Source organism: Parabacteroides sp. AF18-52, assembly GCF_003479145.1.
Lineage (GTDB): Bacteria > Bacteroidota > Bacteroidia > Bacteroidales > Tannerellaceae > Parabacteroides > Parabacteroides faecis.
Map to the genome: position 1 here is coordinate 57,844 of NZ_QUGR01000017.1, position 51,816 is coordinate 109,659.

General features: G+C 44.3%; 33 protein-coding genes. 7 read left to right on the forward strand and 26 right to left on the reverse strand.

Annotation, left to right across the window (positions count from 1 at the left end):
• Nucleotides 1–149: 149 nt before the first annotated feature.
• From DWX23_RS20515 to DWX23_RS20525, 3 genes are all read right to left on the reverse strand, one after another.
• Nucleotides 150–1,499 (reverse strand): Gfo/Idh/MocA family protein, encoded by a 1,350-nt coding sequence (locus tag DWX23_RS20515; RefSeq protein ID WP_122375828.1) that lies wholly within the window; start codon nucleotides 1,497–1,499, stop codon nucleotides 150–152.
• A gap of 122 nt (nucleotides 1,500–1,621) precedes the next feature.
• Complete coding sequence (locus DWX23_RS20520; RefSeq protein WP_122375829.1) at nucleotides 1,622–2,407, reverse strand: porin family protein; 786 nt, start codon at nucleotides 2,405–2,407, stop codon at nucleotides 1,622–1,624.
• Nucleotides 2,408–2,418: 11 nt separating this feature from the next.
• Nucleotides 2,419–3,513 (reverse strand): PCMD domain-containing protein, encoded by a 1,095-nt coding sequence (locus DWX23_RS20525; RefSeq protein WP_122375830.1) that lies wholly within the window; start codon nucleotides 3,511–3,513, stop codon nucleotides 2,419–2,421.
• 191 nt (nucleotides 3,514–3,704) lie between these two features.
• Between DWX23_RS20525 and DWX23_RS20530 the strand changes: the two genes are divergently transcribed.
• Nucleotides 3,705–5,018, forward strand: a complete 1,314-nt coding sequence (locus DWX23_RS20530) for a Gfo/Idh/MocA family protein (protein WP_122357060.1) — start codon at nucleotides 3,705–3,707, stop codon at nucleotides 5,016–5,018.
• Nucleotides 5,019–5,094: 76 nt separating this feature from the next.
• Here DWX23_RS20530 and DWX23_RS20535 read toward each other — a convergent pair whose 3' ends face one another.
• Nucleotides 5,095–6,615 (reverse strand): DUF4301 family protein, encoded by a 1,521-nt coding sequence (locus tag DWX23_RS20535; RefSeq protein ID WP_122375831.1) that lies wholly within the window; start codon nucleotides 6,613–6,615, stop codon nucleotides 5,095–5,097.
• 176 nt (nucleotides 6,616–6,791) lie between these two features.
• Here DWX23_RS20535 and DWX23_RS20540 point away from each other — a divergent pair, with 176 nt between their 5' ends.
• Nucleotides 6,792–9,005: a bifunctional (p)ppGpp synthetase/guanosine-3',5'-bis(diphosphate) 3'-pyrophosphohydrolase gene (locus tag DWX23_RS20540; protein WP_122375832.1), complete on the forward strand. Its 2,214-nt coding sequence runs from the start codon at nucleotides 6,792–6,794 to the stop codon at nucleotides 9,003–9,005.
• Between the two features lie 238 nt (nucleotides 9,006–9,243).
• On the opposite strand, the gene DWX23_RS20545 is transcribed toward DWX23_RS20540, so the two are convergent.
• Complete coding sequence (locus DWX23_RS20545; protein ID WP_122375833.1) at nucleotides 9,244–10,086, reverse strand: mechanosensitive ion channel family protein; 843 nt, start codon at nucleotides 10,084–10,086, stop codon at nucleotides 9,244–9,246.
• Between the two features lie 159 nt (nucleotides 10,087–10,245).
• Here DWX23_RS20545 and DWX23_RS20550 point away from each other — a divergent pair, with 159 nt between their 5' ends.
• Nucleotides 10,246–11,067, forward strand: a complete 822-nt coding sequence (locus DWX23_RS20550; protein WP_122357068.1) for a tetratricopeptide repeat protein — start codon at nucleotides 10,246–10,248, stop codon at nucleotides 11,065–11,067.
• An 811-nt stretch (nucleotides 11,068–11,878) separates the two neighbouring features.
• On the opposite strand, the gene leuB is transcribed toward DWX23_RS20550, so the two are convergent.
• From leuB to DWX23_RS20590, 8 genes are all read right to left on the reverse strand, one after another.
• Nucleotides 11,879–12,949, reverse strand: a complete 1,071-nt coding sequence (gene leuB / locus DWX23_RS20555; protein ID WP_122357070.1) for a 3-isopropylmalate dehydrogenase — start codon at nucleotides 12,947–12,949, stop codon at nucleotides 11,879–11,881.
• A gap of 14 nt (nucleotides 12,950–12,963) precedes the next feature.
• The gene (locus DWX23_RS20560) at nucleotides 12,964–13,410 is read right to left on the reverse strand and encodes a methylglyoxal synthase (RefSeq protein WP_122357072.1); all 447 of its coding nucleotides are present in this window, start codon (nucleotides 13,408–13,410) and stop codon (nucleotides 12,964–12,966) included.
• A gap of 123 nt (nucleotides 13,411–13,533) precedes the next feature.
• Complete coding sequence (locus tag DWX23_RS20565) at nucleotides 13,534–15,045, reverse strand: alpha-isopropylmalate synthase regulatory domain-containing protein (RefSeq protein ID WP_122357074.1); 1,512 nt, start codon at nucleotides 15,043–15,045, stop codon at nucleotides 13,534–13,536.
• A 1-nt stretch (nucleotide 15,046) separates the two neighbouring features.
• Entirely contained in the window at nucleotides 15,047–15,637 is a 591-nt protein-coding gene (gene leuD, locus DWX23_RS20570; RefSeq protein ID WP_122375834.1) for a 3-isopropylmalate dehydratase small subunit, read from the reverse strand.
• A gap of 33 nt (nucleotides 15,638–15,670) precedes the next feature.
• Nucleotides 15,671–17,068: a 3-isopropylmalate dehydratase large subunit gene (gene leuC / locus DWX23_RS20575; protein WP_122375835.1), complete on the reverse strand. Its 1,398-nt coding sequence runs from the start codon at nucleotides 17,066–17,068 to the stop codon at nucleotides 15,671–15,673.
• Nucleotides 17,069–17,086: 18 nt separating this feature from the next.
• The gene (locus DWX23_RS20580; protein ID WP_122357082.1) at nucleotides 17,087–18,583 is read right to left on the reverse strand and encodes a 2-isopropylmalate synthase; all 1,497 of its coding nucleotides are present in this window, start codon (nucleotides 18,581–18,583) and stop codon (nucleotides 17,087–17,089) included.
• 353 nt (nucleotides 18,584–18,936) lie between these two features.
• Nucleotides 18,937–20,358 (reverse strand): L-fucose/L-arabinose isomerase family protein, encoded by a 1,422-nt coding sequence (locus DWX23_RS20585; RefSeq protein ID WP_122375836.1) that lies wholly within the window; start codon nucleotides 20,356–20,358, stop codon nucleotides 18,937–18,939.
• Nucleotides 20,359–20,372: 14 nt separating this feature from the next.
• The gene (locus DWX23_RS20590) at nucleotides 20,373–22,544 is read right to left on the reverse strand and encodes a glycosyl hydrolase (RefSeq protein WP_122375837.1); all 2,172 of its coding nucleotides are present in this window, start codon (nucleotides 22,542–22,544) and stop codon (nucleotides 20,373–20,375) included.
• A 270-nt stretch (nucleotides 22,545–22,814) separates the two neighbouring features.
• On the opposite strand from DWX23_RS20590, the gene DWX23_RS20595 reads away from it, so the two are divergent.
• The 4 genes from DWX23_RS20595 (at nucleotide 22,815) to DWX23_RS20610 (ending at nucleotide 29,423) form a co-directional block, all read left to right on the forward strand.
• Complete coding sequence (locus DWX23_RS20595) at nucleotides 22,815–23,330, forward strand: RNA polymerase sigma-70 factor (RefSeq protein ID WP_122375838.1); 516 nt, start codon at nucleotides 22,815–22,817, stop codon at nucleotides 23,328–23,330.
• 120 nt (nucleotides 23,331–23,450) lie between these two features.
• Complete coding sequence (locus DWX23_RS20600; protein ID WP_122375839.1) at nucleotides 23,451–24,365, forward strand: FecR family protein; 915 nt, start codon at nucleotides 23,451–23,453, stop codon at nucleotides 24,363–24,365.
• A gap of 308 nt (nucleotides 24,366–24,673) precedes the next feature.
• Nucleotides 24,674–27,766: a TonB-dependent receptor gene (locus tag DWX23_RS20605; RefSeq protein ID WP_158607105.1), complete on the forward strand. Its 3,093-nt coding sequence runs from the start codon at nucleotides 24,674–24,676 to the stop codon at nucleotides 27,764–27,766.
• A gap of 13 nt (nucleotides 27,767–27,779) precedes the next feature.
• On the forward strand, nucleotides 27,780–29,423 hold the full coding sequence (locus tag DWX23_RS20610) for a RagB/SusD family nutrient uptake outer membrane protein (RefSeq protein WP_122375841.1): 1,644 nt from the start codon (nucleotides 27,780–27,782) through the stop codon (nucleotides 29,421–29,423).
• A gap of 108 nt (nucleotides 29,424–29,531) precedes the next feature.
• On the opposite strand, the gene DWX23_RS20615 is transcribed toward DWX23_RS20610, so the two are convergent.
• The 13 genes from DWX23_RS20615 to DWX23_RS20675 all read right to left on the reverse strand — a co-directional run bounded on the left by DWX23_RS20615 (nucleotide 29,532) and on the right by DWX23_RS20675 (nucleotide 51,673).
• Complete coding sequence (locus tag DWX23_RS20615; protein ID WP_122375842.1) at nucleotides 29,532–30,695, reverse strand: metallophosphoesterase family protein; 1,164 nt, start codon at nucleotides 30,693–30,695, stop codon at nucleotides 29,532–29,534.
• Between the two features lie 292 nt (nucleotides 30,696–30,987).
• Nucleotides 30,988–31,785, reverse strand: coding sequence for a DNA-deoxyinosine glycosylase (locus DWX23_RS20620; RefSeq protein WP_122375843.1), 798 nt, complete (start codon nucleotides 31,783–31,785; stop codon nucleotides 30,988–30,990).
• Between the two features lie 459 nt (nucleotides 31,786–32,244).
• Nucleotides 32,245–33,837: a RagB/SusD family nutrient uptake outer membrane protein gene (locus tag DWX23_RS20625; RefSeq protein WP_122375844.1), complete on the reverse strand. Its 1,593-nt coding sequence runs from the start codon at nucleotides 33,835–33,837 to the stop codon at nucleotides 32,245–32,247.
• Between the two features lie 17 nt (nucleotides 33,838–33,854).
• Complete coding sequence (locus DWX23_RS20630) at nucleotides 33,855–37,139, reverse strand: TonB-dependent receptor (protein WP_233587708.1); 3,285 nt, start codon at nucleotides 37,137–37,139, stop codon at nucleotides 33,855–33,857.
• Nucleotides 37,140–37,697: 558 nt separating this feature from the next.
• Nucleotides 37,698–38,744, reverse strand: coding sequence for a ketol-acid reductoisomerase (gene ilvC, locus DWX23_RS20635; protein ID WP_122357104.1), 1,047 nt, complete (start codon nucleotides 38,742–38,744; stop codon nucleotides 37,698–37,700).
• Nucleotides 38,745–38,985: 241 nt separating this feature from the next.
• On the reverse strand, nucleotides 38,986–39,717 hold the full coding sequence (locus tag DWX23_RS20640; protein WP_122375846.1) for an acyl-[acyl-carrier-protein] thioesterase: 732 nt from the start codon (nucleotides 39,715–39,717) through the stop codon (nucleotides 38,986–38,988).
• Between the two features lie 34 nt (nucleotides 39,718–39,751).
• Nucleotides 39,752–40,306 carry an acetolactate synthase small subunit gene (gene ilvN / locus DWX23_RS20645; RefSeq protein WP_122357108.1) on the reverse strand — a complete coding sequence of 185 codons (555 nt, stop codon included), beginning with the start codon at nucleotides 40,304–40,306 and terminating at the stop codon, nucleotides 39,752–39,754.
• A 12-nt stretch (nucleotides 40,307–40,318) separates the two neighbouring features.
• The gene (gene ilvB, locus DWX23_RS20650) at nucleotides 40,319–42,016 is read right to left on the reverse strand and encodes a biosynthetic-type acetolactate synthase large subunit (protein ID WP_122357110.1); all 1,698 of its coding nucleotides are present in this window, start codon (nucleotides 42,014–42,016) and stop codon (nucleotides 40,319–40,321) included.
• 33 nt (nucleotides 42,017–42,049) lie between these two features.
• The gene (gene ilvD / locus DWX23_RS20655; protein ID WP_122375851.1) at nucleotides 42,050–43,882 is read right to left on the reverse strand and encodes a dihydroxy-acid dehydratase; all 1,833 of its coding nucleotides are present in this window, start codon (nucleotides 43,880–43,882) and stop codon (nucleotides 42,050–42,052) included.
• Between the two features lie 352 nt (nucleotides 43,883–44,234).
• Nucleotides 44,235–45,695 (reverse strand): alpha-L-fucosidase, encoded by a 1,461-nt coding sequence (locus tag DWX23_RS20660; protein ID WP_122375847.1) that lies wholly within the window; start codon nucleotides 45,693–45,695, stop codon nucleotides 44,235–44,237.
• A 73-nt stretch (nucleotides 45,696–45,768) separates the two neighbouring features.
• On the reverse strand, nucleotides 45,769–47,202 hold the full coding sequence (locus tag DWX23_RS20665) for a RagB/SusD family nutrient uptake outer membrane protein (protein WP_233587710.1): 1,434 nt from the start codon (nucleotides 47,200–47,202) through the stop codon (nucleotides 45,769–45,771).
• Between the two features lie 14 nt (nucleotides 47,203–47,216).
• Complete coding sequence (locus DWX23_RS20670; RefSeq protein WP_233587712.1) at nucleotides 47,217–50,519, reverse strand: TonB-dependent receptor; 3,303 nt, start codon at nucleotides 50,517–50,519, stop codon at nucleotides 47,217–47,219.
• A 158-nt stretch (nucleotides 50,520–50,677) separates the two neighbouring features.
• Nucleotides 50,678–51,673 carry a FecR family protein gene (locus tag DWX23_RS20675; RefSeq protein WP_122375852.1) on the reverse strand — a complete coding sequence of 332 codons (996 nt, stop codon included), beginning with the start codon at nucleotides 51,671–51,673 and terminating at the stop codon, nucleotides 50,678–50,680.
• Nucleotides 51,674–51,816: the final 143 nt, after the last annotated feature.

Genomic DNA, 51,816 nt, shown 5'->3' on the forward strand with positions numbered 1-51,816 from the left:
AGACGAAGCGGTTAAAAAAATCCGTTGTCTGAGCGCAGCGAGTTTCGGATTTTTCAGCGCAGTCTTTCGCCGAAGCAGTGAAGCCGGTTAAGCCTTGATCTTTTGACTACTTTTCCATCAAGGGAAAAGTAGTTCTATTATTTCTAAATTCATTTCCAATACGGCAACGTATAAGGATTGCGATACTGATACCAGTATAAACGGTGTGCTGCAGCTTCTTTATCGTCGACGAAGCTTAACGTGGCAGGATTCCATTTTACCGGGCGATTCAGTTCGCGGGAAATATTTGCCAGACAGCAAAGCGTATTGGTACTACAACCCACTTCTACCGGAGCAATCGGATTTTCACGTGAACGGACACAATCGATAAAGTTCTGCATATGAGGTGAGCTTACTTCATATTCACCCTTGCCAACTTCTTTCTTTTCTGCTTTCAGCAACGACGGGTCAGAGCATTCGATATAGCCGCGTGCCACCTTCAGCCATCCTTTATCACCGATAAATTGCAGTCCCTGCGCATTCTCGTTATCTTCACGATAAGGCTGTTCGGTCATGACAATACCGTTCGCATATTTCATGGAAGCATATTTCTGTCCGTTATAACCGGCCGGAGCAAATTCTACCGGACCGGAACCATCCATACCGATAGCAGCCTGAGCAATATCGAACATATGAGCACCCCAGTCTGCCGTAAATCCGTTACCTGTTTCCTGATACCAACGCCATGCACCCCACAACTGTTCGTTCTGTTCCGGGTCAAGCGAGATAGGAGGACAAAGATCGGGATGATAATGCACTTTCGGATCATTCAACGGTCCCATCCACTGATTGAAATTCAGATTGCCGGGAACAGGCATTTCCGGTAAATCCAGCGGTTTGGGAGGCGCACCGACACGGGCGTATATCTTTTCGATATGACCGATCGCACCGTTACGAACCAGTTCGATCGCTTTCTGAAATTCTGCACTCGAGCGTTGCTGGCTACCCACCTGCAATACCCGTTTGTTGTCACGCACCGCTTTTACCATCGCCAAACCTTCAGCTATCGTATAAGCTAACGGTTTCTGGCAATATACATCTTTTCCCGCCTGGCAGGCATGGATCGTGGCCAAAGCATGCCAATGGTCAGGTGTTGCCACTTCGATCGCATCGATATCCTTGCGTTCCAGCATATCTTCATAAAACTCATAGCTGTCGCAACGAGGCGCTACGCCTTGTTTCTTCTGCCATGCCATTATCCGGCGGGCAAAACGCTCACGTTTCATGGAATCGACGTCACAACCGGCAGCGACCTGCACGCCCGGACAATTGGAAAAACTGGTAAAATCGGACAAACCCTGCTGCCCCAACCCGATGAACCCCAGCACAACACGGTCGCTCGGTGCGATGCGTATGCCATTGATCGACCAGCTGGGAAGGATTGTAAAACTGGCAAGTCCCAGTGCGGACAAACCTAAGAACTCCCTGCGGGAGATCCCTTTCTTCTCGTTCTCTTTCATGGTACTAAATTAAATTGGTCTTAAAAAATCATTACCGCAAATGTATAGAAATTATTACAATTACAAAAAAAAGCGGGAACATTTGATGAAATATTCCCGCTCGCATGATATTGTATTACAATTTAAAACGCATAACCGAAACCCATATTCAAATAGATGGGATACATGGCGAAAGTAATCGTATCAAAATTCTTCTTGAAAATATCATTAATACCCCAGGTAAGATCGGCATATACATTCAGATGTTTGAAAGCTTTCCACTCCCCTCCCAACTGCAATCCCCACTGAAAGCGGCGCAGGTCTTTAGAGAAATCATAAGGAGCACTTTTACCATCTTCGAATATGACCTTGTTACCGGTCGGATCGAGTTCACGCAGATAACCGTCATACACGTCACCTGTAAAATCACCTTCCATACGATAAGAAACATACGGTCCGAGATTTAATTTCCAACGTGGAGAAACCCGCCAGGCAGCCAATACTGGAACCGTCAGATAAGAGTTACTGACTTTCGTCTTTACCTGTCCTGTCCAAAACCCTTTCATTCGTTCACCGGCATCTCCGATGATCTCCATGCTGTAATTCTTTACGCGGGCATCGGTTTTCATACCTTTGGTTTCCAGACGCAAAGCGAGCATAAGTCCCCAGGTACGCGCCGGGTTAAGCCATTTCGTTACATTTCCTTCGATAGCGATCTGCAATCCCGGATTATAACTGTCGATAGAACGTATCTCCTTCGGCAATGGCAGCGGAGAAGTTCCACCGATACTCAATCCGGCCTTTACTTCATACTCCAACCCTACCAGATACGAATTGATGATTCCGGCATTCTGGTCCTTCTGGGCTAGCAGACTGTTGGTAGTCAGGAATAACAAACCCAGGACGCTTATGATTAATTGTTTTTTCATACTACTTTATTTTATTCTTCTACGGAATGGATCAGTTCGACTTCATCTATATATAATGTACTACCGATTGCTCCGTTGAACAAGTCGCCCTCCACACTGGAAGAAAAGACAATAGCTACATTATACTTTCCTGCTTTCAGTTTATCCCGGTCGATGGTTTTACCCGGCTGCATCTTGAACGGCAGATAGAACTGTGTCCATTCGTCCGTTTCTTTCGGATTATCGATACGCGCGATAGAGATCAGGTTCGGATGACTGAATTTATTGGTTCCATCCAACATCTTCACGTCCTCAGTCGTTTCGTAGAAGATGGCATAAATATCGAACATATCTTTCTTGCCTGAAACAACTTTTCCAGACTCGGAGAACTCGGGACCTGCTTTATACTTATAATATCCGGTCAGGTAAGTCGGTACATGTTCAAACGGCATACCGAATTTGGTAGCCTTCAATGCATTCGTAACAGCACTAAGAATATCGAATGTACCCATAAATAAATTACCGGCAGCGATCGGCATCCCTAACCGCGATCCAAAGTCACCTGTCGAACGGGTTATTAACATCGCACAATTTCCTTTATATCCATCAGCGGATGAAAGTGTCGGAAACGATTCGCGCTTAGCATTCATATCCGTCAGGGCAAAACCTGGATTACCACTTGCCCAATCCATAATATTGTTACCATTATGATCTGTTTCATAAAAGATGTCATAACCAGCAGAACCGGCATGTTTCACCTTTTCAAAGTCATATTCCGTACCGATACCGGTCACAATATAACTTACTTCATAACGTTTTTTCCATTTCCCATCTTCTGAAGTAACCGTATAATATTGCGATTCGCTAAAATTCTGTGTGGTTCCACTGGCCGGTGAGATCGTGGCCCCCGGCGTCAGGGTAAACTCCGGTGATTGTTTCGACAGATCGGTATCTGACTTTACCATCAATGTCACCTTGTCATTTTCAATAATAGGATCTCGACGCAATATGTCGGCAGGTACTGTACAAGTCAGAATATCGGCCTCCGCATTCGGCGCCTCCTCCTGAATACAGGAGATTCCTGTAATACATAAAAAAAGACAGCTTAATAAACGTGTCAGTTTCATTTTGTTCCTTTTTGTGTGAATAATCTAAACTTCTTTTTACTCAAAAACAGATGCAAATTTACTCTCCTTTTTTGGAATACGCCTCAATATTATATTTTTATTACATATTTTATTGGGAAAAGCCGTCCTTTCTTCCTATTTTTGGCACTTTACAAACTATTGTGTATCATCACCATTAATTCATTCAGACCATGACAACACGCAGAGATTTTATCCGGCAGGCAGCTATCCTGGGAGCCGGTCTTTCTATGAACCCGTTCTTTATTAAAGCTAGTGGCGAATCTATCGGAGCAAACGACAAAATCAGGGTCGGTCTGATCGGTTGCAAAGGAATGGGATTTGCCGACTTGCAGGCTTTTCTCCGCAATCCGGAAGTCGAATGTATCGCTTTAGCGGATATTGATGAAAATGTGTTAAACGACCGTGCAGCAGAGACCCTGAAACAGACAGGAAAGAAGGTAAAGTATCTTTATAAAGATTGGCGGAAGTTGATCGATAACAAAGATGTGGACGTCGTTATTGTCGGAACTCCCGACCATTGGCATTGCCTTCAAATGGTTGCCGCCTGCGAAGCAGGAAAAGATGTTTATTGCGAGAAACCATTGGGTAACAGTATCGAAGAATGCAACATCATGGTACGTGCCGCCGAAAAATACAACCGTGTCGTACAGGTCGGACAATGGCAGCGCAGCGATCCTCACTGGCAGGATGCCATGGCATTCGTACATAGCGGCCAGTTAGGGAAGATACGTACCGTCCGTGTATTCTCTTACCAGGGATGGTGTCCTTCTATCCCGGTGGTAGCCGACGAACCGGTTCCGGCTGGCGTCGACTACGATATGTGGCTCGGTCCGGCACCGAAACGTCCGTTCAACCGTAACCGCTTCCATTTTACCTTCCGTTGGTTCTGGGATTACGCGGGAGGATTGATGACAGACTGGGGCGTGCACTTGCTCGATTATGCCTTGTATGGCATGAACGTAACGGCACCGAACTCGATCATGGCTTCGGGAGGCAAGTTCGGTTATCCTGATGATGCCTGCGAAACACCTGACCTGCTCCAGACAATTTATACTTTTGATGACTTTACGGTAATGTGGGATCATGCCATCGGTATCGATGACGGAGCTTACGGACGCAATCACGGCCTGGGCTTCGTGGGTGAGAACGGGACATTGGTCATCGACCGCGGAGGCTGGGAGGTTATCCCCGAAAAGGTAAACGGCAAAGCACGCATGGAAGCTGTCGCCCTGAAAAAAGCATACGGAGAAGGCGGCTTGAACCTGCATGTCAAAAACCATTTGGAATGCATCAAATCACGTAACCGCAACTGTAATGCGAGCATCGAAATCGGTGCACATATCGCTAAATTTTCACAGTTGGGAAATATCGCCTACCGTACCGGGAAGAAATTAACATGGGACGGCAAGAGTTTCCATGATACGGAAGCGGACAAATATCTTTGCAAGGAATACCGCGCACCGTGGGAATTACCGAAAATATGAACCTAAAAATAGAAAGGCAGGCTCGAAAGAACCTGCCTTTTCAATAAACCTTATTTATCTACACATTATGCCAACATTACTGGTGTTCAGGACGCAACAAGTCGTTGACCGTCTTCACCGGATTGAATGTTTCGATAGGAACTTCCACGAACACCGTGTTCCAGTCGCTCATCGCTCCATTCCACAAACCGGGTAATTCCAGCGCCTTCAGTTCACGTCCATCCTTACTCTTATAAGAGATGAACCCTGTATTTTTATCTACATAATCAGGCAGATTATATTTCTCGCCTTTATGATTCTTCAATGCACAAACCAGATCGACCGGATTGAAATGCGTACCTTGTTCAAACATCGCTTTCTTTTCCGGATCTTTCAAATCGATCTGCGAGCTTTCCAGTATCTGCAAAGAGATAGTACCATCCGGATTCTGAGCCAGGAACGGACCGCCACCCGGTTCTCCTACATTCTTCACCATACCGCAAACACGCAACGGACGAAGCAATTTATTCTTGATATAAAGGATCAATTCCGCATCTTCAAGCAGTTTGGTATCCGGATTCTTTATGCAAAGGTCATCCTGAAGGAAATGAATCATTTCTTCAACCTGGTCATGGGAATATTTACCGGTCTCGATCAGATCCAGATAGTTAAATATACGTTCCTGCAAAGTGACCAACACACCGGCTATCACCTTTTTAAAGATAACGGTCGAACATTTGAAGCTGTCGGGAACGACATTATCGATATTCTTCACAAATACCACATCGGCATCTATATCGTTCAGATTCTCAATCAAAGCGCCGTGACCGCCGGGACGGAACAACAGCTTATCGTTCTTATCGCGGAAAGGATTATTATCCATGTCGGCTGCCACCGTATCCGTACTCGGTTTCTGTACACTGAAAGAGATATCGTAACCAACCGAGAATTTTTCTTCGTAAGCCTGTTTCTTTTCTGATACGAGTTTTTCAAACAACGCTTTATGCTCCGGAGAGACAGTAAAATGGATGTTCACTTCACCCGCATTGTTCTTGGCATACATAGCCCCTTCCGCCAGATGTTCCTCCATAGCCGTACGTATCGTCTCGCCTGACCGGTGGAACAACAACAAACCTTTAGGCAACTGCCCGTAATTCAAGCCTTTCTCATCCAACAAATTGGATACGACAGCCTTATAATTACCGGCTGCAACCAGCGCCGGAATATCTTTATCTTCATTCGCCAGGCAAACGGCATTCAACGCGTCATAAAAAGCAAAATGAGTGATCTCATTGAAAAACTTCTTTTCAAAATCGTTTGCCGGCACATCGTAGGAAGCCGATAAAAACTCATACAGGTTCTTGAACATACGGCTGGCGGCGCCGGATGCCGGAACGAACTTCAGGATTCTCTTATTTTTAGCAAGATAAGCATCCCATGCCTCCATATAGGTTGCCTGGTCTTCCTGCGACACGACCCTGATTCCTTTTTCTACTGATGCTGATGCGGCTATCTCCAGATAGGGGAAACCTTTGGCAAAACAAGCCAGTTGTTCTTCGATCTGCTGTTCGCTGATCCCTTTATCAGCCAGTTGCTTTAAATCGTTTGCGTTTAACATAGTATATCTTTTAAAATTAGTATTTTTTGCATTGTAACATAACATTTTCTGCGTATGCTTCTCGCAAATGTATAAAAATACCATTAGAATCGCATTGATATTCCAAGAAAAAAGATACTTTTACAGTATGTTTTACGGCCTGTCCTAAAATGGGCAGTAAAAAAGCTGACGCAACTATGGATATACAACCGTTCTTTACAGAGGAAGAAAGAAAAGACTTCTTCTCGAAATACAGACAATTGGTACGTAGCCTCTACTCCTTTTTGCAAAAAGAGGATATACGAAAAATGAGAGAGTTGATGCAACGGGTTGTCGCACTCGACTGTTACGGGAGAGACAAGAATGGCATCAACGGCTTGATCCGCAATATAAATACCGCCCTGATAGCAACGACAGAGATCGGCTTGAAACGGACTTCCGTCATCGCCCTCCTGCTCTATCGCCCGGTCCTGAAAAAGGCCGTTACGTTGGAAGAGGTAGAAAAAACGTTCGATGCAGATGTGACACTGATCATTCAGCGCCTGTTGAAAACGTCCGACCTGTATGCACGCAATACGGCAGTCAACTCCGAGAACTTCCATCACCTGCTCTTCTCATTTGCGGAAGACGTGAGGGTTATCCTCATCATGATCGCCGACCGCCTCTGCCTGATGCGTCTCGGTAAACAACTGAAGGAAGACGACCGGCTGCGGCTGGCAACGGAAGCCTCTTATCTGTATGCACCGCTCGCACACCGGCTCGGATTGTATAAGATCAAAAGCGAACTGGAAGATCTGTCGCTGAAATATACCGACAGCAAACAATACGATTTCATCAAACGGAAGCTGAACGAGACTAAACGTTCGCGCGACCTTTATATTGCCGGATTCATCGCACCTATCGAGAAGAAACTGAAAGAAGCCGGATTGCATTTCGATATTAAAGGACGTACCAAGTCGATCCATTCCATTAATAATAAGCTGAAAAAGCAGAAGATCGAGTTTGAAGGCATATACGATCTGTTCGCCATCCGTGTCGTACTGGATACGCCGCTGGAAAAGGAGCGTTCGGAATGCTGGCAGGTCTATTCGATCATCACCGACATGTACCAGCCGAACCCGAACCGTATGAAAGACTGGATATCCATTCCGAAAACGAACGGATACGAGAGCTTGCATATCACGGTCATGGGGCCGCAAAATAAATGGGTGGAAGTACAGATCCGTACCCGGCGAATGGACGAGATCGCCGAGCGAGGCCTTGCCGCCCACTGGAAATACAAAGGAGTAAAGGCGGAAAGCGGACTGGATGAATTTCTGAATACCGTACGTGCCGCCCTCGAGGAAAAAGAGAACAACCCGCTCGACCTGATGCAGGATTTCAAAATGGACCTGTATAAGGACGAGATATATGTCTTCACCCCGACAGGCGAGTTGATCAAGCTGGCTAAAGGGGCAACTGTGCTCGACTTCGCTTTCGCCATCCATTCGAAGCTGGGATGCAAATGTGTATCGGCAAAAGTGAATGAGAAGAATGTACCTATTAAATATGTACTCCATAACGGAGACACGGTTTCGATCGTGACCGCTCCCTCACAAAGCCCGAAGCGCGACTGGCTGAATATCGTCGTGACCTCCAAGGCACGTGTAAAGATCAAGCAGGCTTTACGCGAAGAGACTGCCAAGGCCGTCGACTTTGCGAAGGAGATGCTCCAGCGCCGTTTCAAGAACCGGAAGATCGAGATGGAGGAACCGCACCTGATGCGCTACATCAAAAAGAAAGGGTTCAAAACCGTCACCGACTTTTATGTAGAACTGGCGGAAGAACGTCTCGACCCGAACAATGTGATTGACGAATACCAGGAATATGTGCGGAAAGAGACAGAAGCCAACGAACGTTCGGAAGTACGCAGTGCCGGGGAATATAGCACGACGACCGAGGTAGAAGAAATATCCACGAACAAGGATGTCCTTGTCATCGATAAGAACCTGACCGGCATAGAATATAAACTGGCCAAATGCTGTAACCCGATCTACGGGGACGAAGTCTTCGGTTTTGTATCCACGCAAGGTATCAAGATCCACCGCCTGGACTGCCCGAATGCGCAGGAGATGTTCAGCCGTTTCGGCTACCGTATCATCCGTGCCAAGTGGAGCGGGAAAGGCGACAACGGCTATGTCGTTACCCTGCGGGTGATCGGACGCGACGATATAACGATCGTGACCAATATCACCTCCGTTATCGGGAAAGAGAGCAATGTGACGCTCCGCTCATTGAATATAGATTCGGTAGACGGCATCTTCCAGGGGAACTTCGCCGTACTCGTCAGGGACACCAATTCCCTGAACATGCTGGTCAAAAAGATCAAAGCGGTCAAAGGGGTTAAAACCGTAGACCGCCTGAATTCATAGAAAAAAGGCTCGCCGCTAACTAACGGTCGAGCCTTTTTCTTCTTTTATAATCAAATAATTAATACTAAAGTAATAAAATAAAGTCCTTAATATTTTTACCTTAAAAACGTTCTCTGTAACTTATCTTTTCAAATTGATAGACAAAGATAAATCTTTTTGCCCAACTTTTTAACCGATTATTACCGGGCAAACAAACCCTGTCGGTTATTGAACAAAAAGATTTATTTTAAGGACAAAATCAGTTTTTTGCCTGATGCACCGTCAGTTGTGGGAAAGGGAAACCGATACCTTCGGCATTGAAGGTCGCATAGATCGCCTTATTCGTATCGAAGAAAACACCCCAGTAATCCGGACTTTTCACCCATGCACGGACCACCACATTGACACTGCTGTCGGCCAGGGCACTCAGGGCAATGAAAGGAGCCGGATCATTCAATATACGGGCATCCTGTGCCAGGACGGATTCGATAACTCTTTTCACCTGTTCGTAATCGCTACCGTAATCCACACCGAAAGTCCATTCCACACGGCGTGTCGGTTCTCTCCCGATATTCGTTACCACACCGCTGCTCAGGGAACCGTTCGGGATATAAATGTTTTTATTGTCGGAAGTAAGCAGGATCGTATGGAATATCTGTATCTCCTTTACCGTACCACCAACACCCTGCGACTCGATATAATCGCCCACCTTATAAGGTTTGAACAGCAGGATGATCAGCCCACCGGCAAAGTTAGACAGGTTTCCGCTCAAAGCCATACCGATAGCGACACCGGCAGAGGCAAGCAGAGCTGCGAACGAAGTAGTCTGTACGCCCAGCGCACCTACCACGGAGATAATCAGCAAGATCATCAAAGTGACATTCACCAGACTTCCCACAAATGTTTTAACAGAAGGGTCGAAATCACGCTTAGTCAAAATACGGCGGACAAGTTTGTTGATCATCCGGATGACAAAGCGGCCTATTATAAAAACAAGGATCGCCTTGATGATCGTCCAGCCTAAATGACTCCCCTGTTCGACCAGGGAATTGACAATTTTTTCCAGCCTCGGACTGGAAGCCAACACATCTAATAATATCATAAATCTATCATTTTTAATTAAACACTTTTATCTTATAACAATCAAAGTCTCGAAAAGTCTTATAAAATGTGGCAAAGGTATAAAGTTTTTTTAATCTGTCTACGGAAGAATATATTTACGTAGCTTTGCGGCGATCAAATAACAGATAAAAACGACAGAATGAGATTACTGCTGATATTCATCACTTTTATACTGGCAACAGCCAATAGTTTTGCCCAGTCATACGAAGAACTGATCGAAAAAAGTTATGACTTTCTGGATAAAAAAGACCTGGTGTCTGCCGAGGAAAGTTTACGGTCGGCCATGCGTAAAGAACCGGGCAACCCAATGAACTATGCCTTGCTGACCAATCTGGGAAGCATACAACGCCGCCAGGGAAAACTGGAAGATGCTTTGCTATCCTATACTGCCGCACTTAGCGGACGGCCCAATAATCCGACTATCCTGGAGAACCGTGCCTCCCTCTATTCTGAAATGGGTGAAACAGAAAAAGCATTGAACGATTACAACGCGTTACTGATCGTCGAACCGACAAACGAAGAAGCTCTTTACTGCCGCGGCCTGATCTATATCCAGAAAAAGAATTATATCTGGGCGGAACAGGATTTCGATAAGATACTCGAGATGAACGAGAAGTCTGTGCGTGCCCGCCTGGGACATGCCATTCTGGAGAAGATGCGCGGTAATTACGATGAAAGTGAAAAGATATTCAATTACCTGATCAGCCAGATGCCCCGTGACTGGCTTTTGTATGAAGGCCGTGCCGATGTTTATTTCATGATGGGTAAGAATGCCCGTGCTATGGCCGATATTAATAAGGTATTTACAGAAAGTACACCCAGCGCTTCTTTATATGTGTTGCGTGGGAAAGTAAAGCTCGCCCAATACGAAAAGGAATCTGCTGCAAAGGATTTCCTGAAAGCGCAGGAGATGGGATATGACCAGACGGTGATAGATGAACTGATGAAAATGACAAAATAATTTTTCTTAAGATAAATTCTCCATTTCTGCATCTGTTATGATACAGTATTGATTACAACCTGTAATGTGTCAAAATGCTATTTTAACCGGTACAGGAAACAGGTATACCGGCAAGGGATGGAAGAGATAGATTTTATAGGATTCTCCGAGAGTTTAGACTTATCAAACAGGACGCTTTATAGCGAAATAATGAGCAGATAGACAATATTCTTTTACTTATTGCATCCGTTTATTTCACAAAACCGATATTCATACCATTTATATCAGTTCATTTTCGACCTGTTTTGATAATGCTCTAGAGGTAAGAAACTGCTAAAAAGCATATAATTCAGGCTTTAAAAAGCGTCGGACTATCTCACACGCAACTTCTTTTAACACTTTTCCCGTCTTAAACAAAGCACCTATTCGTTTAAAACAAAAAAAAATTCGTTTTAAACGAAGTGGCAATTTCTTTAAAATGAGTTTCAAGAAATGATTTACGGAGAGATTTGTTAATTATTGTAACAATATATTTTTCAAAAGGGTTATTCCGGTAGATTATGCAGTTACACACCCATTAATATATCTGACATATTAATACTAAAACAAAAGACAAACAAACATTTTGTCACAATCACAAATCATCTGTTATAAATAAGGGATATTGGTTACAGGTTTATTTGCCGTCGGTTTTAACCGACGGCAAATAAACCTGTGATGACTAAGTCACTTTGACTACGGGATAGTTAAAAGTAATAATGAGCTTACTGCTATCTTCATTGAGATATTGGCACATTAGCCAATTGGCCCATTATTGATAACATCCCGACTTTTACTTCTTTGCTATATAATCAGCAATCCAATCCCCTACCTCGCTGGTCTTGTAAGCCTTGCCGTTTTCAGCAATATCCTCTGTTACGACATTGGCATCCATCGAGGCAGTAACAGCTTCACGGATCAGGGCACCTTCTTCCATCAGGTTGAAAGCATATTCAAACATCAGGGCGGCACTCAGGATAGTAGCCAGCGGATTGGCAATATTCTTTCCGGCTGCCTGCGGATAAGAACCATGGATCGGTTCGAATACGGAAGTATGTACGCCAATGGAAGCAGAAGGAAGCATCCCCAGTGAACCGGTGATCACAGACGCCTCATCAGTCAGAATATCACCGAACATGTTTTCAGTAACCATCACATCGAAACTCTTCGGCCACTGAACCAGACGCATAGCAGCGTTGTCGACAAACATATATTCAGTTTCCACATCCGGATATTCCTTTTCTATCTCCTGTGCTACCTGACGCCACAGACGGGAAGTTGCCAGCACATTCGCCTTATCGACAACCGTCACTTTCTTACGACGTTTCTGTGCATACTGGTAAGCCAGGCGGACAATACGTTCGATCTCTTCGCGGGTATAAACACACGTATCGTAAGCGGTATTTCCGTCTTCGCTTCTTCCCTGCGGACGACCGAAATACATACCTCCGGTCAATTCGCGGATACACATGAAATCAGCCCCTTCGATCAGTTCGGCACGAAGCGGAGACTTATGCAGCAACGACGGGAAAGTTGTTACCGGACGGATATTGGCAAAAAGCCCCAGCTTCTTGCGCATACCCAGCAACCCCTGTTCGGGACGGACTTTCGCTGACGGATTATTATCGTATTTCGGAGAACCGATCGCACCAAAATAAACGGCATCGCTCTGCATACACAGTTCGTGCGTTTCGTCCGGATACGGATTACCTGTCTCGTCGATGGCAACGGCTCCCACCAAAGCGTGTTTGTAACTTAGTTCATGGCCGTATTTCTCACATATAGCTTTTACGGCTTTCATGCCTTGTTCTACAATCTCGGGACCGATACCGTCACCGGGAAGGACTGCAATATTCAATTTCATTTCAGTTTGTTATTTTAGTCTCTTTTAAATAGCACATATTTGGGTTCTGTAGGAACATAACTGTCATCATCCCACAGGGTGCTCGTAATCATCAGGTCGGCACTATAACGGTTACAAGCGATAGGCACGTTATGAACACGACACTGGCGAAGCAACATCTGAATGTCGGCTTCATGAGGCTGCGGATTCAGGTCGTCGATCAGAAAGATCGCCAGATCCACCTCTTTACGTACTACCATGGCTGCAATCTCGGCATCTCCGCCTAACGGGCCGGAATGCATACAAGTAATTTCCGCACCTACTCCCTTCTCGTCGAAGGCACTGCGTATAAGCCCTCCGGTGGTTCCGGTACATACCAAATGGTGATGGGAAAGGAATTCTGCATTGTGCACGGCCCATTCTACCATGTCTGCCTTACGGTTATCGTGCGCTACCAGCGCAATGGTCAATCTTTTGTTCATAACTATACTTTTTAAGTTGACAGTTGACAAGTGACAGTGGACAGTTATCTCGGCTTTCAGACAATTTGTTTTACCGAGCGCGAAGCTCATCTGTCATCTGTCAACTGTCACTTGTCAACTAGTTTATTGTTCGATCTTATTCAGCATCTTCAGCGTTGCCTTGATAGCGGCTTCTGTCTGGTCGGCATCGAGGCCACGGGTCTTGAAATCTACTCCGGCATAATTCCAGCTGATGATCGTCTGAACGAAAGCGTCGGTACGACCTCCGGGGGGAATGGATACGGAATAGTTCGTCAACATCGGGAACGGACGGCCGAGGTCTGAATAGATCCTGCGGAGGGCACGTACAAAAGCGTCGTACTGACCGTCACCGGAAGCCGATTCTTCGTAAGCTTCTCCGTCGATCTCTATTTTCAGCGTAGCTACGGGCCTCAGTCCCTGTGCCAAAGATAAGGAATAATTTAATATACGGATACGTTGATCTGCCATTGTATCATGGTGAAGGACATCACTGATGATATAGGGCAGGTCCTCGGTCGTCACCATTTCCTTCTTGTCTCCCAGTTCGATGATGCGCTCGGTAATTTTACGCATGGATTCGTCATCCACATCGATACCCAGCGATTCAAGATTCATGCGGATATTCGCCTTACCGGACGTTTTGCCCAGGGCATATTCACGGACACGGCCGAAACGTTCGGGGATCAGGTCGTTGCAATACAGATTATTTTTGCTGTCGCCGTCGGCATGCACACCGGCACATTGCGTAAAGACATGCTCACCGATGATGGGGCGGTTCGGCGCGATATGAATACCCGAGTAGGTTTCGACCAGGCGACTTGCCGCATTGATCTTTTCTTCGCGGACAGAGGTCTCTTCACCCAGATGGTCTTTGATCACCGCAATCACACTGCTGAGCGGTGCATTTCCGGCACGTTCGCCCAGACCGTTTATCGTGGTATGGACACCATGTACGCCTGCCCGCACGGCCGAATAGACGTTGGCTACCGCCAGGTCGTAATCGTTATGGGCATGGAAATCGAAATGCAGGTCGGGATAACGTTCGATCATCTGTTTGCAAAATTCGTATGTGTTGCCCGGATTCAGTATTCCCAGCGTATCGGGAAGCATGAAACGGCGGATCGGAAGATCTTTCAACGCATCGACCAGCTGGAAAACATAGTCGGGGGAGTTCTTGATCCCGTTCGACCAGTCTTCCAGATAAATATTTACTTCAATACCTTTTTCGGTAGCCAGCGATACAACAGAACGGATATCTGCAATATGCTGTTCAGGCAATTTGCGGAGTTGTTCGGTCACGTGTTTATACGAACCTTTACAGAGAAGGTTTACCACGCGGCAACCGGCCGATTCGATCCAGTTGAGCGAGGCGTCGCCATCTACAAAGCCGAGCACTTCGAGCTTATGCAGATTACCGGTACGTTCGGCCCAGGCAGCCACACGCTTCACGGCTTCGAACTCTCCGTCCGATACGCGAGCAGAGGCGATCTCTACGCGATTTACTCCCAGATCGCTCAACAGCACTTGCGCTATATTGAGCTTTTCGTGAGCCGCAAAAGAGACACCCGATGTCTGTTCCCCGTCCCGAAGGGTTGTATCCATTATTTCTACCATCTTACTTTCTGTTTGCTTCGTACGCTTCTATTTTAGACTTATTCGCCAGTAGATAGTCGATATCGTCCAGACCGTTTACCAGGCAATCTTTCTTATAGGCATTGATATTGAAAGGTTCAGTTTTTCCGGTTGCGTTGTTGGTGATTGTCTGGGCAGGCAGATCGACCGTCAATGTCGCTTTCGGATCAGCTTCTACGGATGCGAATATCTCAGCCAGGAACTCCGGAGAAACAACAACCGGAACAAGACCGTTGTTCATGGAGTTGTTCTTGAAGATGTCGGCGAAGAAACTGCTGACAACGACACGGAATCCGTATCCGGCAATCGCCCAGGCCGCATGTTCACGGCTCGAACCGCTACCGAAGTTCTTTCCGGCTACCAGAATCTCACCTTTATATGTATTCTGATTCAGCACAAAGTCCGGATTAGGGTTGCCCGCCTTGTCATAACGCCAGTCGCGGAAAAGATTATCGCCGAAGCCCTCGCGTGTGGTCGCTTTCAGGAAGCGGGCCGGGATGATCTGGTCTGTGTCTACATTTTCCAGAGGAAGAGGTACACAGGTGGATGTTACTATCGTGAATTTTTCTTTCATTTCGTTCTTTTGATTTTTCAGTTCGTAATCTTATTACATTAAATCTCTCGGATCGGTAATCTTTCCCGTTACCGCTGCAGCCGCAGCCACCAACGGACCGGCCAGAATCGTACGTGCACCGGGTCCCTGACGTCCTTCGAAGTTACGGTTGGAAGTAGATACGGCATATTTACCTGCCGGAACCTTGTCTTCATTCATTGCCAGACAAGCCGAACAACCCGGCTGACGCAATTCAAAACCGGCTTCCGCCAGGACTTTATCGATACCTTCCGCACGGATCTGGCGTTCTACCTGCCAACTTCCCGGCACCAGCCATACGATCACATCGTCGGCTTTCTTCTTTCCTTTCACCAAAGAGGCGAAAGCGCGGAAATCCTCGATACGGCCATTCGTACAACTTCCCAGGAAGACGTAATCGATTTTCTTGCCCATGATCGGTTCACCGGCAGTGAACCCCATATAGTCGAGCGATTTTTTATAAGAGATACGACCGGCTTCATCTACGCTTTCCATAGCCGGAATGCTTTCGCGGATGCCCATGCCCATACCAGGGTTGGTTCCGTAAGTCACCATCGGGTCGATATCTTCCGCATGGAATACGATCTCCTTATCGAAAGATGCATCCGGATCGCTGTATAACTCACGCCATTCAGCCAGTTTCTTTTCCCAAGCCTCGCCACGGGGAGCAAATTCACGGTCTTTCAGATAATCGAAAGTGACCTGGTCCGGAGCGATCATACCACCGCGGGCACCCATTTCGATGGACAGGTTACAGATGGTAAGGCGTTCTTCCATCGTCGTATTACGGATCGCTTCGCCGGCATACTCTACGAAATAACCGGTAGCACCTCCGGTAGTCATTTTACTGATAATATAGAGAGCAAAGTCCTTTGCCGTCACACCCGGCTTACGCTTACCGTCGATAGTAATACGCATCGTCTTCGGCTTACGCTGCATAATACATTGGGTAGCTAATGTCATTTCCACCTCGCTGGTACCGATACCGAAAGCGATAGCGCCCATAGCGCCGTGGGTAGAAGTATGGGAGTCGCCGCAAACGATCGTCATGCCCGGTTGGGTCAAGCCCGTTTCCGGTCCTACCACATGGATAATCCCGTTTTTCGGGTGCTGCAAACCGTAATAAGTCAGGCTGAAATCTTTCGCATTCTTTTCCAACGTGTCCACCTGGTTCTTGGAAACCGGGTCTTCGATGGGTTTTTCCTGATGCAATGTCGGAATATTATGGTCCGGCATACAAGTGATCTGTTCCGGACGGAACGGCTTCAGGCCACGGGCACGTAACCCCGCAAATGCCTGCGGACTGGTTACTTCATGGCAGAACAGACGGTCGATGTAAAACTGGATCGTTCCGTCGGGCAGTGTGTCTACCACATGTTTTTCCCAAATCTTCTCAAATAATGTCTTGCTCATTGCTAATTATGTATTATGTTATTTTACGAACTTATTGATTGCGTCGATAAAGGCTTCTACAGAAGCGGCAATAATATCGGTATTGGCGGCAAAGCCGTAGTAGTTGTTTCCATCGTATTCCACCTGCATATGTACCTTACCCATATCGTCGCTACCCTTATTAATCGCCTGAATGAGAAATTCCTGGATAGTCATCGTACGATGGATGATCGATTTAACCGCTTTGATGGCAGCGTCTACCGGACCGTTACCGGAAGCAGCAGCTTCAAATTTTTCGCCTGCGATATCCAGACATACACTGGCTACAGACTGTAAACCGACACCCGATGTCACCTGCAGATAATCCAACTTGATACGGTGCATGGCTGTGCGGTCTTTTCCTGCCAGCATCAACACATCGTCATCGTTGATATCTTTCTTGCGGTCAGCCAGTTTCAGGAATTCTTCATATACCTTATCCAGTTTTTCCTGGCTCAGTTCCACCCCTAACACACTCAGACGATGTTTCAGGGCTGCACGTCCGCTACGGGCAGTCAACACGATGGCATTATCGTCGATACCCACATCTTTCGGGTCGATGATCTCATAGCTTTCACGGTTCTTCAAAACGCCGTCCTGGTGGATACCGGAAGAGTGAGCGAAGGCATTACGTCCGACGATCGCCTTGTTGGGCTGGATCGGCATATTCATCAGGCTGGAAACCATACGGCTGATACCGTAGATCTTCGTAGTATTGATATTGGTTTCAATGCCGCGCTCTTTATGGCTGCGGAAGATCATGGCGACTTCTTCCAGTGAAGTGTTACCGGCACGTTCGCCGATACCGTTGATAGTTACTTCCACCTGGCGTGCCCCGTTCAGGACACCCTGTACGGTATTGGCAGTCGCCATACCCAGGTCGTTATGGCAGTGTGTAGAGATAATTGCATTCTGTATGCCGTCTACGTGTTCCATCAGATATTTGATCTTTGCTCCATATTCGTCCGGCAGGCAATAACCGGTCGTATCAGGGATATTCACAACGGTAGCACCCGCTTTGATCACCGCCTCGACGACACGTGCCAGATAAGCATTGTCCGTACGCCCGGCATCTTCACAGTAAAATTCAATATCTTCAACATATCTCTTCGCATATTTCGTAGCAGCGATGGCACGTTCCAGAATCTCCTCCTGATTGGAATTGAATTTATAACGGATATGATAATCCGAAGTACCGATACCGGTATGGATACGTCCGCGTTTAGCGAACTTCAATGCTTCGGCGGCAACATCGATATCTTTCTCGACAGCACGGGTCAACGCACAGATAGTAGGCCATGTAACGGCTTTGGATATCTCAACCACACTATTGAAATCGCCCGGACTCGACACAGGGAATCCTGCTTCAATCACATCCACACCCAGCTCCTCGAGTGCTCTGGCAACCTGAATCTTTTCAATACTGTTTAACTGGCAACCCGGCACTTGCTCACCGTCACGTAACGTGGTGTCGAAAATAAATAATCTGTCTGACATAATCTTATACTCTTAAATTTGTTTATATTCTTGTTTGTATCCATAAAAAAAGCCTCTCTCACCAGGAAGTGAGAAAGGCTCTTTAATATCTTCATGCATCAGAAAAGCACGTACAGTCTCACTTCCTATCCCGTTCCCAGAGTAGAATAATGTTTAGAGAAATAATGAGACTATTTGCTATGTTCTGTTTCATTGTCTTTTTTTATTTAACGCTGCAAAGATACAGCCTTTTTCCAAACCACCAAATATAAAACGATATTTTTTATGTGTTTTTTCTTATAAACTGAAAGAGGAAACACAATTGAATCTACAATTCATTAGTTTATGTTTCCTTTTTCACTTATAAATTGCTGTCAAACCTTAACAATCGGTATTCCCAGCAGGAATGCAATTTTTTCCAGTTTATCTATCTGATGGCCAATACCTATCGCACAGTGATGGGAAGGTCCTGCTTTGCTCCAGTTATCGATAAATGCGCGGGCGCCGCAGGTAAAACGGTAACGGCTGTTCGTATTACCGATCTTCAGCGTCGGGCCTTCTACTGATTCTCCTTCTGCCGCCAGCAGGAAGATACCGTCTTTCCCTTCGCAGACCGACAACAGGGTTACCGGACCATGTTTTACCGTCATCTGAATAGAAAGTCCTTTACCCGGTTTGCCATGATAGACCGGCAGCGGAACCAAACGGACTTTTCCTTCGGATATCGCGAAATGGGCGGGGCCATCATGTCCCAGCATAACGATATCATCGTTAAAATCAAGTGCATAAAATTCAGAAAAAGAGCCGCCTGCTCCCAGCAAAGACATGATCTTCATTGCCTGGACATTCTTCACTTCACATTCGCCGGCAATCGGTATATTCCGTCCTGTCAGCAGGGTATTACCGGCGATAACGGATGTTACTATATTTTCGTATTCATTGCCTGCATACCCTTCATAATAATAAGCCATCGATCCCAGGTCATGAGCATCGATCAAACGGTCCAGCGCGATCGAAGTACGGGCTGCCCGATCCAGTTCATAAGGTTCACACTGGCCGTCGATATCAAAACAGGCATTGAATTCATCCAGTTTATCCTTTACATCTTCCTCCGTGACATTGTCGCGATAAGCCTTCAGTTCACACATTTCCACGATTTCCACATGCGTCCCGAAAACAGACGACTGCTGTGTCAAATCGGTATATACGTCCAACATGCCACAGTAATAATGGCCCAGAATTCCCATACGGTTATTCTTCATGCCATTCACCACACGGACAGCATCGATCCAGTTATTAATCTGTTTCCACACATACTCTTCCTGCAGATAGCCGCTCACAATTTCATACGGGATGCCGGAACGGTTGAATACGCTGGCAAACTCGGGCACGGAACAAGCCTGGCAATGTGCCAGCCACTCCCCTGTCATTTTTCCTCTGTCACCCAGATTATTTATATAGTCATAGTCGATGGCTGCGGCCGGCTGAATATTCAACAGGATAACAGGTACTTTTACGCGTTGGGCAAGCGGTAAAACAGTCGATGACAACGCATAAGTGGAGATAAACACAAACAAAATACTAATATCTTCTTTCTTTAAATCTTCTGCCACATCCACCGCTTTAACCGGATTATCGGCAATCCCGGCATTAATGACTTCCGTATCCGGACGGGACATTTTCGATGCAATCCAATCCTGGTACCCGCAAAGGCGCGCATACAGCCCCTCAAATTGCGGCCAATACGTATCCAGGCCCAGCCCGACAAGGCCGACTTTTGTTTTTCTTTTTTCCATGGTATATATCTTTTCTAATGAATATTATCGATCAGGAATACTGATGAATTCTTTTCTATCGGTAACACAACTGTCGTCGTTTCCATGCCGTGAACATTCTTATGCTTATATGCCACTTTGACTTGCTGCCCTGTATGAGGGTCCAGTAATACCGGTTTCAGTTTGCCACGTAACACGACATTTGCACGGTATGGCTTCTCTTTCAAATTAGCAAAATAATAGACTGACTGATCTTTCAACTCCTTATGTATATAATTCAATTCGGCCCCTTCTTCAAAAGCCACATCAGGAACACGGCAGGACTCTGTTATGGCAGCCCGCAAAGCACCGGGCGCGGGTTTACCGATGAAAAAAGCTTTACCGGAAGCCGAGGAGCCGGCAGCCAATATCCGGGCAATCTTATCTTTCACTTCCTGATCCCGTCCCGGTTCCACTGACTTTTCCGGCAATTGAGTTGTAAAGATCACATTTCCTCCGGATTGGAAGAATGATTCTATCTGCCTCAAGGTTGACAAGGAGATTGTTTTTACTCCCGGAACGATCAGCAACCGGAAAGTTTCTTTGTTCACCTGATTATCCAAATGCAACAGTCCCTTCTCTACCCGGCATTTTTCAGACAGAACTTCCGGATGCAGGTACGTAAAATCACGTCCTAACGTATCCGTCAATAAGGCGGAGATATGCGTATAATCCGTATTTGGAATGATTACTCCCCCCTCATAAAATCCCAGTTCGCCGTCCAGCACATGTTCTCCCTGCAGGGACTCGATCGGATAGAGCACAGCGATATCCGCCACATGTCTTCCTTCCTGCTGCAAGATATAGTTGAGACGGGAAAGAAATTTATTGAATGCCGGAAGAGAGTCCCGATACAATTCGTTCCGCCAGGAAAGTTCGGGCAGGAAAGTGACATTCTGATCGTTATACCAGACAGCGTGAGGGATAAGTGTGTTGATCCCTTTTGTATATTGTTCCATAGCGATATGGTAAAGCGTCTTTACACTTATATTCCCCATGGCACCATAGGTTTCGGACATCACCTGGCGTTTGTCCCAGTTGTTTGCAGAAGAGGATACCACTTTATAGAACAGTTCTGTTGGGCGACCTCCGCCAATCTTGTCGATACCCGGAATATCCATATATTTTCCACACAGCATCAGGTCGCCGGAAACACTGACCGGATTCGCGATCTCTTCCTGGTCCTGATGACCGGTAGAAGAAATGCCATGAGCCGATGCCCATTCTGCAATCGTTTTCATAAAACCTTCGGCATACAGATGTGCCCGCAATCCGAACAAACGATTTCGTGCGGATTGGGTTTCTTCACCTATATCATACCATAATGCCGGATACAATAGTTCGGGAGATTCTCCATAACGGGAGATGAACTGCTCATTAAACTTTTCTGTCCACATACGCCCTTTTGCCCGGTACATGGTCGGTTCGTCAAAAAAAGTCTCTATGATCGTATTTCCGAAATAAGACGGAAAACGGTCATAATAAGCCTGATGTGTTTCTTTTACAAACAATTTGACAGCTTCCGGGTTCAGATAATCGACATTCGGATCACCGTCTTTCACACAGACGAAAAACATGATTTTCCAAGCCCCCTCCGGCACTTTCCACTCTAGTTTTCCGGAACGGATATGCTGTTTCAATGAGATACGGGATTTTGTCAGCGTATCCATTGCGACAACCGACATCAGCTTCCCGGCAGGAACTGCCTGCTCAAACACATCTCCGGAAGATGCCTTATATTCGACCTTATCCAGGCGTTTGATAGTTGCGTCCGGATATTTATTCATAAAACGGGGAACTCCATCGGCATTGATAGCCCCCATGCTTCCGCTGGGAAATCCGTACTCATCGTACAAGGATAAATGCACATCTAATTTCTTAGCCTCTCTTATGATCTTACCATACAGGTTGAAATAATCGTCCGACAAATATTCCGGTTTAAAATCCTGGCCGAAAGGAAGGATGGCACAACCGCCATAGCCGTCTTTTCCGACCATCTGGTGAAACTGATCCAGTAACTCCGTTTCTTTTACCGTCGTGTTATTCCAGAACCATAAAGGGATAGGCTTATATTTATTCTCCGGGTTCGCAAAGTCCGCCTGGCTGATCTGAGCCGATGCACCTAAAGATAGAAACGATATACATATTGTTAAAAAAGAGGTTTTCATGAAAGATTCTATTAATTTGTACAATTATTAAAGTTCTATGATTGCACAAATATAGAATCTCTCATTAACAGTTTCTTTCTAAAACTGATTCAATTCTTTCTATTTTTGATAGTTCAGCCGGAACACCCCAATACAGAAATGTAGAATATTATTGAAATGAATGTAAATAGCAGGAGCAAACTATTTTATATAAGATTATTGTTTAAATTTGTCGCCAAAGGAGTCGCACACTAATAATTATAATATACTCGATTTGCTTCTAATACGATTATGACCGAAAAATATAATTCCTTCACAATTCTCTATGAGCAGCAGTATGAACGTCTGTTTCGTTTTGCCCTGCACTTCGTTCCCGACCATGAAGATTGTGAAGATATATTGGCGGATGTATTTGTCAGTATCTGGGAAAACTGGGATTCCTTAAAAAAGATAGATAACCTCAACTCTTATCTTTTCACCGCCATAAAGAACAGATGTCTGAAATTTCTGAATAAACGTAATTATTTCGAAGAATATATCGAAGACCTGCATATCCATTTGAGTATCGACCATACAACACCGGAAGCCCTGCTGGACTCAAACGAAATAACCGGAATAATAGAAGATGCGCTGAACCAACTCCCCCAACGGTGCAAACTGATCTTCCTTATGTTAAAAGAGGATAACCTGAAATATAAAGAAGTAGCCGATATCCTGGGTATCTCCGAAAAAACGGTGCAGGCACAACAGATCATTGCAAAGAAAAAGCTGACAGAGATTGTGGGACATTATATAAAAGATAGATAACAAGACAAATCCCTTAACTGTAAACCACGCAGAAGCAACTAATCGTTAACAAACACTAAATATCAATTTTCTTTTAGGCATAAATAATCCCCCGAGGATTTTATTTATAAAAGAGAAGATATGAGTAGTCAAAAACAGTCAAATCATCCATGGGAAGTTTTATCTGACGTAGAATTAGCAGATAAGCTGGCTGAGCAAATCCGGAGCCTGGTTGATCCGGAAGCCATCCGGAAGCGCAAAGGAAGTGTCCAGGATAAAATCCTTACCCGGATACAGCTACGAAAAAGACAAAAGGAACGGAGGATTCTTTTTGTTTCAATTGCAGCTTCCCTACTCGTACTATTCACTATCGGATATAACTTCTTTACAGATAGTCCGGAAAACGAGCATATGGCCTGGCTTGAAATATCTACCCCAAAAGGGGTACGCGATTCGGTATTGCTAGCCGATGGCAGCAAAATATTTTTAAATGGAGGTTCTAACCTGAAATATCCGAAACAATTTACAGGAAAAACACGCGAAGTGTCTTTTGTAGGGGAAGGCTATTTCGAGATTGCAAAAAATGCGGAAAAACCTTTCCTGGTTAACACCGGGCTTATCGATGTGAAAGTTTTAGGGACCAAATTCAACCTGAAAACTTATGCGAACGATATGTCCGTCGAAACGATACTGGAAGAAGGTCGTGTCCAGATCAGCCATCCGGCCTCCAATCAGATGCTGGAGATGAAACCGAACGACTGTGTTACCTTCGACAAACAGATGAATACGTTTTCAAAAAAGCAGGTGGACCCGCTAACTGCATCCATGTGGAGAACCGGTAAATATTCTTTTTACTCCACCCCGTTTCCGGAGTTCGCCCAGACATTGGAAAGAGGGTTTGGTGTAACATTTATCATTGAAAATCCGGAAGTTGCCAACCGCCACTTCACCGGCGATTTTATCCGGGGAGAAACTATTGATGAGATATTGAATATCCTGAAAATAAGTAGTGGACTAAACTATCGAAAGGAAAACAATATTATCACGATTAAATAAGGAATTACTAAAACAATCAGAATATAAACCTAATCTAATATCGCCTATGGTATAACATCTCAAAAAAAGAATAGGAAATATTGGCGTATTTCCTATCCTCTGCGTTTGCAGAAGCAAACACGTAAACTTAATTAGCAATTAAATTTCTTCACAAAAGTATGAAAAAAAAACAAGACAAGCATCTCGTTTCAGGCATTTATTGTCCTAAATTGAAGCGAATTATGAGAATTACAGCCTTTTTTCTAATTTGTTGCGCTTTATATGTTTCAGCAGAGACATACTCGCAAACTAAAGTTTTTTCATTTACCATGAAAAATGCAAGCCTAGAAGAAGTTCTATCTGTTATAAAAAAGAATAGCGAATACTCCTTCTTCTATGAGGATTCCCAAATCGACCTCAGCCCCAAAGTATCAGTTTCCGCTAAAAAGGAAACTGTTTCAAGTATTTTAGATAAAGTATTAACAGACAAAAACATCAGTTACAAGATAGAGAACAAACATATCATTCTCTATAAAGCAGAACAAAAAAGCCAGCAGGCGAATAATAAGATTTCGATAAAAGGACAGGTTTTCGACAAACAGGAACCCCCTTCTCCCCTGCCGGGCGTTACCATCCAGATAAAAGGCAGCAACCAAGGTGTGGCCACCGATCTGGACGGACTCTTTCATATCGAAGCCCAACGCGATGATATACTGGTTTTTTCCTATATTGGCTATAAGCCGGTCGAATATCTGGTTAAACGCCATCAGTCGAACCTGATCATTTCGCTGGAAGAAAATATCAGTGCGCTGGAAGAAGTTATCGTAACCGGTTTTACGGAAGAACGAAAACTGAACAGTATCTCTTCCATCTCGCAGGTAAAGCTGGATGCGACACTGAATAACAAACCGATCACCTCTTTATCGCAAGCCCTGCAAGGAGGCGTTACAGGTATCACGGTAACACAATCGAGTGGTTTGCCGGGAGGAGATGCGGCAATAATCAAGATCCGTGGTGTTACGATGGGTAATCTGTCACCCTTGGTTTTAGTGGATGGCATTCCAATGGATATGGATAATCTCGATCCGACCACCATTGAAAGTGTTACCGTATTAAAAGATGCGGCAGCGGCAGCCATTTACGGGGCTCGTGCGGCTAACGGAGTTATCGTGGTAAAAACCAAAAGAGGACAACCCGGCAAAATAAAAGTCAGTTACAATGGATATGGCGGTGTACAAAAAGCTACCTATATGCCGGATTTTGTGAATGCTCCCACTTACATGAGAATGATGAACGAAGCATACAAAAACAACGGGGGTGATCCGGTCTATACAGAGGATGCGATACAAAAAACAATCAACCAAAGTGACCCCTACAAATATCCGGACACCAACTGGACAGATTTATTATGGAAAAATGCGACGATACAAAGTCACTCGATATCGGTCTACGGAGGTAGTAGCATCGCCCGTTTTGCCATTACAGGTAATTATATGGCACAAACCGGTTATGTAAAGGATTTCACATACGACCGTCTGAACCTGCGGGCAAACACCACTGTCAGTTTACGGGAGAATATCACAGTAGGTGTCGACCTGAACGTAATTCGTGGCACACAGCATAAGGCCAGTGTAGACGGTGCGACCGGGGCTTTCAATCCTATCTGGTTATTATACTGGACACCTCCGACTATCGTTGGCAAATATCCGCAAAGGGAAGGAGACCCCAATGAGTATTACGGGAACTACGGATCGAGTATGAGAAATCCCCTGGCACAAATCGAAAAAGGGGGATTCACAGAGAACCTGACAGATAACATAAGTGTAAACTTACAACCCAAATGGGGAATAATTCCCGGTTTAAACCTGGCCGGACAATTCAGTTACCAGGTGAATAGCGGAGCAACCAAAGGAGACCGGCGTGCTGTCAACTTCTTCGATTACGATAACGGACAGCTCATCGCTACATGGGCAAACTTTCAGCCATCGTCTACCTGGCGCTCCAGTTATTATTATATTGGAGGAACTGTCGACTATACCAAGACATTTCATGAAAAGCATCGTCTGTTTGCCATTGCCGGAGTAAATGCCGAACTGAACAACAGTGGTGTATGGGATGAATATGCCATGCAATCCTTGTTAGCAAAAGCAAACTATACCTATGATGACCGCTATTTGTTCGAAGCGACTATTCGCCGTGACGGATCATCCCGCTTCGGTCCCGGAAACAAATTCGGTTGGTTTCCATCCGGAGCCATCGGCTGGAATGTAAACAAAGAGTCTTTCCTGAAAGAGGTTAAATGGATAAACAACCTGAAGTTAAGGGGTTCTTACGGGTTATTAGGAAACGAAAATATCGGAGCCTATAAATACCAAAGCACCATCGATCCGGGAAATGGTTCCGAGATTGTTTTCGGGAATCCGGATATCTCCTGGGAGAAAGTAGCCATGTTCAACACGGGAGTCGACTTCAGCATTTTCAATAATATGATAGACATAACCTTCGATTATTACGACAAACTCACTTCCGACATCATCTTACGACCACCCTTGTCTGCTGTCGGCGGAATCGGCCAATCGGATATCAATGCCGGGGAAATCAGAAATAAGGGTTGGGAATTCAGCATGAATTATATGCAAACATTCGGAGACTGGAGTGTTTCTGCTTTCGGGGGAATATCGCGCAACAAGAACAAAATCGAGAAATTACCGGGAGGCCCTTACGACGGGGGTAGCCATATCGACAAAGAAGGGCATGCGCTAAGCAGCCACTACCGATATGTCTCAAACGGATTATTGCAGGAAAGTGATTTTATCCTGCAAAGCGATGGTAGTTATACACCCAAAGAGGGTATTGTCATCATAGACGGACAACAACCCGGAGACATTCGTTATATGGATCTCGACGGGGATAAAATGATCACGGCAAACGACCGTAAAGTAATGGGAAACGGAGAACCTGATTTCAACTACTTTGCCAATCTGAGCCTGAACTGGAAAAATATCGATTTTGAAATCATGTTGCAAGGTGTATCGGGAGTCGATGCTTATTATGGAGGAGTCTATTCCGATCCTATCGGTAATGCAGCCAGTCCACAGAATTTCCATCTGGATTATTGGACAAAAGAAAATCCGAATGCCCGCTTTCCCCGCCTGACACCGACTTCCGGAGATAATGGTAAATCATCCGACTATTGGTTTTTCGATGCCAGCTACTGCCGGGTGAAGTATATCCAGCTTGGTTATACGCTCCCCTCTTCTTTTACCAATAGATACTGGGTATCTAATCTGCGTTTTTTTGTAAACTTACAGAATCCGTTCACGATAGCCAAGGAGAACAAGATCGATCCGGAATCAAGAGGAGGAGAAAGTACATATCCTCTGTCAAAGACCTATTCTGCAGGTATAAATATTTCATTTTAAAAGAAATACAGATATGAAAAATACATTATTATTATCGACTCTTATCGTTTTACTATCCGGTTGCAGCGATTTTCTAACACGGGATAATCCATTCGGAGCAACCGACGATACATTCTGGAAAACCAGCGGTGAAGTAGAATCAGCCCTAAACCTCTGTTATTCGCTACCTTCCGGTTCACTACATTATACTTCCCCTTATGCATCGATCATTCATTATGAAGGATTTACCGACAATACGTATCACGGAGCCGATTTCGGAGGTTTTATTACGACCATCGGTAACAGTACCATCACTTCGGATAGTCCCAATTCCTTTGGAGGTATCACCGAGGTATGGAACGCTTATTACAAGAATATCCGGAACTGTTGCCGTATGCTTGAGAATATGGACAAGGCTTACTTTATCGACCCGAATGAAAAAGAACGAATGCGTGGGGAATGCATTATTTTACGTGCATACTATCATTGGGAATTGTTTAAATACTTCGGATATAAAGAAGGTATCCCTGTTGTTGATCATGCTTTATCGCCGAACGAGAATTTTATGGAACGTTCTACCCCCGAAGCTGTTACCGATTTCATGCTGGCGGAACTGGACCGGGCACTGGCTATCGAAGCACTACCTTTCAAATATGAAGATGCTAAAAAAGACAGAATGGATAAAGCCGTAGCCCTGTCCCTTAAATCGATCATAGCCCTGAACACCAAACGTTACGATGTTTCCAGACAAGCTGCAGCAGAGATTATAAACAGTGGCCGGTACGAATTATTCTACACCCATGCGGAAGATGACGATCCGGCTCGGAATTTCAGGGATTTATTCCGGACAGTCAGTATGGACGGAGCAAATAAGGAACGAATCCTTATCAAGCCGGGAGGATGCAAAGAAGCTTATTTTCGTTTTTCCGGTCCGGGACTGGGTCAACAATGTACCTCATGGCCTACGCTCGACTTCGTGAACGCTTTTGAAACCAAACAGGGAAAGACCTTGGATGAATTAGACGCTGACTCTTTGGACATCTATACGAAAGATCCTTTATATAACGACAATCGTGACCCACGCCTGTATGCAACCATCGTGATGCCTTACGACAATACAACTTTCGAACAATATACTTACGACCCGTGGGGTGAAGGACCGGAAGCAGTCGGTAGGCCCAATGCTTCCCGAAGTGGTTTCATGCTAAAGAAGTTTTATGATCCACAGGACCGGACCAGTCAAAGAAACGATTATATGATCATCCGGTATGCCGAGATCCTGCTTAATTATGTAGAATGCCTGATCGAGACCGGTCAATACAATCATGCGGACGTATTAAACTATATAAATGATATACGAAAACGTGCCGGTCAGCGACCTGTCACTGCAGCCGAATACAACAGTGAAGAAAAAGTACGCAAACTGTATCGCCGGGAACGCCGCATCGAACTCGCTTTCGAAGGAACCCGTTATATGGACATCCGTAGATGGGATATTGGTGAAGAAACAATGAATGGTCCTATATATGGGGCAGTAAATCCGGTTACCGGCAAAAAGGTACAGATAGAAATAAGACAGTTCCGGAAAAACAAGAATGAAGTCTGGCCAATACCGGAAAGTGAAATTCTGGCTAATCCGAATTTAAGGCAAAATCAAGGATATGTAGGTAAAGACTAATATCATTTTATACTATGAAAAGAACTCTCTAACCAATCGAACAACAAAAATTCCCGACGGGCAGCAACAACACTACCTGTCGGGAATCATTTATATCCGGCTCAGTCTTTACTTATTTACAATCAGTTTATCGACCTCTTTTCCATCCTGATCAAGAACCTTTATGCTTAGTTTATTATTTTGAGCCTCAGCTTTCAACACCGTATTATTAGAGTTTACAATAACCGGGAATTTCACACCGTCCTTCGCTTCATTCCGTATATAGCGGTGAAGATGACCACAAAGCATGATATCGACATTGGCATTATTGAGTAACGGTATAAACTTGTCAAGCACTTCCTGATCGCCATGCCAACCGCCAAAAGGAGGAATATGGCAAACGACGACTTTGAAGGGTGCTTCTTTATATTCCTTGCTTTCAAGTACGTCCTTCAACCATTTAGCCTGTTCCGTACGGTACTGGTCATACACGTTTATACCGGCGTATTCCAGATCCGAATCCGGCTTATCTTCTCCGCTGTCCAGGATTACAAAACAGACAGGTCCCTGGCGAAACGTATAATAGATATGCTCCTGCTTAGGAGAGAAATAATCCTGGAAAGCCGTGGCAAACGAGCCGCGAGTTTCATGATTTCCACGGGTATAGTACATCGGTATTTCAGAAGCAAAAAGTGCTGTCGCCTTATCCATAAAACCTTCGAATATTTCCTTTTCACTATTGAAAATAGAAACCATATCCCCATTGAACAGAAACATATCGGTCGACTTCAAATCGCAGTGAGATATAAGCTTTTCCAATACGTCGCTTTTTCCATGAATATCGTTCACCATCGCAAAATTAACCGTTTGTCTGCCGTGGTCACTGGTCTGAAACGCCAATGGTTCTTTTCCGTAAACAGAGGTGGCGGCTACATTTCCATATATTACCCGCCAGCCCACATGGCTCAGGACTTCCTGCGAATAGACCCGGTAACGATAACGCATACCGGGTTTCAATCCTTTCAGATGGACAGCATGAACGGTAGATGTCAGCTTGATACCGTTCTTCGCATTAAAGAATTTCGGGCGTTCCGTCTGATAATAGTGTGTTCCGTCGTCAGGCGCCAGTTCCACCCACCCGATCGAAGGCTTGTTGACTGTCCATACAATTGTTACTTCATTCTCACCCAGATTCTGCAGATAGGGGGCATGGGTAATTTTGATATCTTCCTGAGCAAAAATAGGGAGAGCAGTCAATAGAAAAAAGAGAAAGAAAAGACTGATCTTCTTCATGGTATTATTTTAAGTTATTAATGATTTGAATTCTACAAAGATAGAAAAAGACTTTGGAAGAATGGCAAAACGCGAACGAATAAAGTAAGTGTTTAGTAATTAGGATTATTCGGCCTTTTGGCGCTATATTATTCATTTTGCCTATAATGAACAATATAGCGAGGTTGAGCGAAAGTTTTGCTACTAATCCATTGCCTTTTTCTTTCGGTAAGCATGAAATAGTAAATACTCCAAACTACGCCAAAACAATCCTTAAAAAAAGAGTTATGAAACAAGTAATTAAGGTGTCGTTCTACTTTAAAATATGTCGCCATTGATTACAAATTTCGTCAAACGTCATTCCTGTGTTTGCAGGACTTGTGCTTGGTAATGCGAAATAAGTTATTTTCGGATTTCTTTGGAAGAACATTGCGAAAAGATTTTGTGCTTTTATTCCGTTGAAACCAATAACTTTTATTTTGTCGTGTGTCCGCACAAAACCGTCAAGGTCGTTTGGTGTTGCATCAAGAATGTCTGTGTCTAAACTTCCTTTTCTGTTTGCTCCTTCTGCAACGTCCCAAAGTCCGATTTTGTGTCGTCCTAATAATTTCTGTTTGTCCGTGTAAGTTGTCGGAATTTGTTCGTTGGTTATCTCTGCAATTATTTTCCAAAATCTGTTTCTTGGATGTGCGTAATACTTGCCAAGTTCAAGCGATTTGTCGCCCGGTATTGTGCCTAAAATCAAAATCTCAATGTCGTCTGTCGCCAATGGTGCGAATGACTTTTTTGAATGGTTTGAAATTGTTGGCTTAACAACAGATTTTGGCAGTGTCTGTGTTTTGGGTGCCGGCTTAGTGGACGAATAATTTGAAGCCAAACTTTTTCCTTTACTCGAATGTGGAATTGTCCAACTTGAACCTTTACCACCTGCTTGAAAAGCGTGTGGTAGTTGTCCTTTCCGCAATAAGTCCCTAAGTGGTTTGCCCGGTCTGTTTTTACTGTCTCGCAAAATCCCTGCTTTTTCAAGTAAAGCGTTAGCTTCAACAGGGTCAATCCCTATTTTACCTGACTTTGTCAGATAGTCGTCTATGAATTTTGTAATTGCACTCATTTTTTTGTTAGTTTATTCTGTCGGTGAAGTTGTCCGTAAACTTGCAACCAACTTGTTTATGGGTACTCAAATGCTCTTAATTTGAGTACCTATCTTGTTGATTTTTGCATGATAGGCAGTCAAAATAGAGCATCCTATTTCCAATTCACCACATCTCCAAGTTATCGAATAGAGATTTAATGTTCTGAACTGTTGTAGCTTTACGTCACCATTACTCTTAACCGAGGACAAATTTAGCAAATAATTACAAACCAGTGCAGAAAGGTAACACTTTGCAGGTTCTGTCGGTTTGCGCGGATTCTTCCGTGCTTGAATAACGTAATTAAGAGCTATAGTTGTATGATTTAATTGGTTGCAATAATTAGAGCCGAAAGGTTATAAGGCATGCCTTTAAAGACATGCCTCACTTCTTTATTTATATTGCCTACAAGTCAATTCCCTCTAGTATGAAATCACGTATCATTGACCGCTCCAGGGATTCTGATCAGCTTCAGAGATCGCATCGTTATTAAGGATCTCCATTTGAGGGATCTGGCAGAAGAAACGGTAATCATTCGATTCCAGAATTCCCACCGGTTGAGGATCGCTGACGTTATAACCATTCAGATATTGCATACCCCACACATAATGTCCGGCAGGATTTGCAGCCGTTTCTCCATAACGCACCAATCGCTTCTGCAAACGAACCAGATCATAAAAACCAGCCTGTCCTTCACAGATCAGCTCTTTACGCCGTTCTTTGTAGATATCTTCCAACAGCGCATCTCCGCTACCGTTGGTTGTCGGAGTCGCATTACGTGCTACCTGCAAACGATTCAATAAAGTCAGAGCCTCTCCTGTACTTCCTTTCTGAGCAGCAGCCTCCGCCATGATCAACAGCATTTCAGCACCACGCATCAGGCATACTTCAGGACGGGTAGCACTTTGGATCACACTTCCTCCATCTTCTCCGTAATGTTTATACTTATCGAACGCCCATTTAGTATTGATCTCTTTGTTTGCGTTCTTTGTACGCTTCCAGAATTGATAACGGTCTTCCTTTTCTTCAAACAATTTCACAAACTGCTCATCTACAAAGTAATCCAGGAAAGAATAGATCGGACCATCCGCATATCCTTCGCCATAACTTTCATCCTGGTTGTACCAGAAGTTAAACTGCGTACTACCTCCCAGGTTATTGTCGGCAGTATACTTCATCGCCCATACAACCTCTGCATAATTACCGGAAATCATGTCATCGAAACCTGAACGATACTGTTCACGCGTCATCAACTGACTATGATTGTCATAAACAACCTTAGCTTCATTGTAAGCACCTTCCCAGTTTTGCATCACCAGATATACACGAGCCAGGATACCGGAGCAAATCTCAGAGTTTATAAACCACAGGTCTTCCGGACGATAATCAGTAAGCAACGACTTAGCAGTAGTCAGATCGGATACGATCTGGGTATATATCTCTTCCACGGTTGAAAAACCTTTATGAGACTCATCAGTGGAAGACGTACGCAAGATTACCCCCCGTTTGTTTTTGGCAATAACATACGTCTGCTGGTAATTCTGGATCAAATGGAAATATTGGATTCCACGCATAGCCAGTGCCTGCCCCTTGATATGCTTCTTTTGCGTTTCATCACCGCTGGCATTATCCACATTGGTCAGGATAATGTTAGCACGGTTGATCACGTTATAGCACATCGACCATATCTTGGATGCATTTCCATCCGCCTGAGTCTTTGCATTCGAATATTGATAAGACGTGACCTGATCGCCTCCCATATTGGTATGACTCACAATATCCGCACCTCCTGCATCGACATACATCTGGAAGCCCGGAAGTCCGGCAAATACACGATCGCCTTTATCCGTATTAAAATACAACTGTTTATAAGTCGAGGTCAAGACTTTTTCCAGCTGGGATATATTTTCGAGCACATCCGTATCATTCACTTTCACATACGAACTGGTTGTCAGATCGTCATCACATCCTGTTAGAGTAAAACCTACAAGAGCGAGGGACAGGAAGGATATGTTTATAAATAATCTTTTCATAAATATCTTTTTTACATTTATAATGTGATTTGAATACCGACCATATACAGTCTTCTGGAACCCTGAATACCGTTATCCGTTTCAGCGTTACCGTTATAACTGTTACCCATTACACCTGTTTCGGGATCTGTAAAGCGTTTCTTTGCCGGCCCGAAAGTCAACAGGTTATTACCTGTCACATACACACGCAGGTTTTCTACCAATGCCTTACGGCTGATATTCTTTGGTAAAGTATAGCCTAAAGTCAGGTTTCTCAGACGCCAGTAATGGTTGTCGAACACAAAGTTATCGGCGTATTTTACCGTTGCGCCATATTGGTTATACGACCAGCGAGGAATAAGCGTTCCCGCGTCACCCGGCTGTCTCCAGCGGTCTTCTACCAATTCTTGTACGACACCCACACCCGGACGGTTCATGATACGTTCTTTATAGGTATAGTCGGAAATCTTCGATCCATAAGAATAATAGAACATAAACGACAGGTCGATCCCTTTAAACTGGAAATTATTGGTGATAGAACCGAATACTTTAGGAATGGCAGAACCGCAGTATACGAAATCATCGGTAGTTACTTTCGCCTGATCTTCCGTACGTACCCAACCGCCGTTACCATCACGGATCAACCAACCCGGCAAACCTGTTTCCGGATTTACGCCGTCATATTGCGGGGCGATAAATTCATAGATAGACTTACCTTCCTCCATTTTATAGGTACAAGCCGTACCAGCATACGTATATGCACCTGTCGGCAGATAAGTAACCTCATTCTTCAAGGTACTCATATTGGCATCGATATCCCATCTGAAATCTTTTGAAGTAAAGATATTGGCATTGATCGTTATTTCAACACCGCTATTACGCAGGTCACCGATATTCATATTATATCCGGAAGCCGAGCCAACCTGTGCCGATAAAGGCAATTCTTTATAATACAACAGGTCATGAGATGTACGGGAATAATATTCCACCGTACCGCTCAGACGACTGAAGAAAGAAAAATCCACACCGATATTCCATTGTTTATTGCTCTCCCATTTCAGATCCGGCGTGGGAGTTGTCGATGGCTTCAAACCGGACTTCAGATACAAGTCGTCACTTTCATAAGTGCCCTGATAACCATATAAAACTTCGTCACCCGCTTTACCATTGCTTGCATTACGCACGATCAGCTTATCATTACCCGTCGTACCGTAACTGGCGCGAAGTATCAGATTGTCAATCCATTTTACATCTTCCAGAAAACCTTCTTTCGAAGCTCTCCAGGAGGCACCGGTCGACCAGAACGTACCCCAACGATTGTCGGAGCTGAAACGGGAAGAACCATCCTCACGAACAGAAGCAGACACATAGTATTTATTCAGGAAATTATAATCCAGTTTCCCAAAGAAAGATAGCAATGAGTATTTATCACGACCGCCGGATACGCCAAAATTCTTTGTCGTATTCGATAATTCGTATTTACCCAGCTCCATAATGCCGTAGCCCCAGCCTTGTTCATAATGAGAGTCCCAGGTATACCACTCATGCCCCACCATACCGGAAATATTGTGATCGCCGATCGACCAGTCGCCCGACAATACATTATTCCAGGTAGTAGAGCGCTTATTATAATCATAACGGCTGGCATAACCTCCATCCGCCAGGATGGAAATACCGTATGGAGCAGTCTGACCGCTACCATGCACAGCAGAAGAATAATTCATCGTACGATACCAGTAATCATCGATATTCAGGGCTGAACGAAACTTCAAACCCAAGGGCAGCTTAAACTCCGTATTAAACTGAGCCGAGAGAATGTGTCCCATATTATTATCGAAACTATCGTCATTCTCATTGTCCCAATAATCACCCGAATTGTTCAGGATATGCGCTCCAAAGAAGTTATTGGTATATTTACCATAATTATACATTCTCTTTCCCGTCTTTTCCGAAACAACCCATCCTGTATTATCTTCATTACGCAACCATGGGGACGAAAGCGATGTGGTAAAGTTTGCAGCACGACTGGCACCTCCCGATACATTCTGACGATGCCGGGAATAAGACAAACTACCAGCCACTTTCCACCAATCGAACAGTTCGGTACTCAGGTTCGTACGGAAAGAATAACGTTTGTAATACTGGCGGTTTCCATATCCCTGATCATCCAGATACCCACCGGAGAAGAAATAAGCAGTCTTCCCGTTTCCTGTCTGTCCGCTGATATCCACACTATAATCCTGGCGCAGTTTTCGGGAGAAGATAGCCTTATAAACATCCCAGTCATCTTCATCCCATACATATTCCAGATTCGGATTCATGTAAGGATTACCATTGCCGTCATGTAATACGTAGTTTTCATTGATATGTCTGAAAGGAGTCACATAAATAGCTTCCCCTTTTGAATTCGTTGTTGCTTTTACCTGCTTGGTCAATGCCTGGGAAGATGCATAATCGCCGGCAGCCTTGGCATCCAGGCCGTCATAAAGTAAAGCATCGTAATACAGGGCATACCAGGTATTTTCCAACTGCTGATACGGATCCGCTTTCTTTGGGTTCTTTACAGCATTATCCGAAGTACCCCAGGCTCCGCGGAAATTAATCTGAGGCTTTGCCGATTTACCCCTCTTAGTCGTGATCATCACAACACCGTTCGCCGCACGCGAACCATACAAAGAGGTAGCCGCAGCATCCTTCAATACCGTCATCGATTCGATATCCGTAGGATTGATCTGATTCAGACCGCCATCATAAGGCATACCGTCAACAATATACAAAGGATTGGCTTTTCCGGACATGGAAGAAATACCACGAATTTCAACACGGGCTTCTGCTCCGGGATTACCCTGGGTATTCACTACATTTACACCGGCCGACATCCCTTGCAATGCTTCCGTAAAACCGGTACCCATCACCTTTTCCAGTTTCTCTGCTTTCACAACAGAGGCCGATCCGGTAAAGGTCGATTTCTTAGCCGTACCATAGGCCACCACTACCACTTCATCCAAATCCTGTGTCGCATCGCTCAGCTTAACATGTAAGGTAGCTTGCCCGTTCCACGTAATCTCCTGCGTAGCCAGGCCGACAAAAGATATTACAATAACCGATCCCCGCCGGACATTATCCAGGCTAAATCGGCCGTCGGTATCGGTAATCGTACCGACAGAAGTTCCTTTTACTACGACAGAAGCACCGGCTACGGGCCCCATATCGTCAGAGACAAGGCCTGAGACCTTATTTCCCTGTTGCACTACCATCGTTTCGGGACTTGTTGGAATAGCTGCAACTACAGTTCCCGCAGCTCCAAACAATACAGAAAACATTAGTGATTTAATTAGTTTTGAGTCTGTCCACATAGTTAAATTCAAGACTTTAATTAAATAAATTTAATCATAATAGCATTCATTTCATTAGAGGCCGCGCTTCTCTCCTTAAAAAAGCGCCTAGGTTCACATACATAAAATAAAGTTCATAAAATCAAGATACACAACTTTTTACTCATAAACATCAATCTATTCATCTTGATTAAACACACCATACTTTCTTCAACAAATATAATCTATCATTAATAACTACAAGCATAAAAATATATATTTAATACTTTATTACTTACTATTTAACATTCATCTATTAAGAAAAGCGACTCCATAAAAACACCTAACCGATCAAATACAATAAGCATATGAGATCGACAAACCTGCTCCACCGATAATGGGTTTTAACATATAACATAGCCTGGAAGTTTAAGTCATAAGGAAAGACTTAGTTAGTCATAAGTTCATGTTTAGCCGGGAACGGGAAAGAAAAAGCGGCAACCCGGAACAGACCGGATTACCGCTTTATATCGCAAGACATTTACTGCTTATTTATCGCACCAACTATTAGTTGTTTTCAGGACGAAGTTTACGAACAACAGCACCTGCACGCCACATTTCGCTTTCACGAAGAGCTTTCAGTTCTTTTTCCAGACCTTCACGATAGTCAGGTTTACTGTTTGTATCGATAGAACGTTGAGCTTCGTTACCGCAAGCTACTTCGCTATACAGTTTCTGGAATACCGGTTTTGTTGCATCGTGGAACGGGCCCATCCAGTCCAAAGCACCACGCTGTGCTGTAGTCGAACAGTTTGCATACATCCAGTCCATACCGTTTTCAGCGAACAACGGCATCAATGACTGAGTCAGTTCTTCTACTGTTTCGTTGAATGCTTCAGAAGGTTCGTGACCATTTTCACGTAATGTTTCATACTGAGCCAGCAACAATCCCTGGATTGCACCCATCAAAGTACCGCGTTCGCCGGTCAAGTCGGAATATACTTCTTTCTTGAAAGTCGTTTCAAACAGATAACCTGAACCAACACCGATACCCAATGCGATCACACGATCCCATGCTTTACCTGTTGCATCCTGGAAGATAGCATAGCTGGAGTTCAAGCCACGGCCTTGCAGGAACATACGACGCAATGAAGTACCCGATCCTTTAGGAGCCACCAGGATTACGTCTACATCAGCAGGAGGAATGATGTTTGTACGTTCTTTGTAAGTAATACCGAATCCATGAGAGAAATACAAAGCCTTTCCCGGAGTCAGATACTTTTTGATACGCGGCCAAACTTCAATCTGGGCAGCGTCTGAAAGCAGATACTGGATGATAGTTGCTTTTTCGCATGCTTCTTCAATATCGAACAGTGTTTCACCGGGCACCCAACCGTCAGCAACGGCTTTTTCCCAAGTCTTACCACCTTTACGTTGTCCTACAATTACGTTAAAACCGTTGTCGCGCAGGTTCAAGCTCTGGCCAGGACCTTGTACGCCGTAACCTATCACAGCGATTGTTTCGTCTTTCAATACTTCTCTTGCCTTTTCCAACGGAAATTCTTCGCGGGTTACTACGTTTTCGTCAACGCCGCCAAAATTCATTACTGCCATTTTCTTTTTACTATTAAAATGTATATAAAAATAATTTGTCTCTATATAACGAGAGGATTTATCCTCTCCGGGTTCCTTTGCCGTCGGTTTTAACCGACGGTTTAGATGTTAAGCTCTTGTTTTGGCTTCAGCCACATTTCTTCAAATTCAACGACTGTATCAGTAAGAAATGGGACTAAAGTCCAACGATTATATATCCATTACCTATCCGTCAGTTAAAACTGACGGCAAATGAACCGGGTTATGTCCATGTAACGGCGGCACGACATATTGCTTTGCCATCGTGACAGATGGACATGTTATACTTTCCGGGGGATACTTCCTGGTTATGGAGCGTCAACTCCATGCCGTATTTACCTTCAGACTGATAAGCGATCTCAAAACGGCCAATCTCTTTTTCACGGAACATACCGATGTCGAATAAATCGAGCAGATGTTCCATATATTTGATACTGTTCAGGTGGCCGTTTACATCCAGGTCGCTGTATTTCACACGGTAAAACTCTCCGGATGCATTGTTTTCCACCGGAGCGATCTTTCCGGGTTTCTCGATCGGACAAGGACGGTCGGTCACATACGCACTCAGTCCCTCCACATCGAGTAAGGTCGGACGACGCGTTTCCACATCGATCGCAGCCCAGATAGAGCGGGCAAAGCCAAAAGTCTTACCTTCGCCGTTTACCAACTCAAAGCAACGGCTGGTGAATAACTTTCCTACTTCATCCACCCAGGTATATAAAGTAACGGATTCGGACATAGCAGGATACGAAGTCATCTCGATAGCCAAACGTGAAAGCACCCATGCTGTATGCCTTTCGGTCATATCGCTATATCCGAATCCACGGTCGGCGGCATGACAGGAAGCTGCATGCAATAAATAATTACCGATCATAGGGATCGTGATGCGTCCCCGGAAGTCCATCAGATAGGACTCTGTTACGAAATGAAATTCTCCTACTTTGTTCTTCTCCATAATTTATACTGTTTATAAATGATACTATCTGCTCTCAGGCATGTTTCTCCTGCAATTTTTTCTCCATCGAAGATAACATGTCGCTCAGACGTTCCACTTTACTCTTTGTTATTGCAACGCGACCGGAGCGGATAAACTGAAGGACACCGATCGTTTCGCTCAGTTCTTTGAATAAAGCCTGAGTTTCATCATAATGACCACTCTTTTCCAACACCACACAATCTTCGTTCATCTCGAGGATACGGGCATTATATTTACGGATCAGATCCTCTACCGTTCCCATCTTGATAAAGAGTTCGGTACTCAGCTTGTAAAGAGCTATCTCCTGATAAACCAGGTCTTCGTCCGTATTATAATAAGCTTTCAGAATATCTACACGCTTATCGATCTGCTTAACGACCTTATCGATCGTATCCTCGTCGGCAAAGGTAGTAATTGTAAACTTATGTATTCCCTTTATAGCCGAAGGAGAAACAGAAAGCGTCTCAATATTCAGTTGCCGACGCGTAAAGATAACGGTTATCTGGTTCAGAAGTCCTACAGTGTTTTCTGAAAAGATAATAACGGTATATAATTTTTTCGTATTCATAATTGTTCCTCCTTACTTAGCTCCTAAAATCATGTTCGTCACGCTTCCTCCGGCCGGAACCATCGGATATACCATACCGCAAGTTTCCACATTGGCGACTAATAGATAAGCCCCGTCGTGATCGAGCATTTCTGCAATCGCATCATCCAGTTCCTCCCGTTTATCTACGGCACGAGAAGCAATGCCAAATGCTTTGGCTATAGCGACAAAGTCAGGATTCTTCATGATCGTATTGGAATAACGTTCGTTGAAGAACAATTCCTGCCACTGGCGCACCATCCCCAGGAAGTTGTTATTAAGAACGATGATCTTTACATTCAGATTTTCCTGCATGATCGTCCCCAGTTCCTGAATAGTCATCTGGATACCACCGTCACCGGTAAAGAAACAAACCGTACGGTCAGGTGCACCCAGCTTGGCGCCGATAGCAGCCGGAAGACCGAAACCCATTGTACCCAAACCACCGGAAGTAACCACACTACGGGTACGTTTATATTTGAAATAGCGAACGCCCATCATCTGGTTCTGACCGACATCGGTCACCAGAACAGCATCGTCATTGGTCGCTTCCGACACTTTACGAACCACTTCTCCCATCTTCAGTTGTCCACTGGCGGGATAAAGCTCTTTTTCAATCACTTTCTCCTGTTCTTCCTTTGCATCAGGTTCAAACTCGGCATTCCATTCCGGACGCTTCCGTTCTTCGAGCAAAGCGGTGATCATCGGAATCGTATGTTTGGCATTCCCTAATACCTTTACATCTACCGGAACATTCTTTCCGATTTCCGAATTATCTATATCGAGATGTATTATTTTTGCTTGTTTAGCATATGTTTTCAAATCACCGGTCACACGGTCGTCGAAACGCATGCCGATAGCGATCAATACATCACATTCATTTGTTTTCCGGTTAGGACCTACATTTCCATGCATTCCCAGCATACCTTTATGCAAAGGAAAATCAGAAGGTAACGCAGACAAACCTAAAACCGTAGAACCGGCGGGAATATCATTTTTCACCAGAAACTCTTTCAATTCATCTTCCGCACCTCCCAGAATAACCCCCTGGCCTACCAGACAGAAAGGCTTCTTAGCCTGATTGATCAAGGCTGCTGCAGCTTCAATGCGTTCCTGCTTAATATCCGGTTCCGGTTGGTAACTACGAACGTAGTCGACTTTCTCATAGTGATAATCCACAAGTCCAACCTGTGCATCTTTAGCCAGATCCAGAACGACTGGTCCCGGACGGCCGGTCGATGCGATATAGAAAGCGCGCGATACGGCCCAGGCTATCTCTTCCGGTTTACGGATCTGATAAGCCCATTTTGTGATAGGCTGTGTAATACCGATCACATCTACTTCCTGGAACGCATCCGTTCCCAGCAACGGAGACGGAACCTGTCCGGCTATTACCACCATAGGCGTACTATCCATCAAAGCATCGGCTATACCGGTGATTGTATTGGTTGCACCCGGTCCCGAGGTAACCAGTGTGACGCCTACTTTACCGGAGACACGCGCATATCCCTGAGCAGCATGTGTAGCACCTTGTTCATGACGAACTAATATATGTTTCAATTTATCCCTGTAATCGTATAAGCTATCGTAAATAGGGATCGCTTGCCCACCCGGATAACCGAAGATAGTATCTACTCCTTCAGCGATCAGCGCTTTCAGCAAAGCTTCCGAACCGGTTATCTTTTGTTCCATATTTGTTGTTTTATTGTCTGATGTAATCTTTTTTTAATCTTCTACTATTCGTACACCGCCCTTGTCGGCCGAAGCAACCATCTTTGCATATGCTTTCAGGGCTTTCGATACCGTACGCTGGCGGAAAGGAGGTGTAAAGGCTTTGGTTCCGCGTGCTTCTTCCGCCTTGCGACGTTCTGCCAGTTCTGCATCACTTACCTTTACATGGATGGTTCTTTCGGGAATATTTATTTCGATCATATCGCCGTCTTTCACTAACCCTATCGCTCCGCCTGCAGCCGCTTCGGGAGAGATATGCCCTATAGACAATCCTGATGTTCCACCGCTGAAGCGTCCGTCTGTGATCAATGCACATTCTTTACCCAGGTGCTTGCTTTTTATATAAGAAGTCGGATACAACATTTCCTGCATACCCGGCCCACCCTTCGGACCTTCATAGGTGATAACGACGACATCGCCGGAGACGACTTTGTCTTTCAGGATACCTTCGCAAGCAGCATCCTGCGAATCAAACACTTTTGCCGGACCTGCAAAACGGAAGATACTTTCATCTACACCTGCCGTTTTAACCACACAACCATCCTGTGCAATATTTCCGTAGAGAACAGCCAGACCGCCATCTTTGACATAGGCATGTTCCACGTCACGGATACAACCGGAAGTGCGGTCTGTATCCAGTTCTTTATAATAACTTTCCTGTGATCCGAGTACCAGATTGAAACGATGTGCCGGAGCACTCTTATAGATATTGATCGCTTCGTCGGTTACATTCACGGAAGTGATGCAATACCGGTCGATCGCCTGTCCCAAAGTCAGGCCATCCACACGTTTCACCGAATCGTCCACCAAGCCAGCTTTTACCAGCTCATTCATGATGCCGATAATACCACCTGCCCGGTTCACATCTTCCACGTGATAAGAACAACTCGGAGCTACTTTACAGATAACCGGAGCTTTGCGGGACAGCATATCTATATCTTTCATGGTGAAGTCGGCTTCCGCCTCATGAGCTATAGCCAATAAGTGAAGAACCGTATTGGTAGATCCTCCCATTGCAATGTCGAGCGACATCGCGTTCAGGAATGCCTGACGGGTTGCAATATTACGAGGTAGAACCGAATCATCCCCATCGCGATAATATTTGAACGCATTATCCACAATCATTTGGGCTGCCTTCTTAAACAGGCGCGTACGGTTAGCATGCGTTGCCACAACTGTTCCGTTACCGGGAAGAGCCAGGCCGATCGCTTCATTCAGACAGTTCATCGAATTGGCGGTGAACATACCGGAACAACATCCGCAAGTCGGACAAGCCGAGCGTTCTACCTTTTCGACCTGCTCATCGCTCACTGAATCGTCGGCAGCTTCGATCATCGCATCGATCAGGTCAAGTGCACGTCCATCCAGGTTACCGGCTTCCATCGGTCCTCCGGAGACAAAGATGGTCGGGATATTCAAACGCATTGCAGCCATCAGCATACCCGGAGTGATCTTGTCGCAGTTACTGATACAAACCATTGCGTCCGCCTTATGCGCATTCACCATATATTCAACACTATCTGCAATGATATCACGTGAAGGAAGAGAATAAAGCATTCCGTCATGCCCCATGGCGATACCGTCGTCTATTGCGATGGTATTGAATTCTGCAGCAAAACAACCGAGCTTTTCAATCTCCGCCTTTACCTGCTGTCCGATCTCATGCAAATGCACATGCCCCGGAACAAACTGAGTAAATGAATTCACAATGGCTATAATCGGTTTACCGAACTGTTCTTCTTTCATGCCGTTGGCACGCCATAAAGCACGGGCTCCCGCCATACGTCTCCCCTCTGTGCTATATGAACTTCTTAACGGATTCTTCATCATATTTGTTTTTATTTTTAAAGGGTGGTTCACGAACCTCCCGTACCATAAAAAAAGCCCTTCTCTGTATGGAGAAAGGCTTAAGAAATATCTTTTACGACTTCACAACTTCTTACACACCTTTCTCCTTACCTACTAATGACTAGAAGGACCACCACGAGAATAATATGTAATACATTGTTCATCATCTTTTCAATTGTCTTTATTTTTGTTTGACGCTGCAAATGTAGAACAATAATTCATATACACAAAGGATTTAAAAGAAAAATCTTACTTTTTCTTTCATTTATCAATAAAAGGAATGATTCATCTTGCATTTTAACAGAGAACCATCCCTGAATCGGTTGAATTCTTACTTTTGAAAGGCTCTCCGCTTCAATTCTTTGAGTAAAGCCTCCGATTTAGGAGAAATTGTTCCATCCTGATAGATCCGGACATTGATCATCGGAAGATTTTTTCGCCTATTGGATTCTCTGACTACCTGTGTCAATTCATCTATCGAAAGTACCGGATCTCCAATGATGGAATCCTTATATATATGTGTCCAGTCACCCGGCTCCAATGTGCCGGAGAAAGTAGCCTGCAAACCATCCTGGGGACCTCCATGAAACAGGCCGTCTCCATCTAACGGAAGATAAGGGTCGTCTATACCGGCACTCTCCGGCGACAACCCCAACTCACCGGCATAATAATCCTGAAAACCCGTCAGTTTCGGCAATATCCAGGAATTAAAACAAATAGCCAAATCCTTATTTCCGCTTTTGGCAGCTTTAGCTATCCGTTCGAAAGAGGCACCATTCGGATAATAACCGATACCGTCATCCATCCACAAACCTGCCAGACGACTTCCATAGCGCTGGCTGACCTCCCCCACTATCTTTTCCACATTTGCGAACAGATCACCGGCATCATTACGCGTATAATGCTGTTTGCCCCACCATTCTTTATCGCCATGTCCCACATGATAATACAAGATCAAACGAATGCCATACTTTCCTAAAGCATCCGACAAGTCAGCTACAAGATCTCTTTTTGTAGTCCGCCCCGGCAATATCGAATCAATAGTTTGTATCGGAGCCGGGAAATAATATTCGGCCCACGAAGTCGTAAAGAAGACCAGCTTTCCACCACACTCATTAACAGTCCGGGCAAAACGTTCCGCATCGAATCTATTTACAGCATCCTCATAAGCCAGCGGTTCACCCGCCTTCGGCATACTCTTCGAATTCCAATGAAAGAAAAAACCATACGGCAGATCAGCCATCCACGATGTATTACTGCGTAATGAGGCCGCCTCTGCCTGTAACTTTTTACAGGTTTCAGGTTTGACTACTTCCAGTGAATAGAGATAAATATTAAAATCAGCCTTTTTCCCCGGCTCACTTATCTTTAAAGACAATTCCGAGGTGCCTTTAGTAAAATGCAAAGGTCGTGGAAAACGACAACGTTGCCATCCGGTGGTCCCTATCCGACAAATGACACTATCCGTTCCATTAGAGAGCGTTACTGCTACGTCTTCTCCATCTTCAAGATTATTGACAGAAACCAACATTGCTGCCAGATAATCTTCACTACCGGTATTCACTTTCCACACAATCGACTGTTCAGGTGCAGTCCAATTTTCTACCCAAAAAGTTTTATAGGGTTCCTCCGGGTAAAGTTGCCGTACGCCATTATTCAATTCCCCCCGAAAAGGTATCAACCGATTGATATCCGCGGGGTTCAGATCTAAAGCCGCCGGATCGACCGGATTGCCGCAAGCCTGTAAACAAACGGCACATAAAAACAATAAATAAACAAACTGCTTTTTCATTTTTGACAGATGGATATAAGAAGGGCCAATCCATAAGATATATCAGACCGGCCCTTCATGTGTTCTACAATGATTATCTATAATCCGGATTCTGAGGAATATTATTATTCAGGATTTCCGTATCAGGTATTAGCCAGGTGTTGTTGTAAGTACCGATAGGCACATTCAATCTGTCACCACGCGCCTTCTGCACCTTGTCAAATGTCTGTGTACGTTTCAGATCATACCAGGCAAAACCCTCTTCAAACAATTCGTGCTTACGTTCCAGTAAAACAGCCTCCCGGAACTGATCTTGCGTAAGTCCGTTCAGATCCGGGACATTCGTAGGATCACTCTGATCTACACGGGCACGTTTACGAATAGCATTGATATATTGATAAGCTCCAGCCGGTCCGTTCACTTCATTTTCAGCTTCAGCAGCTATCAGGTACATTTCTGCCAAACGGATCAATTGCGTTTGCCAGGTTAGAATATTTGTATTTGAAGCCGGAAGCTCTTGTTCCAAATATTCTTCATTAATATACTTATTATAATATGTACGACTGATCACTTTGGTTCCTTTGGCATTTATATATTCCGATTTAATTCCCCACTCTTTACGCATATCCCCTTTGTCAAAACCGGCAATAAATGCATCCGTCGGCAAATACAAGGCAGTCTGGCTACCGATGGGCGAAGAATTATTATGCATGCCGCTGTAACTATCAGGCGCAGAAAACAACTGTGCCCAAATAGTCTCCGCCGTATAACGTTCCGTCTTGAAAACCTTATCGAAGGTAGGCATTAAAGAATACTTACCACTATTAATTACCTCCAATGCTTTTTCCTTTGCCTTTGCAAAATTTTCTTTCTGGTTCATCGGATAACAGGCTGAAGTTAAATAAATACGTGCCATGATTGCTTTCGCGACATATTTATCCACACGTCCCATTTCCGGAGCATCCTCCGGTAACTTCTGTTCCGCATCCAGAATATCATCAAAGATAAATTTATAAATATCTGCCTGTGATGTACGATCTATCGCAACATCCGCATCACTGGACACGACTTTATCCCGCAGAGGAACATCTCCAAAAAACTGGACCAGTGTAAAATAAGACCAGGCACGCAAACATCTTGCTTCACCGATAATACGATTTTTTGTTTCAGCCGAAAAGTCCTTACTTTCTATCTCTTCCAATATCATATTGGTATTTTTAATCGTACTGTAAGGTCCGGCCCAAGCACCTCTGAATGCATAAAAACCATATCCCGGATTGTTTGCCCAAATATCGCCAACCTGTTCTGCCGACTCAGGCTTGTCATTATAATCGGCAAAAACTTCTGCCAGATTCAGGTTCTGATCCTGAGGATATAACCCTTTCAGTGCCCCATCAAAATCTTCCACTGTCTGATAAAAGGCAGAAGGAGAAATAAATGTCTTCGGTTCTTCTTCCAGCCAACTCGAACAGGAAGCAGATAAAATAACCGGTACAGCCAGTAATATATTTTTAATCAGTGTTTTCATTCTTATAATACGTATTAAAATTTAACCTGTAAACCCAAAGTAAATGATTTTGCAGACGGATAAACACCTCTATCCCACCCGTTCACGGCTGAAGAAGTCCAGGATGCTTCCGGATCATAATGCGAGTAACTTGTGATCGTGATCAGGTTTTGTCCGCTCAGATAAACCGATATATTCGGTTTACGTGAACCAGCAAACCATTGAGTAGGTAGTGTATAAGCCAGTTTTATATCTTTAAAACGAAGATATGAACCATTCTCCACCCAAATAGAACTAGGATCGCCAAATGCCAGATAATCTTTCGTTGAAGCAGAAGCTCGTGCATACTTGGCATTCGGATTCTCCGGTGTCCAATGATTTTGCCATACATCTTTACGGATATTCCATGTTCCACCGATATTGGTAATGCTCTTATTAAATTCATTTACTATATCTCCGCCGACACTACCGATCACCAGGAAAGAAAATTCAAAATTATTCCAATTGATCGTATTCGTCAAACCAAAGGTAAATTTAGGTTGCGTATTAGCGATAATAGTCTTATCACCTGTTGTAATACCTGCTTTTCCATCAGTATCTTTATAGCGGTAATCACCGGCTTTCTTGGTCGCTTCGCCATTCGAGCGGGCTTCTTCATCTGTTTGATAAATACCTTCAATCTCATATCCATATAACTGGAACGGTGCTTTTCCAACGAACAAGGGGAACCAGTTTCCTCCTCCGATAGGAGCATCGATTCGCATAATTTTATTTCCATACACATCCGTACCTAAATCTTTCACTACTGATTTGTTTGATGTTATGTTCAAATTAGTCGTCCAGTTAACTTTCCCTCTCATGTTGATCGTGTTGATAGAGATTTCAAAACCTTTATTATCGATACGTCCCAGGTTTCTCAACATAGAAGAATAACCGGAAGAAGGAGGCAATGTAGCGTTATATAACAAATCACGCGTTTGTTTCCAATAATAGTCAAAACCAATATTCAAACGGTTGGAGAAGAATCCGAAATCGACACCAATGTCTGTTTGTGTAGTTGTTTCCCATTTCAAATCATCATTAGCCATAGAAGACAAATTGAAACCGATATCTTTGCCATTGCCAAAGATAGGTCCCGATGTTCCCAAACGGGCAAAAGTCTGATAAGGGCTAATAGACTGATTACCGGTCTGTCCGATGCTTCCACGCAACTTCAGATTGCTCAGCCAGTCGATATCTTTCATAAAATCTTCTTCTGAAACACGCCAGGCTAAAGCAGCAGAGGGGAAAAAGGCGAACTTATGATTCTTACTGAATTTAGACGATCCGTCATAACGTGCCGTTACCGTCAACAAGTATCTTTCCATCAGATTATAATTGGCACGTCCCAGGAAAGAGACCATCCGGTAATCACTAAAGCCCGAGGATGGAGTTCCGGGGGTTGAAGCTACTCCTAAATTATTGGTTTCATACACATCACGTAAAAAGCCTGTACCTGAACCACTCAGACTATTATATTGATAAGTCTGGAAAGTAATACCGCCCATCAGGTTCAGAGCATGGTTCTTGTTGAACTTCTTATCATAAGTCAAAATATTCTCATTAATTATCGTATAATAATTTGACTTCGATTTAGAGGCATCTCCATCCAGTTTTCCACCGGCAGACAAACCTATCGGAATATATCGGTCCGTACTTCCGGCATTTACCTCAGCACCGGCATTTACCCGGAAAGTCAGCCCGTCAATGATATCATAGATAAGTGACATATTTGCCAGCAAACGAGAATTTACAGTTTTATTTTTATATAAATCCGCCATCCCTACCGGATTAGTTCCTCCCCACGGAGTACCGGAGAAAGTCGTGTATTTCCCGTCTGCATCTCTGATCGGTTGTATAGGAGCCATTACCATTGCCGTATAAGCAATCGCCCCCCAACCATCAGCACTACTGTTCGCAGTGTTTTGAGTTCCGTATGAATAAGCAATACTTGCGTTTAATGCCAGATTTTTCGCCAGTTTCTGGTCACCATTGATACGCAAGGCAAAACGGTTATAATCGGAACCTTTGATAATACCTTCCTGGTTCATATAGTTCAGAGAGGAGTACAACTTTGTTTTATCGGTACCGCCTGAAACAGATACCTGATGGCTATGCGTTAATGCCGTCTGATAAGCCAGGTCCTGCCAGTCACTATCAGGTAACGAAGCTGCCTCTTCCGGCGTAATGGCTATACCTTTTCCGTCATTCTGCGAAACCTCGTTCACCATGGATATATAATCATCTTTTCCCAGTAAATTCAGTTTCTTTCTTAACATGGAAATACCCACATAACCGTTATAATCGAGCACAGTCTCTCCTGTACTACCTCTTTTTGTCGTGATCATAACAACCCCGTTGGCACCTCGTGAACCATAAATTGCAGTAGAAGAAGCGTCTTTCAGAACCTCCATCGACAAAATATCTTCCGGGTTGATATCGGAGTTCATGCTCTCTACCGGCATACCGTCAATGACATAAAGCGGTTCATTACCACCTGCCAAAGAGTTGCTACCACGAACACGAATCATCATTGCTTCGCCTGGCTGGCCTGTCCTGGCATTAACCTGTACACCGGCAATCTGTCCCTGCAAAGCACGGTCTGCACTGGTAATACCGACTTGACTCACATCTTTCATCTGTACGGAACCGACCGCTCCTGTCAAATCGCTTTTCTTTACCGTACCGTAACCGATAACCACGACCTCATCCAGTGCTTCGGAATCTTCTCTGAGAGATACATTTACGACATTTACGCTACCAACTTTTACCTCTTGAGTGTTGTAGCCTATATAAGATATCTGTAACACGGCACCAGGGGAAACTTCCAGAGTATATTTTCCGTCCATATCCGTAACGGTCCCGTTCGTCGTTCCTTTTACCACGACATTCGCTCCGATAACAGGCTCTCCGCGTTCATCCTTTACGATACCTGAGATCTTTTTAGTGTCAGATGCAGTTTGCGCTTGTTTTGTTATAATGATATGCCCGTTACTAAAGGCAATCGAACAACCGGTTCCTTCCAACAATTGCTCCATTACCTCTTTCACGTTACTGTTTTTAGGTAATTTTGAAATGGGACGGGAATCATTTACTTCCTGAGTATTATAATCCACAAACAATTTTGTCTGTTGTTCTATCTGTTTGAAGGCCGTCTTCAATGTTACATTATTCCCGGTCAGGCGCACTTGTTGTTGTTGCGCATAGCTAAACAAGCTGTTAGAAAACAAAGCGGTTATAAATAGCAGCTTGGATATACTTTTTCCGCTATTTATAGGTATTAGATTAGTTAATTTCATATATTTGTACATTTGAAAATTGAATATTAATAAAACCTGACGATTTACTCGTCAATCCAATGATGTTCAAGATTCGATTTCGAATTCCGGAAAGAGGGATTTTCGCACTTTCTGTCTTTCCGGTTTTCTTTTGCTCATATCTGTATCCTCCTTTATTTTTAATTTATGAATACTACTCTTCCTTTCACGGTATAACGTATGCCAACCAATTGCCGTAGCACATTCAGCACATCTTCTAAAGTCTCATCCGGAGAGAACTTAACATTGTAATATTCACCCGCATATTTTTGTGAATTATAATGGATCGTCACGTTAAACTTACGTTCCAAAGAAGCCATCAGGCGGTTGAACTGAATATTCTCAAATATCAGGTAACCGTTCCTTTCCATATTATATATGGATGCATCGACAGCATGAACTGTCACTGTATGGGTTGTGTGGGAATAGATTAACTGCTGGTCCGGCTTTAATATAGTAGGTTCGATACCTTCATCGTTTACTGAAACGAGTATGCTCCCTTCTTCCAACGTAGCCATCGAACAGGAATCACTAGGATAGGCTTCAACAGAAAAGACAGTACCCAGCGCCTGCACATCCAGATAAGTCGTTTTTACAATAAAAGGTTGCTCCGGATTTTTCCGGACAGAGAATGCCGCTTCCCCGGTAAGATATACCGTACGTGTCTCGGTATCGGTAAAATCTTTCGGATAAACCAGCAAAGATCCGGCATCGACCCATACTTTCGAACCATCAGGCAGCAGCACCTCTTTACTTTCTCCATAAGGAACAAATATCTGAGCCATTTCTACATGACGGACAGGCTTAAAACGATCGGTCGCCCAATAAGTCGTACCGGCAGTCATCAACACCAGGGCAATGATAGCTGCATATTTAAATACCTGGCGGTACAATGGGGTCATACGCTTGCGGAACGGTTCTGCTATCAAATGTTTCTGCAGAGCATTCCAGTCATTATATGTAGATGCGGTCACTTCAGTTTCAGACTCTTCCCACAAATCCTGTAAAGCGTCCAGCTTTTCCACCCCCTCATCTTCAGCCTTCAACCAACGCCCAAACAAAATACGCCCATACCGTGAAAAGTGTTTCCCAAAGTACAGCCGCATGACTTGTTTTGTCTTGTTGTTTTCTTCCATAAAATATCCGTCTTTATATTGGTGTAGGTTAACAGCAACGACACACACAATCAATAATCGACTTTTTTTGAAAATATTTTGATTCTGTCTTTTTGTAGATATGGTTGACTCTCTATAAGAATCCAAAATGAGAGAACAAAATT

Coding starts and splice junctions, on each gene's coding strand:
- DWX23_RS20515 (WP_122375828.1), bottom strand. CDS start 1,499: ATGAAAGAGAACGAGAAGAAAGGGATCTCCCGCAGGGAGTTCTTAGGT.
- DWX23_RS20520 (WP_122375829.1), bottom strand. CDS start 2,407: ATGAAAAAACAATTAATCATAAGCGTCCTGGGTTTGTTATTCCTGACT.
- DWX23_RS20525 (WP_122375830.1), bottom strand. CDS start 3,513: ATGAAACTGACACGTTTATTAAGCTGTCTTTTTTTATGTATTACAGGA.
- DWX23_RS20530 (WP_122357060.1), top strand. CDS start 3,705: ATGACAACACGCAGAGATTTTATCCGGCAGGCAGCTATCCTGGGAGCC.
- DWX23_RS20535 (WP_122375831.1), bottom strand. CDS start 6,615: ATGTTAAACGCAAACGATTTAAAGCAACTGGCTGATAAAGGGATCAGC.
- DWX23_RS20540 (WP_122375832.1), top strand. CDS start 6,792: ATGGATATACAACCGTTCTTTACAGAGGAAGAAAGAAAAGACTTCTTC.
- DWX23_RS20545 (WP_122375833.1), bottom strand. CDS start 10,086: ATGATATTATTAGATGTGTTGGCTTCCAGTCCGAGGCTGGAAAAAATT.
- DWX23_RS20550 (WP_122357068.1), top strand. CDS start 10,246: ATGAGATTACTGCTGATATTCATCACTTTTATACTGGCAACAGCCAAT.
- leuB (WP_122357070.1), bottom strand. CDS start 12,949: ATGAAATTGAATATTGCAGTCCTTCCCGGTGACGGTATCGGTCCCGAG.
- DWX23_RS20560 (WP_122357072.1), bottom strand. CDS start 13,410: ATGAACAAAAGATTGACCATTGCGCTGGTAGCGCACGATAACCGTAAG.
- DWX23_RS20565 (WP_122357074.1), bottom strand. CDS start 15,045: ATGGTAGAAATAATGGATACAACCCTTCGGGACGGGGAACAGACATCG.
- leuD (WP_122375834.1), bottom strand. CDS start 15,637: ATGAAAGAAAAATTCACGATAGTAACATCCACCTGTGTACCTCTTCCT.
- leuC (WP_122375835.1), bottom strand. CDS start 17,068: ATGAGCAAGACATTATTTGAGAAGATTTGGGAAAAACATGTGGTAGAC.
- DWX23_RS20580 (WP_122357082.1), bottom strand. CDS start 18,583: ATGTCAGACAGATTATTTATTTTCGACACCACGTTACGTGACGGTGAG.
- DWX23_RS20585 (WP_122375836.1), bottom strand. CDS start 20,358: ATGGAAAAAAGAAAAACAAAAGTCGGCCTTGTCGGGCTGGGCCTGGAT.
- DWX23_RS20590 (WP_122375837.1), bottom strand. CDS start 22,544: ATGAAAACCTCTTTTTTAACAATATGTATATCGTTTCTATCTTTAGGT.
- DWX23_RS20595 (WP_122375838.1), top strand. CDS start 22,815: ATGACCGAAAAATATAATTCCTTCACAATTCTCTATGAGCAGCAGTAT.
- DWX23_RS20600 (WP_122375839.1), top strand. CDS start 23,451: ATGAGTAGTCAAAAACAGTCAAATCATCCATGGGAAGTTTTATCTGAC.
- DWX23_RS20605 (WP_158607105.1), top strand. CDS start 24,674: ATGAAAAATGCAAGCCTAGAAGAAGTTCTATCTGTTATAAAAAAGAAT.
- DWX23_RS20610 (WP_122375841.1), top strand. CDS start 27,780: ATGAAAAATACATTATTATTATCGACTCTTATCGTTTTACTATCCGGT.
- DWX23_RS20615 (WP_122375842.1), bottom strand. CDS start 30,695: ATGAAGAAGATCAGTCTTTTCTTTCTCTTTTTTCTATTGACTGCTCTC.
- DWX23_RS20620 (WP_122375843.1), bottom strand. CDS start 31,785: ATGAGTGCAATTACAAAATTCATAGACGACTATCTGACAAAGTCAGGT.
- DWX23_RS20625 (WP_122375844.1), bottom strand. CDS start 33,837: ATGAAAAGATTATTTATAAACATATCCTTCCTGTCCCTCGCTCTTGTA.
- DWX23_RS20630 (WP_233587708.1), bottom strand. CDS start 37,139: ATGTTTTCTGTATTGTTTGGAGCTGCGGGAACTGTAGTTGCAGCTATT.
- ilvC (WP_122357104.1), bottom strand. CDS start 38,744: ATGGCAGTAATGAATTTTGGCGGCGTTGACGAAAACGTAGTAACCCGC.
- DWX23_RS20640 (WP_122375846.1), bottom strand. CDS start 39,717: ATGGAGAAGAACAAAGTAGGAGAATTTCATTTCGTAACAGAGTCCTAT.
- ilvN (WP_122357108.1), bottom strand. CDS start 40,306: ATGAATACGAAAAAATTATATACCGTTATTATCTTTTCAGAAAACACT.
- ilvB (WP_122357110.1), bottom strand. CDS start 42,016: ATGGAACAAAAGATAACCGGTTCGGAAGCTTTGCTGAAAGCGCTGATC.
- ilvD (WP_122375851.1), bottom strand. CDS start 43,882: ATGAAGAATCCGTTAAGAAGTTCATATAGCACAGAGGGGAGACGTATG.
- DWX23_RS20660 (WP_122375847.1), bottom strand. CDS start 45,695: ATGAAAAAGCAGTTTGTTTATTTATTGTTTTTATGTGCCGTTTGTTTA.
- DWX23_RS20665 (WP_233587710.1), bottom strand. CDS start 47,202: ATGAAAACACTGATTAAAAATATATTACTGGCTGTACCGGTTATTTTA.
- DWX23_RS20670 (WP_233587712.1), bottom strand. CDS start 50,519: ATGAAATTAACTAATCTAATACCTATAAATAGCGGAAAAAGTATATCC.
- DWX23_RS20675 (WP_122375852.1), bottom strand. CDS start 51,673: ATGGAAGAAAACAACAAGACAAAACAAGTCATGCGGCTGTACTTTGGG.